Source organism: Streptomyces sp. TRD_SC_5 (genome assembly GCF_056836825.1).
Window position 1 is genome coordinate 2551898 of record NZ_JBWZZS010000001.1, and the last position, 55495, is coordinate 2607392.

General features: G+C 70.7%; 51 protein-coding genes, 4 tRNA genes and 1 pseudogene (2 of these 56 cut by a window edge). 35 read left to right on the forward strand and 21 right to left on the reverse strand.

What is annotated here, in order from left to right:
* Positions 1–1485, forward strand: partial view of a glutamine--fructose-6-phosphate transaminase (isomerizing) gene (glmS, locus tag AC1P0E_RS11675; protein WP_482742110.1) — the 3' portion only. Its footprint begins 333 nt before the window's first position; the window shows 1485 of its 1818 coding nt (coding positions 334–1818); the start codon falls outside the window, past its left edge; its stop codon occupies positions 1483–1485.
* 34 nt (positions 1486–1519) lie between these two features.
* Here glmS and AC1P0E_RS11680 read toward each other — a convergent pair whose 3' ends face one another.
* Positions 1520–2041: a universal stress protein gene (locus AC1P0E_RS11680; RefSeq protein ID WP_482742111.1), complete on the reverse strand. Its 522-nt coding sequence runs from the start codon at positions 2039–2041 to the stop codon at positions 1520–1522.
* Positions 2042–2346: 305 nt separating this feature from the next.
* Between AC1P0E_RS11680 and AC1P0E_RS11685 the strand changes: the two genes are divergently transcribed.
* The 4 genes from AC1P0E_RS11685 (at position 2347) to AC1P0E_RS11700 (ending at position 5150) form a co-directional block, all read left to right on the forward strand.
* Complete coding sequence (locus AC1P0E_RS11685) at positions 2347–2760, forward strand: hypothetical protein (RefSeq protein WP_482742112.1); 414 nt, start codon at positions 2347–2349, stop codon at positions 2758–2760.
* A gap of 368 nt (positions 2761–3128) precedes the next feature.
* Positions 3129–4370: a helix-turn-helix domain-containing protein gene (locus AC1P0E_RS11690; protein ID WP_482742113.1), complete on the forward strand. Its 1242-nt coding sequence runs from the start codon at positions 3129–3131 to the stop codon at positions 4368–4370.
* A 5-nt stretch (positions 4371–4375) separates the two neighbouring features.
* Positions 4376–4984, forward strand: coding sequence for an oligoribonuclease (gene orn / locus AC1P0E_RS11695; RefSeq protein ID WP_482742114.1), 609 nt, complete (start codon positions 4376–4378; stop codon positions 4982–4984).
* 93 nt (positions 4985–5077) lie between these two features.
* Positions 5078–5150 (forward strand) — tRNA-His (locus AC1P0E_RS11700).
* Between the two features lie 49 nt (positions 5151–5199).
* Here the strand turns inward: AC1P0E_RS11700 and AC1P0E_RS11705 are convergent.
* On the reverse strand, positions 5200–6264 hold the full coding sequence (locus tag AC1P0E_RS11705) for a LacI family DNA-binding transcriptional regulator (protein ID WP_482742115.1): 1065 nt from the start codon (positions 6262–6264) through the stop codon (positions 5200–5202).
* Between the two features lie 281 nt (positions 6265–6545).
* On the opposite strand from AC1P0E_RS11705, the gene AC1P0E_RS11710 reads away from it, so the two are divergent.
* The 4 genes from AC1P0E_RS11710 (at position 6546) to AC1P0E_RS11725 (ending at position 11260) form a co-directional block, all read left to right on the forward strand.
* A complete protein-coding gene (locus AC1P0E_RS11710; protein WP_482742116.1) occupies positions 6546–7880 on the forward strand; it encodes an ABC transporter substrate-binding protein in 1335 nt (444 codons plus the stop codon).
* On the forward strand, positions 7880–8911 hold the full coding sequence (locus AC1P0E_RS11715) for a carbohydrate ABC transporter permease (protein WP_482742117.1): 1032 nt from the start codon (positions 7880–7882) through the stop codon (positions 8909–8911). The genes AC1P0E_RS11710 and AC1P0E_RS11715 overlap by 1 nt, the downstream gene beginning before the upstream one ends.
* Positions 8908–9756 (forward strand): carbohydrate ABC transporter permease, encoded by an 849-nt coding sequence (locus tag AC1P0E_RS11720; RefSeq protein ID WP_482742118.1) that lies wholly within the window; start codon positions 8908–8910, stop codon positions 9754–9756. The genes AC1P0E_RS11715 and AC1P0E_RS11720 overlap by 4 nt, the downstream gene beginning before the upstream one ends.
* Before the next feature lie 79 nt (positions 9757–9835).
* The gene (locus AC1P0E_RS11725) at positions 9836–11260 is read left to right on the forward strand and encodes a GH1 family beta-glucosidase (protein ID WP_482742119.1); all 1425 of its coding nucleotides are present in this window, start codon (positions 9836–9838) and stop codon (positions 11258–11260) included.
* Between the two features lie 264 nt (positions 11261–11524).
* Here AC1P0E_RS11725 and AC1P0E_RS11730 read toward each other — a convergent pair whose 3' ends face one another.
* Positions 11525–12406, reverse strand: coding sequence for an SCO4651 family lipoprotein (locus AC1P0E_RS11730; protein WP_482742120.1), 882 nt, complete (start codon positions 12404–12406; stop codon positions 11525–11527).
* 2501 nt (positions 12407–14907) lie between these two features.
* On the opposite strand from AC1P0E_RS11730, the gene AC1P0E_RS11735 reads away from it, so the two are divergent.
* Both AC1P0E_RS11735 and AC1P0E_RS11740 read left to right on the forward strand, forming a co-directional pair.
* Positions 14908–15279: a cupin domain-containing protein gene (locus tag AC1P0E_RS11735; protein WP_482742121.1), complete on the forward strand. Its 372-nt coding sequence runs from the start codon at positions 14908–14910 to the stop codon at positions 15277–15279.
* Between the two features lie 184 nt (positions 15280–15463).
* A complete protein-coding gene (locus AC1P0E_RS11740) occupies positions 15464–15904 on the forward strand; it encodes a CBS domain-containing protein (RefSeq protein ID WP_482745727.1) in 441 nt (146 codons plus the stop codon).
* Positions 15905–16041: 137 nt separating this feature from the next.
* On the opposite strand, the gene AC1P0E_RS11745 is transcribed toward AC1P0E_RS11740, so the two are convergent.
* From AC1P0E_RS11745 to AC1P0E_RS11760, 4 genes are all read right to left on the reverse strand, one after another.
* Positions 16042–16335 carry a hypothetical protein gene (locus tag AC1P0E_RS11745; RefSeq protein ID WP_482742122.1) on the reverse strand — a complete coding sequence of 98 codons (294 nt, stop codon included), beginning with the start codon at positions 16333–16335 and terminating at the stop codon, positions 16042–16044.
* A 164-nt stretch (positions 16336–16499) separates the two neighbouring features.
* Positions 16500–16748: a hypothetical protein gene (locus AC1P0E_RS11750; RefSeq protein ID WP_482745978.1), complete on the reverse strand. Its 249-nt coding sequence runs from the start codon at positions 16746–16748 to the stop codon at positions 16500–16502.
* A 113-nt stretch (positions 16749–16861) separates the two neighbouring features.
* Positions 16862–18310, reverse strand: coding sequence for a sensor histidine kinase (locus tag AC1P0E_RS11755; RefSeq protein ID WP_482742123.1), 1449 nt, complete (start codon positions 18308–18310; stop codon positions 16862–16864).
* Positions 18307–19011 carry a response regulator transcription factor gene (locus AC1P0E_RS11760; RefSeq protein WP_482742124.1) on the reverse strand — a complete coding sequence of 235 codons (705 nt, stop codon included), beginning with the start codon at positions 19009–19011 and terminating at the stop codon, positions 18307–18309. The genes AC1P0E_RS11755 and AC1P0E_RS11760 overlap by 4 nt, the downstream gene beginning before the upstream one ends.
* A 77-nt stretch (positions 19012–19088) precedes the next feature.
* Between AC1P0E_RS11760 and AC1P0E_RS11765 the strand changes: the two genes are divergently transcribed.
* Positions 19089–19685 carry a hypothetical protein gene (locus AC1P0E_RS11765; protein WP_482742125.1) on the forward strand — a complete coding sequence of 199 codons (597 nt, stop codon included), beginning with the start codon at positions 19089–19091 and terminating at the stop codon, positions 19683–19685.
* A gap of 11 nt (positions 19686–19696) precedes the next feature.
* Here the strand turns inward: AC1P0E_RS11765 and AC1P0E_RS11770 are convergent, their stop codons facing one another.
* Together AC1P0E_RS11770 and AC1P0E_RS11775 are read right to left on the reverse strand one after the other, a co-directional pair.
* The gene (locus AC1P0E_RS11770) at positions 19697–20563 is read right to left on the reverse strand and encodes a spermidine synthase (protein WP_482742126.1); all 867 of its coding nucleotides are present in this window, start codon (positions 20561–20563) and stop codon (positions 19697–19699) included.
* Between the two features lie 33 nt (positions 20564–20596).
* A complete protein-coding gene (locus AC1P0E_RS11775; RefSeq protein ID WP_482745728.1) occupies positions 20597–21106 on the reverse strand; it encodes a hypothetical protein in 510 nt (169 codons plus the stop codon).
* A 238-nt stretch (positions 21107–21344) separates the two neighbouring features.
* Between AC1P0E_RS11775 and AC1P0E_RS11780 the strand changes: the two genes are divergently transcribed.
* On the forward strand, positions 21345–22709 hold the full coding sequence (locus tag AC1P0E_RS11780; protein WP_482742127.1) for an NsdA family TPR-like regulatory protein: 1365 nt from the start codon (positions 21345–21347) through the stop codon (positions 22707–22709).
* Between the two features lie 194 nt (positions 22710–22903).
* Positions 22904–23131 (forward strand): annotated as a pseudogene (locus AC1P0E_RS11785) (metallophosphoesterase); the annotation flags it as partial.
* A gap of 84 nt (positions 23132–23215) precedes the next feature.
* On the opposite strand, the gene AC1P0E_RS11790 reads toward AC1P0E_RS11785, so the two are convergent.
* A complete protein-coding gene (locus tag AC1P0E_RS11790) occupies positions 23216–23812 on the reverse strand; it encodes a histidine phosphatase family protein (protein ID WP_482742128.1) in 597 nt (198 codons plus the stop codon).
* A gap of 226 nt (positions 23813–24038) precedes the next feature.
* On the opposite strand from AC1P0E_RS11790, the gene AC1P0E_RS11795 reads away from it, so the two are divergent.
* The 7 genes from AC1P0E_RS11795 to AC1P0E_RS11825 all read left to right on the forward strand — a co-directional run bounded on the left by AC1P0E_RS11795 (position 24039) and on the right by AC1P0E_RS11825 (position 30829).
* The gene (locus tag AC1P0E_RS11795) at positions 24039–25001 is read left to right on the forward strand and encodes a phosphatase PAP2 family protein (protein WP_482742129.1); all 963 of its coding nucleotides are present in this window, start codon (positions 24039–24041) and stop codon (positions 24999–25001) included.
* Entirely contained in the window at positions 24931–26100 is a 1170-nt protein-coding gene (locus AC1P0E_RS11800; RefSeq protein WP_482742130.1) for a hypothetical protein, read from the forward strand. The genes AC1P0E_RS11795 and AC1P0E_RS11800 overlap by 71 nt, the downstream gene beginning before the upstream one ends.
* Before the next feature lie 202 nt (positions 26101–26302).
* Positions 26303–27925, forward strand: coding sequence for a hypothetical protein (locus AC1P0E_RS11805; RefSeq protein WP_482742131.1), 1623 nt, complete (start codon positions 26303–26305; stop codon positions 27923–27925).
* Between the two features lie 163 nt (positions 27926–28088).
* A complete protein-coding gene (locus AC1P0E_RS11810; RefSeq protein ID WP_482742132.1) occupies positions 28089–29444 on the forward strand; it encodes an AAA family ATPase in 1356 nt (451 codons plus the stop codon).
* 151 nt (positions 29445–29595) lie between these two features.
* The gene (locus AC1P0E_RS11815; protein WP_482742133.1) at positions 29596–29937 is read left to right on the forward strand and encodes a hypothetical protein; all 342 of its coding nucleotides are present in this window, start codon (positions 29596–29598) and stop codon (positions 29935–29937) included.
* 174 nt (positions 29938–30111) lie between these two features.
* Positions 30112–30765 carry a hypothetical protein gene (locus AC1P0E_RS11820; protein ID WP_482742134.1) on the forward strand — a complete coding sequence of 218 codons (654 nt, stop codon included), beginning with the start codon at positions 30112–30114 and terminating at the stop codon, positions 30763–30765.
* A tRNA-Lys gene (locus tag AC1P0E_RS11825) sits at positions 30756–30829 on the forward strand. The genes AC1P0E_RS11820 and AC1P0E_RS11825 overlap by 10 nt, the downstream gene beginning before the upstream one ends.
* 61 nt (positions 30830–30890) lie before the next feature.
* On the opposite strand, the gene AC1P0E_RS11830 is transcribed toward AC1P0E_RS11825, so the two are convergent.
* Positions 30891–32153 carry a M6 family metalloprotease domain-containing protein gene (locus AC1P0E_RS11830; RefSeq protein WP_482742135.1) on the reverse strand — a complete coding sequence of 421 codons (1263 nt, stop codon included), beginning with the start codon at positions 32151–32153 and terminating at the stop codon, positions 30891–30893.
* A gap of 369 nt (positions 32154–32522) precedes the next feature.
* On the opposite strand from AC1P0E_RS11830, the gene AC1P0E_RS11835 reads away from it, so the two are divergent.
* On the forward strand, positions 32523–34328 hold the full coding sequence (locus AC1P0E_RS11835) for a putative bifunctional diguanylate cyclase/phosphodiesterase (RefSeq protein ID WP_482742136.1): 1806 nt from the start codon (positions 32523–32525) through the stop codon (positions 34326–34328).
* 26 nt (positions 34329–34354) lie between these two features.
* Here AC1P0E_RS11835 and AC1P0E_RS11840 read toward each other — a convergent pair whose 3' ends face one another.
* The 3 genes from AC1P0E_RS11840 to AC1P0E_RS11850 form a co-directional block, all read right to left on the reverse strand.
* Positions 34355–35416, reverse strand: coding sequence for an LLM class flavin-dependent oxidoreductase (locus AC1P0E_RS11840; RefSeq protein WP_482742137.1), 1062 nt, complete (start codon positions 35414–35416; stop codon positions 34355–34357).
* Between the two features lie 90 nt (positions 35417–35506).
* Positions 35507–36226, reverse strand: a complete 720-nt coding sequence (locus AC1P0E_RS11845) for a maleate cis-trans isomerase family protein (protein WP_482742138.1) — start codon at positions 36224–36226, stop codon at positions 35507–35509.
* A 2-nt stretch (positions 36227–36228) separates the two neighbouring features.
* Entirely contained in the window at positions 36229–37056 is an 828-nt protein-coding gene (locus AC1P0E_RS11850) for a maleate cis-trans isomerase family protein (protein ID WP_482742139.1), read from the reverse strand.
* 106 nt (positions 37057–37162) lie between these two features.
* Between AC1P0E_RS11850 and AC1P0E_RS11855 the strand changes: the two genes are divergently transcribed.
* The gene (locus AC1P0E_RS11855; RefSeq protein ID WP_482742140.1) at positions 37163–38113 is read left to right on the forward strand and encodes a D-2-hydroxyacid dehydrogenase; all 951 of its coding nucleotides are present in this window, start codon (positions 37163–37165) and stop codon (positions 38111–38113) included.
* Positions 38106–39506: an amidase gene (locus tag AC1P0E_RS11860; RefSeq protein WP_482742141.1), complete on the forward strand. Its 1401-nt coding sequence runs from the start codon at positions 38106–38108 to the stop codon at positions 39504–39506. Before AC1P0E_RS11855 ends, AC1P0E_RS11860 begins: the two co-directional genes overlap by 8 nt.
* Here the strand turns inward: AC1P0E_RS11860 and AC1P0E_RS11865 are convergent.
* Positions 39497–39919 carry an ATP-binding protein gene (locus AC1P0E_RS11865; protein ID WP_482742142.1) on the reverse strand — a complete coding sequence of 141 codons (423 nt, stop codon included), beginning with the start codon at positions 39917–39919 and terminating at the stop codon, positions 39497–39499. The genes AC1P0E_RS11860 and AC1P0E_RS11865 overlap by 10 nt on opposite strands.
* 70 nt (positions 39920–39989) lie before the next feature.
* Here AC1P0E_RS11865 and AC1P0E_RS11870 point away from each other — a divergent pair, with 70 nt between their 5' ends.
* Positions 39990–40793: a helix-turn-helix domain-containing protein gene (locus AC1P0E_RS11870; protein WP_482742143.1), complete on the forward strand. Its 804-nt coding sequence runs from the start codon at positions 39990–39992 to the stop codon at positions 40791–40793.
* Positions 40790–41032 carry a DUF397 domain-containing protein gene (locus AC1P0E_RS11875; protein ID WP_482742144.1) on the forward strand — a complete coding sequence of 81 codons (243 nt, stop codon included), beginning with the start codon at positions 40790–40792 and terminating at the stop codon, positions 41030–41032. The genes AC1P0E_RS11870 and AC1P0E_RS11875 overlap by 4 nt, the downstream gene beginning before the upstream one ends.
* 52 nt (positions 41033–41084) lie before the next feature.
* On the opposite strand, the gene AC1P0E_RS11880 is transcribed toward AC1P0E_RS11875, so the two are convergent.
* Together AC1P0E_RS11880 and AC1P0E_RS11885 are read right to left on the reverse strand one after the other, a co-directional pair.
* Positions 41085–41960, reverse strand: coding sequence for a glycosyltransferase family 2 protein (locus tag AC1P0E_RS11880; RefSeq protein WP_482742145.1), 876 nt, complete (start codon positions 41958–41960; stop codon positions 41085–41087).
* Between the two features lie 267 nt (positions 41961–42227).
* Entirely contained in the window at positions 42228–42728 is a 501-nt protein-coding gene (locus AC1P0E_RS11885) for a DUF3830 family protein (RefSeq protein ID WP_482742146.1), read from the reverse strand.
* A 108-nt stretch (positions 42729–42836) separates the two neighbouring features.
* Between AC1P0E_RS11885 and ehuB the strand changes: the two genes are divergently transcribed.
* From ehuB to AC1P0E_RS11915, 6 genes are all read left to right on the forward strand, one after another.
* On the forward strand, positions 42837–43742 hold the full coding sequence (gene ehuB / locus AC1P0E_RS11890; protein ID WP_482742147.1) for an ectoine/hydroxyectoine ABC transporter substrate-binding protein EhuB: 906 nt from the start codon (positions 42837–42839) through the stop codon (positions 43740–43742).
* Complete coding sequence (gene ehuC, locus AC1P0E_RS11895; RefSeq protein ID WP_482742148.1) at positions 43739–44413, forward strand: ectoine/hydroxyectoine ABC transporter permease subunit EhuC; 675 nt, start codon at positions 43739–43741, stop codon at positions 44411–44413. Before ehuB ends, ehuC begins: the two co-directional genes overlap by 4 nt.
* Positions 44410–45060: an ectoine/hydroxyectoine ABC transporter permease subunit EhuD gene (ehuD, locus tag AC1P0E_RS11900; RefSeq protein ID WP_482742149.1), complete on the forward strand. Its 651-nt coding sequence runs from the start codon at positions 44410–44412 to the stop codon at positions 45058–45060. The genes ehuC and ehuD overlap by 4 nt, the downstream gene beginning before the upstream one ends.
* Entirely contained in the window at positions 45050–45814 is a 765-nt protein-coding gene (gene ehuA / locus AC1P0E_RS11905) for an ectoine/hydroxyectoine ABC transporter ATP-binding protein EhuA (protein ID WP_482742150.1), read from the forward strand. Before ehuD ends, ehuA begins: the two co-directional genes overlap by 11 nt.
* Before the next feature lie 165 nt (positions 45815–45979).
* Positions 45980–46738, forward strand: a complete 759-nt coding sequence (locus AC1P0E_RS11910; RefSeq protein WP_482742151.1) for an IclR family transcriptional regulator — start codon at positions 45980–45982, stop codon at positions 46736–46738.
* Positions 46739–46799: 61 nt separating this feature from the next.
* Positions 46800–46873 (forward strand) — tRNA-Lys (locus AC1P0E_RS11915).
* Between the two features lie 49 nt (positions 46874–46922).
* Here the strand turns inward: AC1P0E_RS11915 and AC1P0E_RS11920 are convergent.
* The 4 genes from AC1P0E_RS11920 to AC1P0E_RS11935 all read right to left on the reverse strand — a co-directional run bounded on the left by AC1P0E_RS11920 (position 46923) and on the right by AC1P0E_RS11935 (position 51916).
* Positions 46923–48593 carry an AMP-binding protein gene (locus tag AC1P0E_RS11920; RefSeq protein WP_482742152.1) on the reverse strand — a complete coding sequence of 557 codons (1671 nt, stop codon included), beginning with the start codon at positions 48591–48593 and terminating at the stop codon, positions 46923–46925.
* A gap of 26 nt (positions 48594–48619) precedes the next feature.
* The gene (locus AC1P0E_RS11925) at positions 48620–49210 is read right to left on the reverse strand and encodes a lytic polysaccharide monooxygenase auxiliary activity family 9 protein (RefSeq protein ID WP_482742153.1); all 591 of its coding nucleotides are present in this window, start codon (positions 49208–49210) and stop codon (positions 48620–48622) included.
* A gap of 120 nt (positions 49211–49330) precedes the next feature.
* Positions 49331–50584 carry an SPFH domain-containing protein gene (locus AC1P0E_RS11930; RefSeq protein ID WP_482742154.1) on the reverse strand — a complete coding sequence of 418 codons (1254 nt, stop codon included), beginning with the start codon at positions 50582–50584 and terminating at the stop codon, positions 49331–49333.
* Between the two features lie 18 nt (positions 50585–50602).
* A complete protein-coding gene (locus AC1P0E_RS11935) occupies positions 50603–51916 on the reverse strand; it encodes a peptidoglycan-binding protein (protein WP_482742155.1) in 1314 nt (437 codons plus the stop codon).
* A 171-nt stretch (positions 51917–52087) separates the two neighbouring features.
* Here AC1P0E_RS11935 and AC1P0E_RS11940 point away from each other — a divergent pair.
* The 3 genes from AC1P0E_RS11940 to glxA form a co-directional block, all read left to right on the forward strand.
* Positions 52088–52161: transfer RNA gene (locus tag AC1P0E_RS11940), tRNA-Lys, on the forward strand.
* A 427-nt stretch (positions 52162–52588) separates the two neighbouring features.
* Complete coding sequence (locus tag AC1P0E_RS11945; protein ID WP_482742156.1) at positions 52589–54538, forward strand: glycosyltransferase family 2 protein; 1950 nt, start codon at positions 52589–52591, stop codon at positions 54536–54538.
* Positions 54535–55495 carry the beginning of a radical copper oxidase GlxA gene (glxA, locus tag AC1P0E_RS11950; RefSeq protein ID WP_482742157.1) on the forward strand. 974 nt of this gene lie beyond the right edge of the window, so 961 of the gene's 1935 nt are visible here — the first part of the coding sequence; it begins with the start codon at positions 54535–54537; the stop codon falls past the right edge of the window. Before AC1P0E_RS11945 ends, glxA begins: the two co-directional genes overlap by 4 nt.

The following is a 55495-nucleotide window of genomic DNA, read 5'->3' on the forward strand; positions in this document are numbered from 1 at the left end:
GCCAAGCTCGTCGCCGACGGCGTCGAGTTCCTCTCCGAGACCGACACCGAGGTCCTGGTCCACCTCGTCGCGCGCTCGCAGGCCGTGACGCTGGAGGAGAAGGTCCGCGAGGCGCTGCGCCACGTCGAGGGCACGTACGGCGTCGCCGTCATGCACGCCGACTTCTCCGACCGCATCGTCGTCGCCCGCAACGGCTCGCCGGTCGTCCTCGGCATCGGCGAGAAGGAGATGTTCGTCGCCTCCGACATCGCCGCGCTCGTCTCGCACACCCGCCAGATCGTCACGCTCGAAGACGGCGAGATGGCCACCCTCAAGGCCGACGACTTCCGTACGTACACCACCGAGGGCTCGCGTACGACGGCCACGCCGACCACCGTGGAGTGGGAGGCCGAGTCGTACGACATGGGCGGCCACGACACGTACATGCACAAGGAGATCTCCGAGCAGGCCGACGCCGTGGACCGCGTGCTGCGCGGCCGCATCGACGACCGCTTCTCCACCGTGCACCTGGGCGGCCTGAACCTGGACGCCCGCGAGGCGCGCGGCATCCGCCGCGTCAAGATCCTCGGCTGCGGCACGTCGTACCACGCGGGCATGATCGGCGCGCAGCTGATCGAGGAGCTGGCCCGCATCCCCGCCGACGCCGAGCCCGCGTCGGAGTTCCGCTACCGGAACCCCGTCGTGGACCCCGACACCCTCTACGTCGCGGTCTCCCAGTCCGGTGAGACCTACGACGTGCTGGCGGCCGTGCAGGAGCTGAAGCGCAAGGGCGCCCGCGTCCTCGGCGTGGTCAACGTCGTCGGCTCGGCGATCGCCCGCGAGGCCGACGGCGGCATGTACGTCCACGCCGGCCCCGAGGTCTGCGTCGTCTCCACCAAGTGCTTCACCAACACGGTCGTCGCCTTCGCACTGCTCGCCCTGCACCTGGGCCGCATCCGCGACCTGTCGGTCTCGGACGGCAAGCGGCTGATCGCGGGCCTGCGCAAGCTGCCCGCCCAGATCGCGGAGATCCTGAAGACCGAGGACGACATCAAGAAGATCGCCGAGGAGTACGCGGGCGCCCAGTCGATGATGTTCATCGGGCGGGTCCGCGGCTACCCGGTGGCCCTGGAGGCCTCCCTCAAGCTGAAGGAGATCTCCTACATCCACGCCGAGGCGTACCCGGCCTCCGAGCTCAAGCACGGCCCGCTCGCGCTGATCGAGCCCGCGCTGCCGACGGTCGCGATCGTGCCCGACGACGAGCTGCTGGAGAAGAACCGCGCGGCGCTGGAGGAGATCAAGGCGCGCAGCGGCCGGATCCTGGCGGTCGCGCACCGCGAGCAGGAAAAGGCCGACCACACCATTGTGGTCCCGAAGAACGAGACGGAGCTGGACCCGATCCTCATGGGCATTCCGCTCCAACTGCTCGCATATCACACCGCGTTGGCCATGGGTCGCGACATCGACAAGCCGCGCAACCTCGCCAAGTCCGTGACGGTGGAGTAGCAGCCGACGGGTCTTGTGATCCCGTAACGAACGGTTACGGGATCACGATGACCGGCCGCTGCGCGCGCCGCGCCAGCCGGCCCGCCACCGAGCCGAAGATCCGCCCGACGATGCCGTGCGTCGATCCGACCACGATGGCGTCGGCCGAGTACTCCTGGCCGACCTCCTCCAGCTCGTGGCAGATGTCGCCACCACGCTCGACGAGGATCCACGGCACTTCGGCGAGATAGTCGGCGCAGGCCAGTTCCAGCCCGAGCACCTCGGTGCGGTGGTCCGGTACGTCCACGAAGACCGGGGGCTCGCAGCCCGCCCAGACCGTGGTCGGCAGCCGGTTCGCGACGTGGACGATGATCAGGCCGGAGCCCGACCGCACCGCCATGCCGATGGCATACGAAAGCGCCCGCTCGCTGGACGTGGAGCCGTCGAATCCGACGACGACACCGTGCTGGAAGGCGGGATCGCAGGCGTGGCGCGTTTGTTCCACCGCCCGGAGGTCGTCCAGGGGATGGACGACCTGCTTGCGGTCCGCGGGTTCGGGGATTTCGTGACCGGCCATGGGTGTCTCGGCGAAGAAGTCCTCTTGGGAGGGGTCGCTTTTATTGAGGGAAGAAGCGGCAATTGGTGGTGGAGCTGTGTCCGGGAATCATCTTCCCAAGCCCATACCCCCAAGGGTACGGCGACACTCCTCTCCCTGCCCAGAGCCCGCCGTCCCTCACGCGGCGTCCAAGGGAGCATGCACGAGCCCGGCCCGTAAGGCAATGCCGGTTGCCCCTTACAGGTGTCTCGGCAGGCGGACCGCAGTGACCCCACGGGGCCGCCGTCCGTTAGTCACGCGCCCACCCGTACGTGAGGGAGCCCGCCGTGCCCGGAACCCCGACCACACCCGCCCCGGGCCCGGTCCCCGCCCCGGTCCCCACCGGCCCCACCGCCGCCGTCCCCCCGCCGCGCGGCCGCCGCAGGGCGCCCGAGCCGACGGCCGCGGCACACCGCGGACCGAAGCCTCCTGCCGACCCGGTCGGCGAAGTGGTCCGCTGGGCCGCGTTCAGCTGCGCCCTCGTCCCCGTGGTCCTCGTCATGTACGGCACGTCGTTCGGCGGCGCGGCCGCGGCCGCGCTGGGACTCGCCGTCGTCACCGCCGTCTGCCGGGTACTGCTGCGCCGGTCCGAGCGCGCCGCGGCCGAGGCGGCGGCAGCGGCGCACGGCCGGGTGCGGAAGAGGCCGGCGGGGGCGCACCGGGGCGGGCGTCGTGCCGGGGGAAGCGCACCGGGAGAATGATGGCGTCGCACACGCGAGCCGGTAGCTTTTCAGCCAACTTCTGGCCGCTACCCAACCCTTGGCGCAATGGCCTCCCAACCCCCGTACCACCAGGCATGAAAGGACCGTCTCCGGCCAATGCACCCTACGGGGACGGGCCATGAGCGGGACGCGCACTTCCCTGCGGGGCCCGCGAGTGGAACGCTTCGTGATCGAATGCTTCGCGCCAAGTGGCCTTGTCGACATAGTGCCGAATGCCGAAGTTGTCACGCCGGCACCACCGGACACAGTAGATTCGATCATGGGTATATACGGCGGGGGAATCATGCAGGACCGAGGGGAAACGTGCAGGACCGAGAGGACGCGAACACCAAGGGGGGCTTAGCGTCATGAGCCAGGACTCCACTGCCGTACCGGAGGCCGCACGGAAGCTCTCCGGACGCCGCCGCCGGGAGATCGTCGCAGTACTGCTCTTCAGCGGCGGCCCCATCTTCGAGAGCTCCATCCCGCTCTCTGTGTTCGGCATTGACCGGCAGGACGCAGGAGTGCCCCGCTACCGGCTACTGGTGTGCGCGGGCGAGGACGGCCCGCTGCGCACCACGGGAGGTCTCGAACTGACCGCCCCTTACGGCCTGGACGCGATGAGCCGGGCAGGCACCGTCGTCGTACCGGCGTGGCGGTCCATCACCTCGCCACCACCACCGGAAGCGCTCGACGCCCTGCGCCGCGCCCACGAGGAGGGTGCCCGCATCGTCGGGCTGTGCACCGGCGCCTTCGTGCTGGCGGCAGCCGGGCTGCTCGACGGCCGCCCGGCCACCACGCACTGGATGTACGCGCCGACGCTCGCCAAGCGCTACCCGTCGGTCCACGTCGACCCGCGCGAGCTCTTCGTCGACGACGGCGACGTCCTCACGTCGGCCGGCACGGCGGCCGGAATCGACCTGTGCCTGCACATCGTGCGTACGGACCACGGCACCGAGGCCGCCGGAGCGCTGGCCCGCAGGCTCGTCGTACCGCCGCGCCGCAGCGGCGGGCAGGAGCGCTATCTCGACAGGTCTTTACCTGAGGAGATCGGCGCCGACCCGCTCGCGGAGGTCGTCGCCTGGGCGCTGGAGCATCTCCACGAACAGTTCGACGTGGAGACGCTGGCCGCGCGCGCCTACATGAGCCGTCGCACCTTCGACCGGCGTTTTCGTTCGCTCACCGGGAGCGCTCCCCTGCAGTGGCTGATCACTCAGCGGGTGCTCCAGGCGCAGCGTCTCCTGGAGACGTCCGACTACTCGGTCGACGAGGTCGCGGGCCGCTGCGGCTTCCGCTCGCCGGTCGCGCTGCGCGGACATTTCCGGCGCCAGCTGGGCTCGTCCCCGGCCGCGTACCGGGCCGCCTACCGGGCCCGGCGTCCGCAGAGCGAGATCCACACGGGTCCGTCAGGGCTGTCCGGTGGCGGCCAGATCGCGGAATCGGTGCTGCCGCAGGCCAGGCGCGCGGCGGCGGCGAGTACGTCGACGGGTCCCTCCGCGACCACATCGGCGGCCCCGTCGGCGGCCTCGGAGCAGGGCAAGCCCAGCTCCGATGTGTACACCCCGGGCCGTCCGACGCTGCCCGGCCAGCGGGAACGCCCCGTAGGGTGAGACACATGAACGATCGCATGGTGTGGATCGACTGCGAGATGACCGGGCTCTCGCTGACGGACGACGCACTCATTGAGGTGGCCGCACTGGTCACCGACTCGGAGCTCAACGTGCTCGGCGAAGGGGTGGACATCGTGATCCGCCCGCCGGACGCGGCCCTGGAGACCATGCCCGAGGTGGTGCGGCAGATGCACACCGCCTCGGGCCTGCTCGACGAGCTGGCCGGCGGAACGACGCTGGCCGACGCCGAGGAGCAGGTCCTGGCATACGTACGCACACACGTGAAGGAGCCCGGCAAGGCCCCGCTGTGCGGAAACTCGGTCGGTACCGACCGCGGCTTCCTGCTGCGTGACATGTCGACACTGGAGGCCTACCTCCACTACCGGATCGTGGATGTGTCGTCGGTCAAGGAGCTGGCCCGCCGCTGGTTCCCGCGGGCGTACTTCAACAGCCCGGAGAAGAACGGCAACCACCGGGCGCTCGCCGACATCAAGGACTCCATCGCGGAGCTGCGCTACTACCGGGAGGCGGTCTTCGTGGCGCAGCCCGGCCCGGACTCCGAAACGGCGAAGAAGATCGCCGCGAAGTACGTCCTGCCTGCGGAACACGCGTAACAAGCACCCGGTGAGACCCGGTTAAACCCGGGCGCGAGCACCCTCTGGGACCCTGTACACTTTTTCTCAGCCGGTCGGAAACGACCGGCCACGGTGGGTGTAGCTCAGTTGGTAGAGCACCTGGTTGTGGTCCAGGTGGCCGCGGGTTCAAGTCCCGTCACTCACCCTGAACGATCAAGCCCCGACCTGTGAGAACAGGTCGGGGCTTCTTCGTGTCACGACGAAGCGCGCGTCACCAGCTCCGTCGGGAACACACTCTGGCGTGGGGCGGCCGTGCGTGTGCCCGCCGGGCGGCGGTCGGCGATCTCCTCCAGCAGTACGCGGGTCATCTCGCGGCCCATCTCCTCGATCGGCACCCGGACGCTGGTCAGCGGCGGGTCCATGTGCCGGGCGATGGGCGAGTCGTCGAAGCCGACCAGGGCCACATCGCCGGGGACACTGCGGCCCCGCTCGCGCAGGACCTGGCGGGCGCCCGCCGCCATCACGTCCGAGGCGACGAAGACGGCGTCCAGGCGGGGGTTGCGTTCGAGCAGGTCGGTCATGGCGCGGCGGCCGCCCTCCTCCGTGAAGTCGGCGGGGGCGATCAGCCGCTCGTCGACGCCGAGGCCGGCCGCGGCCAGGGCCTGGCGGTAGCCGTCGAGGCGGCACTGGGCGCCGTACACCTCGAGCCGTCCCGTGATGGTCGCTATCGTGCGGCGACCGCGCGATATGAGGTGGGTCACGGCGCCCCGCGCGCCCGTCACGTTGTCCGCGTCGACGCAGGCGAGCGTCTCGTGCTCGGAGCGGCGCCCGCTGATGACCGTCGGGATGCCGAGCCGGACCAGCAGCTCGGGCAGCGGATCGTCGGCGCGTACGGAGACGAGCAGGACGCCGTCGACGCGGTGGCCGGCGAGGTAATTGGCCAGGCGGCCGCGCTCGCGGTCGTTGCCGACGATGGTGAGCAGCAGCTGCATCTCGGTGCTGTCGAGGGCGGCGCCGACGCCGCGCACGATGTCGGAGAAGTACGGCTCGGCGAAGAAGCGGGACTCGACCTCGGGGACGACGAGCGCGAGGGCGTCGGTGCGGTTGGCGGCGAGGGCGCGGGCCGCGCGGTTCGGTACGTAACCCAGCTCGTCGACGGCGGCCTCCACGGCGGCCCGGGTCTCGTCGCTGACCCGCGGGGAGCCGTTGACCACCCGCGAGACGGTGCCCCGGCCGACACCGGCGCGTGCGGCCACTTCCTCAAGGGTCGGCCGCCCGCCGTTCCGGCCCCCCTGGCCCCGGATTCCCCGAGTCACCATGCCCGACCTCCCCATACTGTGCCCCGTCCGGTCGTCGTCCGGTCGCCGTCCGGTGCTGCGCAATATCTCATAGCGGTCTGGGACAACAAATCCCGCCGTCCGGCGCCTTGACACCCCCGCGAGGAGCCGCGAACCTTCAACACATCACACATGGGAGCGCTCCCACGGTACCTGACTCATACACAACCCGCACGTTCCCCACCCGGGCCGCAGCCGCAACTCAGAGGCGTACCAACACAGTTGGCCGGGGGGTCGGCACGTCAGGGCACAAGGAGGACGCAATGCGCACCAGCACCCGAACGCGCCGCAAGGCGGTGGTCGTCGCCGCCGTGGTCTCACTCGGCGCGGGCCTGCTCGGCGGCTGCGCCGAGGACGGCGACGAGGGAACCGGCGGCTCCGGCGGCAGCAAGAAGGACACCAGGGGCAAGACCACGATCGAGATCGGCACCTTCGGCGTCTTCGGCTACAAGCAGGCCGGGCTGTACGACGAGTACATGAAGCTGAACCCGGAGATCGTCATCAAGGAGGACGTGACCGAGCGCGTCGACACGTACTACCCGGAACTGCTGACGCACCTCGCGGCCAACAGCGGCCTGCAGGACATCCAGGCCATAGAGGTCGGGAACATCAACGAGATCGCCACCACGCAGGCCGACAAGTTCGAGGACCTGTCGAAGGCACCCGGCGTCGACAAGTCGAACTGGCTGGACTGGAAGTGGGCGCAGGGTACCACCAAGGACGGGCAGACCGTCGCGCTCGGCACGGACATCGGGCCGATGGGCATGTGTTACCGCAAGGACCTGTTCAAGAAGGCCGGGCTGCCGACCGACCGCGAGGCGGTGGGCAAGATGTGGGCGGGCGACTGGAAGAAGTACGTCGACGCGGGCGAGGACTACAAGGCGAAGGGCCCCAAGGGCACCACCTTCACCGACTCGGCGGCCGGTCTCTTCGCCGCCGTCAACAACGGCTACGCGGAGCGCTTCTACAACGCCGAGGGCAAGCTGATCTACAAGGACAGCCCGGCGGTCAAGACGGCCTGGGACCTGGCGATGCAGGCTGCCGAGGGCGGGCTGACCGGCAAGCTCAAGCAGTTCGACAAGGCCTGGGACCAGGCGTACGCCAACGGGACCTTCGCCACCGTCTCCTGCCCGCCGTGGATGCTCGGCTACATCAAGGAGAAGGCGGGCAAGGCGGGCGAGGACCAGTGGGACGTCGCTGCGGCCCCTAAGCCCGCCAACTGGGGCGGCTCGTTCATCGGCGTACCGAAGGCCGGGAAGAACAAGGCGGAGGCGATCAAGCTCGCGGCCTGGCTGACCGCGCCCGAACAGCAGGCGAAGCTCTTCGACAAGCAGGCGAGCTTCCCGTCCACCCCGCCGGCGTACGAGATGGACGTGGTCTCCGGCACCAAGAACCCGTACTTCGGCGACGCCCCGACCGGGCAGCTCTTCGCCGAGGCGGCCAAGGGCATCCCGACGCTGGTGCTCGGCCCGAAGGACCAGCAGATCGGTACCGCTTTCGGTGACGTCGGCATCCTCCAGGTGGAGCAGCAGGGCAAGAGCCCGGAGGAGGGCTGGAAGGCGGCCCTGAAGGAGATCGACAACGCGGTGGACGGCTGATGCGTCCGTACACCGACCAGTCCGGCCCGGCTGCGTCCCCCTCCTCGGGGGACGCGGTCCCGGACCGCAAGCAGGCGGAGACGGTGGCGGCCGAGCGGCCGCAGGGCACCGACCGCCGCCGGGTGTGGCGCAGCAGGCGCTACCGCTGGGACACGAAGTACAGCCCGTACGCCTTCGTGGCGCCCTTCTTCGTCTTCTTCGCGGCCTTCGGGGTCTTCCCTCTCCTCTATACGGGCTGGTCGTCGCTGCACCGCGTGTCGCTGTCGGCGCCGAACGACATGGAGTGGGTGGGCCTGCACAACTACACCCGCCTCCTGGAGGACGAGTTCTTCTGGAACGCGCTGCGCAACACCTTCACCATCGGGGTCATCTCGACGGTCCCGCAGCTGCTGATCGCGCTGGGCATCGCGCATCTGCTCAACTACCGGCTGCGCGCCTCGGGCTTCTTCCGGGTCGCGATCCTCACGCCGTACGCCACTTCGGTGGCGGCCGCGACGCTCGTCTTCGTACTCCTCTTCGGACGCGACTACGGGATGATCAACTGGGCGCTGGACGCGGTGGGGCTCGGGAAGGTCGACTGGCAGAGCGGGACGCTGTCGTCGCAGATCGCGGTGTCGACGATCGTCATCTGGCGGTGGACGGGCTACAACGCGCTGATCTATCTGGCGGCGATGCAGGCCGTGCCGAACGACCTGTACGAGTCGGCGGCGCTGGACGGGGCGACCAGGTGGCAGCAGTTCCTCCACGTCACCATCCCCTCCCTGCGGCCGACGATCCTCTTCACGGTCGTGGTCTCGACGATCGGCGCGACCCAGCTGTTCGGTGAGCCGCTGCTGTTCGGCGGGGCGGGCGGGCAGAAGGGCGGGGCGTCGCACCAGTTCCAGACGCTGGGCCTTTACCTCTACGAGCAGGGCTGGTTCAACTTCCACCTCGGCCGGGCCTCCGCGATCGCCTGGGCGATGTTCCTGATTCTGCTGATCGTCGCGGGTGTGCACCTGCTGATCACCCGCCGACTGAGGAAGAGCCAATGAGGACGACATTGCGTGCTCGCGCGGGGCGCCATCTGCACGGCGGCCCCCTCACCTACGCCGTGCTGATCGTCTTCACGGTCGGCTCGCTGTTCCCGCTGGTCTGGACGGCGATCGCGGCGTCCCGCAACAACACCCGGCTGTCCCAGACGCCGCCACCGTTCTGGTTCGGCGGGAACCTCTTCAAGAACCTCCAGACGGCCTGGACCGACGCCAACATGGGGCTGGCCCTGCTCAACACGGCGATCGTGGCGGGCACCATCGCACTCGGCACGGTCCTCTTCTCGACCCTCGCCGGCTTCGCCTTCGCCAAGCTGCGCTTCCGCTTCAAGAACCTGCTGATGCTGCTGGTCGTGGCCACGATGATGGTGCCGCCGCAGCTCAGCGTCGTACCCCTGTTCATGACGATCGCCGAGCTGGAGTGGACCGACCAGCTCCAGGCCGTCATCCTGCCGACTCTCGTCAGCGCCTTCGGGGTCTTCTTCATGCGCCAGTACTTGCTGCAGGCGCTGCCCAGCGAACTGGTCGAGGCGGCAAGGGTGGACGGCGCGAGCAGTCTTCGCATCATCTGGCACATCGTCTTCCCGGCGGCGAGGCCGGCGATGGCGGTGCTGGGCATGCTCACCTTCGTGGCCGCGTGGAACGACTTCTTCTGGCCGATCATCGCGCTGACCCAGGACAACCCGACCGTGCAGGTGGCGCTCGCCAACCTCGGCCAGGGCTTCGTACCCGACCAGTCGGTGATCATGGCCGGCGCCCTGCTCGGCACGCTGCCGCTGCTGCTGGCCTTCGTGCTCTTCGGACGGCAGATCGTGGGCGGGATCATGCAGGGCGCGGTAAAGGGCTGACTTCCAGTTCGTCTCCCCCCTTTCATCTCTCTCCTTTCGTCTCTCTCCCCATTCGTCTCTCTCCTACCAGGAGCGCTACATGACTGAGATCACCGAGAGCTTTCCGCCCGGATTCCTGTGGGGCTCCGCGACCGCCGCCTACCAAATCGAGGGCGCGGTACGGGAGGACGGCCGCACCCCGTCGATCTGGGACACCTTCAGCCGTACGCCGGGGAAGGTGCTGGGCGGCGACACGGGCGACGTGGCCGTCGACCACTACCACCGGATGCGGGACGACGTACGGATGATGGCGGACCTGGGGCTGGGCGCGTACCGCTTCTCGGTGTCCTGGCCGCGCGTGCAGCCGACCGGCCGGGGCCCGGCCGTCGAGCGGGGCCTGGACTTCTACCGGGCGCTGACGGACGAGCTGCTGACGGCCGGGATCACGCCCAGCCTGACCCTGTACCACTGGGACCTGCCGCAGGAGCTGGAGGAGGCGGGCGGCGGCTGGCCGGCGCGCGATACGGCGTACCGCTTCGCGGAGTACGCGGGGATCGTGGCCGAGGCGCTGGGCGACCGCGTAGAGCTGTGGACCACGCTCAACGAGCCCTGGTGCAGCGCGTTCCTGGGGTACGGGTCCGGGGTGCACGCGCCCGGCCGTACCGACCCGGTGGCCGCCTTGCGCGCCGCCCACCACCTGAACCTGGCCCACGGCCTGGCCGTACAGGCGCTGCGCGCCGCGCTTCCGGCCCGGGCGCGGATCGGCGTAAGCCTCAACCCGAGCGCGGTCAGGCCGTTGACGCGGTCGGAGGGCGACCTGGACGCGCAGCGCCGTATCGACGCCCTGGCGAACCGGATCTTCACGGGCCCGATGCTGACGGGCGCGTACCCGCCCGACCTGCTGGCCGACACCGCGCACCTGACGGACTGGTCGTTCGTACAGGAGGGGGATGCGACAACGGCGGGCCGGCCGCTCGACTTCCTGGGCATCAACTACTACGCGCCGACGGTGGTTTCGGCGGCGACCGACGGCCCGGCTGCCCGCCACGACGGCCACGGCGCCAGCGACCACTCGCCGTGGCCCGGCTCGGAGTCCGTCGCCTTCCACCAGCCGCCGGGCGAACTGACGGCGATGGACTGGTCCGTGGACCCGACCGGCCTGTACGACCTGCTGATGCGATACGCCCGTGAGGCGCCCGGGCTCGCGCTGATGATCACCGAGAACGGAGCGGCGTACGACGACAAGCCCGGCACCGACGGCACGGTCGACGACCCGGACCGCATCCGCTACCTGCACGGCCACTTGGCGGCCGTGCGTCGGGCGATGACGGACGGCGCGGATGTGCGGGGCTACTTCCTCTGGTCCCTGATGGACAACTTCGAGTGGGCGTACGGCTACAGCAAGCGGTTCGGTGCGGTGTACGTGAACTACGAGACGCAGGAGCGGACGCCGAAATCGAGCGCGGAGTGGTACGGGCGGGTGGCGAAGACGGGGGTGCTGCCGTATCCCATGCTGGGTGGTTGATTGCGGTGACGGGTGTGCGGGCGGCTTGACGACTGGTGTTGGCGGCCGGCCGACGTCTCACCGCTGCCGAGGATCTGCCCGGGGGCGCGGGCGGACCCTCGGCGGGGGTGGATGAGGGCGGGCGCGGGCGGGCGGGGGCCGGCTGGCCCCTGTCGCTCGGAGGCCACGCGAAGCGCAGTTGCCACTTCACGGCTAGTGCGAGTGCCAGTGCTGATACCAGCACGAAGATGTACTGCGAGTACTGCGAGTACGCGACTGGTACTGCTACTGCTGCTTCGCCTTGCCGGTCATGTCGGCGGTCTGGGCGGCTGCCGGGGGCTCGACGTCCAGCTCGGTGCCGAAGTCGCTGTATTCGATGACGGTCCGGACGTCGACCTTTTGCGGGCCGTCGGCCGCCGCACCGTCGGCCGCCTTCACCTGCATGTCCATCTGCTGACGGCGAATACGCCCGTCGTCGTCCAGCCAGACGTCCATCGGCAGGGTTGGGCCGAGCTGCTTCTTCAGCTGGTCGACCTTGGCACGGTCGCCCGTAGCGGCGAGCTTGTCGACATCGATGGTGACGCGGTAGTGGGTCGTGTTCGTGCCGCCGACCTGCTCCGTGCCGATCTTCTTGACGTCCTTGTCGGTGACGCCCTTGGCGAAGCCGGCGGACTCGGCAGGGTTGTTCACCTGGGAGGAGCCGCCGCCGCTCTGCTGGGCGGCTTCCTTGAGGTCGATCTTGATCCAGGGCTTGTTGCCGGGAACGTTCGTCTGCTGCGCCTTGGGGATCTTCTGGTAGACCACGTTGTCGACCACGCGCTGCTCGATCTTCTGGCCCTCGGCGGAGAGGGTCATTTCGCTGTCGCCTTCGGCGAGGTCGATGACGCCTTGGCCATTGGCGGAAACGGTCTTGCCCTGCGCGGATGTCCGCGTGGTCAGCGTCATGCGCGCGGTTTCCGCCTCGGCGGTCTTGTCGTAGGCGGTGCGTACGGCAGCGGTGCCCTTTTCCTGGGCGCCGGGACTCTTCTTCTCGGCCTTGTTGTTGTCGGCCGCCTTGTTGCCCGAGTCCGTACTGTCGCTTCCACACGCCACCAACGCGGTACACGCGACGACGGCTCCTGCCACGCCGATGGCTCCGGTCTTCAGGCCTTTACGTAACCCGAACATGCAACCCCACTTTCCGTGACGGTCGTTCAGTTCAACGCTCGACCTGGCATCGAGTGCCCGCGGCCGACCCGATTACGCAGTAATTATGCGGAGCCAAGCGCTCCGCGGGGGCGCTCGGGCGGGGCTTCGGCGGGCCCGTGGCGTTGGTTGCGTCTGCTGTGGGGGCCGCCTTTGGTGAGGGTGGCGTCGGAGGCCCGGCGGTAAAGGGCGCTCCTGCGTCGCGTCGCCTGCGGCGATTGCGCTGCGCTTCACCCTTGACCGCCGAACCTCCGCCGCAATGCTTAAGGGGGGCGGCCCCCGGGGGGAGCCCACGGGGAAACTCCGGCAAGTGGTCACTCACCGCTGCCGGGCGACGGGTGTGTGGGTGGGGCGCACGAGCTCTAGGGGGCGGCTCGGCCCCAGGCTAAGCGGGTGCGGGAACGGCCGCTGGTGCACCATCCGCATTCCGGACGCACACGGTCACCCAGGCCGGTGGGCGGCTGGCCGTCTGAGCCGACCTGCGGACTCATGTCTATGCAGGTGGGGCGCGACAGTTGAATGGGGCGACTCGGGCCGGCTCGGCGTCCACCCCCACCGGTGGTCGGCCGGGCCACAAGCACGTTGCTGGGCTTGGTGGGTGGAGGGGCGTCCAGGAGTGTGGTTCTGCCGATGGCTGCGGCGCGCCTGCGACCAGCAGGCCGCGCCGTGGCCGGGAACAAAGCCCGGCGCGCCTGGGGACCTTCAGGCCCGCCATCCCACCCACGCCAGCCACACCACTCACACCAGCCGCACCGTTGGATCGGTTCGCCCGGTCCTTGGGGCCGTTGTGGGTCGAAACGCTCCCATGACGACCCGAAGCGATACGGGAGGGACCGGTGTGATCCGAGGGGCGTTGCGACTCGTCAACTGTCGAGTTCGGTGCAGTTGCCCCTGGGAGGGGGCGGTTGGAGCGAATGAATCCCACTGAAGGTGGGCTGTTGCTGGCGCCATGGCGGGCACGCGAGTAACGCGGCCAACACCAGCCCACCGAAACACAGCAGGCTCACCAGTCACACCAGCGCGACCGGACGTCCCCACGGCCACTGCGCTCGGCCTCGCCGGACGCCCCTGCACGTGGGCCGAAACACTCCCACGACGGCCGGTTCGCTGCACCCGACTCACCGAGGCAGTGGGTGAGGCGACCGACTCGTGCAGAAAGCGAAAGCCGGCCAACTGCCTCGGCCGTGACGGGTGGAAAGAGCGCTCCGGCCTGGCCCAAGCCCGCAAAGCACCCCCACCCCTGCAAGCCACCGAACCGACAGCCGACAAGCCGCCACACCAAACGCAGCAATCACACCAACCGAACCGACCGCCCCCGGCGCGTGGGTCGAAACGCTCCCGCGATGACCGGAAGCGCAAGGACTGTGACGAGTGAGGCGTGAGGGGCGTTGTGCCTCGTCACGTGTCAAGTTCGTTGCATTCGACGCCCGACCGGTGGCGGGCCCTCAAGTCGCCTCGCTTGTGTCGACGACGCCGACATCACCCCTACGGCACTGCCCGCAGCCGTGTAGATAAACCCCCAGTGCGTGAGCGCCCACCTGTGATCGTCAAGACCACCAGCCAAGCAGAGCCCGCGCGACGTGAAGGCAGCAACTAGCCACCCGCGCCCATGACCCATCGGACGAATCGCCTTTCGGTGGAACCTGAGCAACCGGACGCCTGTGCCGGGCCGTTGGCATGCAACAAACCCCGCACATGACGCCTCTTCCGCCCATCACAAGCAACCAGAACTCGGGCATAACGGGCGACTGTTCTCGTCTTCTGTCGGTTTCGGCCCATCCCGCCCGCCCCGTCGAGGACCTCGAACCGCCCCCCAACCGGGCCGTCCGGTCCGATCACCGGCCCCAGCCACGGCAGGACTACTCGCTCCTGGGTGCCCTTCCACCCACCAAGCACGACCACGTGCTTGTCGCTCGACCGACCACCGGCCGGGGTGGACGCCGAACCCGCCCGAGTCGCCCCATTCAACTGTCGCGTCCCACCCGCAGACGGGACGGCCCGCAGGTCGGCCCGGATGATCGGCCGTCCACCGGCGTGGGTGCCCGTGTGCGTCCGGAATGGGGATGGTGCACCAACAGCCGTCGCCGCACCCGCCGAGACTGGGGCCGCACCACCCCATAGACCGACCGCGCCCCACCCACACACCCGCAAGCCACCAAGCCCACCCGCGCCCGTATCCCAGTTGTCGTGCAGGGCGTTTTTTCTTGGGCCGTCCCCTGTTGAGCGTTAGCGGTGGGACGGGGCGGCGGGTCAAGGGTGGGCCGCAGGCCCATCGCGCAGCGACGCGACCGCAGGGAGCGCCCTTGACGCGCCGCCCCGGCCCACCGACACTCGAGCGCTCGGGACGGCCCGAAACCCCCAGACGCAACCAGTGGTCAGCCACCCCCGGCCGGAGCAAGCCGCCCAGAAGCAACCGCAGCCCGCAGCGAGTAGCCTTGAAGTGGACTCGGGGATCGCTCTCGCCCGCCGGGAGGCGCATGGTCATGGCCGTGCTCGTGTGCAAGAACTTCGACTCCGCAGATGAGACCCGTCCGTTCGAGGACGGCAAGGGCAGGCTTGATCTGCTCACCACCGAGCGAGGCCCGGTCGGCCGCGCGGTCTTCGAACCTGGCTGGCAGTGGTCGAAGCACGTCAAGCCCATCGCCGGAACCGACAGCTGCCAGGCCTCCCACGTCGGATACGTCGTGAGCGGTCGAATGAAGATCGTCATGGACGACGGCGAGAGCGGGGAAGCCGGCCCCGGGGACTTCATCTCCGTCGCGCCCGGCCATGACGCCTGGGTGCTGGGCGACGAACCCTGCGTAACTCTCGACTGGGTCGGCTTTGGGGACTACGCCACACCCGCCGGCTCCTGATAGCAGGCCCCGGTTCCACCGCCCAGCCCCCTCGCCCCGCCCGCCCCGTCCCCGCCCCGTCCCTCCGGCCGGGCGGCGGCCCGCACCTCGTCGCGGCCCGAGGGGCGGCGATAAGCCATCCGTGTTGTCATCGATGGAGGAGAGAACAACGTCCCGAACGCGGGAGGACCCAGGAATCATGGCTATGAACAAGCAGCTCAAGGCCCGCGACATCATGACCAGCGGTGTTCAGTGCATCGGTGCGCACCAGTCGCTGTACGACGCCGCACAGATGATGCGTGACCTGAACGTCGGTTGTCTGCCCATCTGCGGCGACGACAACAGGCTCACCGGCCTGATCACCGACCGCGACATCGTCGTGCAGTGTTGCGCCGAAGGCGTCGACCCGGCGACGGTTCAGGCTGGCACGCTCGGTGGACACGTGCACTGGATCGACGCCGACGCGGACGCCAACGAGGCTCTGGAGAGCATGGAGACGCACCAGATCAAGCGCCTCCCGGTCATCGACGTCGCGGGAGGCCACCAGCTGGTCGGAATGATCACGGAGGCCAACCTCGCCAAGAACCTCAGCGACGAACAGATCGCGGAGTTCGCGACGCGCGTGTACGCCGCGACCGCCGGCTGAAACAACCAGCACCCTGACCACCCCGCCCCGCGCGTCCGGTCCAAACCAGTTCAACCAGGCCAGACCAGACCAGTCCAGTCCAGACCAGCGCAGTTCAGACCAGCGCCGTCCAGCGCCGGCAGCGCCTGAAAAAGGTCTTAGCCCCGAAGGGCTGACAGGCCCTTCCGGAGGTCGTCGGCGTTCATCACCGGATGGATCTCGATCCTGGCGCCCAGCCTGTCGAAGAGCGGCTCCGCGATGCTCGGCATCTCGGAGCTGTCCTTCATGTCGAACACGAACACACAGGACCGCGCACCCTCACCCGGACCGAAGTACGCCGCCTCGGGCTTGAGCCGTTCGATCATCGACTCCATCAACTGCGGCAGTGAGCCGTCCTTGATCGCCTCGTTCGACAGCTGGGTGTCCATTACGGCTCGCAGCATGACCCTCATCGCGCCCGCTCCTTCGGCTCGGCACACCGCGACCGGCGCGGCCCAGGCCGCGCACACTGAAGCCCGGTGGCGTCGTCCCGCTCAGCCTCGCCGCGTACGACCACACCGGCAACATCTCGTCCACCGTCCGAGCACGCACCGCCCCCCCCAGCACGCACCCCTGATTACTTCTCGTACGCCGCCGCGAACGCTTTCGTGAACGCCAGCGGCTCCTGCACGATCGAACTGCACGTCGCGTCGGCCGCCCCCTGCGCCCCGCCCGGGCACTCCGTCTTCCACGCCGTCGCGTCCGACAGGCCGAGCACGCCCTTCAGCTCTTGGTCCTGCCGCTCGCCGTGCGCCGGTGCGTCGTTCTGCTCATCGCGTGCCTGCCTCTGCGTTTCGGGACTCCCGAGGAGAGGGGGACGACCCAAAGTGGGGGTACGGCTCGTGCGGCAGCACGCTAGCGAGCCCGAAACGGACAAGTGACCGGTTTCGCGTGGGACTTGAAAACCTTAGGGCGCAGTTAAGGCAGCCATGAGAGCCGCTAAAGCTGCACGCCCCTGGACCCCTTCCCCGCCCCCTTCGCCGCACCAGGCGCCCCCCGCTTGCGCCGCCCCAGCCGGTGGCCGTTCTGGTCACCCGCCGTACGTCGCCCGTCGAGTCCGAGCCCGATCCAGATGCGGACCTCCGTACCGCCGAGCACCGAGTGCCCGATCCGTACGTCGCCGCCTGTCGACTCCGCGACCCGTCGCACGATGTCCAGGCCGAGCCCCGTCGAGCCGTCCTTCCCGCTGCTGTTGCCGCGCACCAGCGCCGCCTTCGGGTCGGAGATGCCGGGCCCCGCGTCCGAGACGAGGACGATCACGGCGTCGTCGCCGTTGTGCACGTCCACCGAGAAGGCCGTGCCCACGGGGGTGTGCCGGAAGACGTTCCCCAGCAACGCGTCGAGCGCGGCCGCCAGTTCCGGCCGGGCGACCGGGATACGTACCGGACGCTCGACGCCCGCCAGCCGCACCTTCCTGTCCTCGTCCTCCGCCAGCGCCGACCAGAAGTCCATGCGCTCGCGCACGACCTCGGAAACGTCGCACCCCGCACCGGCGCCGGGACCGGCAGCAGCCGCCCCCTGCGCCTGCGCCCGCTGCTCGCGGGCCGTTCGGATGATCGTGTCGACCTCGCGCTCCAGCTGCTCGACCGCCGCCCTGGTCTGCTCGGCTGCCGGCCCCTCGCCCAGCGAGGCGGCGTTCAGGCGCAGCACGGTCAGCGGCGTCCGCAGCCGGTGCGACAGGTCGGCCGCCAGCTCCCGCTCGTTCGCCAGCAGCTGCACCACCTGATCGGCCATCGAGTTGAACGCCACGGCGGCGGACCGCAGCTCGGTCGGCCCCTCCTCGGGGACGCGTACGCCGAGACGTCCCTCCCCCAGGTCGTGCGCGGCGCCCGCGAGCCGCTGGGCGGGCTGGACCATCCGTACGCCCAGCCGGTCCGCGACCGCCACCGAGCCCACGATCAGGGCGGTTCCCACGCCCGCCAGCACGAGCCACGCCGTCGCCACACCATTGCTGACGTCGTCCTCCGGCACGAAGACCTCCACCACAGCGATCTGTCCGCTCCCGATCGCGGTCGGCTGGAGCAGCGCGAAGCCCCCCGTCACGTCCGAGATCGAAGCGCGGCCGATCCGCCGCGTGGTCTCCAGGTCCTGCTGCGCCGCCCGGCGCCGCCCGATCTCCAGCGGCAGGCTGCCCGGTTCGCCGGAGGCCGGCACGTGCACGGCCATGCGCCCCTCGATGCCGACCTCCGTCGTCTGGACGGCCCGGTTCAGCGAGTCGCGGTCGGTGGTGATGGACAGGGTGGGGCCGATGGTGGCGGCCCAGCGTTCGGCGTTGGAGAAGGCCCGGTCCCTGGCCATCTCCTTGATGACCAGTCCGAGCGGTACGGCGAAGGCCAGCACGACCATCACCGTCACCGCCAGGCTCACCTTGACCAGTGCCCACCTCATCGCGGCGGCTCCAGTCGCGGCGGCTCCAGCTTCACTCCGACCCCGCGCAGGGTGTGCAGATAGCGCGGGTTCGCCGCCGTCTCGCCGAGCTTGCGCCGCAGCCAGGACAGGTGGACGTCGATGGTCTGGTCGTCGCCGTAACTCTGCTGCCACACCTCGGCGAGCAGTTCCTTGCGCGGTACGACGACTCCGGGCCGCCCCGCGAGAAAGGCCAGCAGGTCGAACTCGCGGCGGGTCAGGTCCAGCCGCCCGCCGTCCAGCTCCGCCTGCCTCCTCAGCGGATCGATGGAGAGCCCGCCGACCTGGATGGCCCCGGACGGGCGCTCGGCGCCCGCGACGGCGCGGGAGCGGCGCAGTACGGCGGCCATGCGGGCGGACAGGTGCTCGACCGAGAAGGGCTTGACGAGGTAGTCGTCGGCGCCGTCGTTGAGCAGCCGTACGATCTCCGCCTCGTCGTCGCGCGCTGTGGCGATGATCACGGGTACGTCGGTGATTCCGCGCAGCATCTTCAGCGCCTCCGACCCGTCGAGATCGGGCAGACCGAGGTCGAGAATGACAACGTCGAAGCTGAAATGGGCGACCTCGCGCAGCGCCTCGAGTGCCGTACCGACGCTGCGCACCGTGTGGGTGGCTTCGGTCAGGTGCCGGATGAGGGCGGAACGTACGAACTGGTCGTCCTCGACCACGAGCACACTTGCCATGGGCGGCACCGTACGCCATGTGGGGTATGCGGGTCCCCCTGGGACGCGGGTCTGCCGGGTGGTGCAGTATGGCCCCGATGCAACGAGGATTCGTACACGCCGTCGCGTGGTCGCTCGCCACGGGCGCAGCGGTCACGCTGTCGTGGTGGGGCGTGCACACGGTGATGTCGGGGACGGCGTACGACCCTCCGCAGGCACTCCCGATCCCCACCGACGTGCCGCAGCGGAGCGGCACCGCGCAGGGCGCGAAGCCGCAGTCGTCGTCGACGCGGCGGCCCGGGGACGGCGACACGGACAAGACGCCGTCCACGTCGCCGGAGCACGGCAAGTCTCCGTCGGACAGCCCGGCCGGCCAAGACCGGAACACCCCTCCCCCGAGCCGTACGCCGGACGGTCCCGGCGGCCCGTCGTCGGGCTCCCGGTCGCCGTCGAGTCCGCCGGCGACCGCGAACGGCCAGGTCAAGAGCTACAACACCACCGGCGGCCGGGTCACCTTCGACCTGGGGAAGACCTCCGCCACACTGGTCTCGGCGACGCCCGCGACCGGCTGGTCGATGCAGGTCTGGAAGGACCCGAAGTGGATTCGGGTGGAGTTCACGGGGGGCGCCGCGAAAGTCTCGGTCTTCTGCACCTGGCACGACACCGCGCCGAGGGTCGAGATCGTGAAGTCCTGACCCGCGTGAGGTCACTTGAAAGCGCCCGGCGGCGGTTGCGGTGACGGCCGCGCGCTCGCGTCGGTGACGACGGCCGCGCCGCCCGTGAAGTCCGCCAGTTCCCGGCCGTGCTCCACCCGCCCCGGGTGCGGGTCGGTCGCGATGCGCCGGGTCCATTCGGCGATGGGCAGCGTACGGTCCGACGCCAGCAGCACCGCGTTGCCGAAGCGGCGGCCGCGCAGCACGGCCGGGTCGGCGGCCAGGGCCAGCTCGGGCCAGACGGCGGCGGCGGTGGCGATCTGACCGCGCACGTACGCGAGGGGCGGGCCGTCGGCGAGGTTGGCGGCGTAGAAGCCCCCGGGCTTGAGCACTCTGCGTACGTCGGCGAGGAACTCGGTGCTGGTGAGGTGCCCGGGCGTACGGGCGCCGCTGAACACGTCCGCGACGACCAGATCCGCCCAGCCGTCGGCGACCTTGCCGAGGCCGGCGCGGGCGTCGAGGGAGCGGACGCGGATACGGGCCTGGGCGTCCAGCGGAAGTTCCCTGCGCACCAGCTGGACGAGCGCCGCGTCCACCTCCACGACCTGCTGGGTGGACCGGGGGCGGGTGGCGGCGACGTAACGGGCCATGGTGAAGGCGCCGCCGCCGAGATGCAGGACGTGGACGGGCTGCCCCTGCGGGGCGGTGAGGTCGATGATGTGGCCGAGCCTGCGCTGGTAGGCGAAGTCGAGGTAGGACGGGTCGTCGAGGTCCACATGGGACTGCGGGGCGCCGTCGATCAGCAGGGTCCAGCCGCGCGGGCGGTCCCGGTCGGGTATCAGCTCGGCGAGTCCGCCGTCGACGTGCGCGACGACAGGCTCGGGGGCGGCGCGCTCGCGCCGCTTGTTGTTCTTTGCCACGCAGCCAGTATCGACTGCCCCGGCCGGATCGGTTCAGCGCACGCGGTCGGCCGCTTCGATCAGCCGGGCCGCCTCGCCGAGAGCGGCCCTGAGCACGGCCGGGTCGGTGACCGGGCCCGTGTCGGTGGGCGGCAGCAGCCAGCCGGTCCCGGTGATGGGCGGCTCCGGCACCAGGGGCGGGGCGTCCACCCCGATGTCGCCGGTCAGCGCCACCGGGATGCGCAGGCCGCGCCCCGAGGTCTGCGTACAGGCGCTGCCCGGCATGTCCCAGCCGTCCGCGGTGCCCGGGGGCACGAGGAAGCCGAGGGTGGCGCAGGAGCCGTCGTGCAGGACGGGGCCGACGGCGGGGGCCGAGGTCGCGGCCCGGCGGATGATGTCCACCGCTTCGAGGCCCTGACGCACCGGGACCGTCACCAGGTCGCACGGCTCTGCGCCGGGACTTCCCGCGGGAGGTGGAACGGTGCTGAAGTCCTGGCTGGGTCTGTGCTGAGCCGTCGACCGTGAGCCCGGCCGTGGGCCCGGCCGTGAGCCGCTGATCTCCATGTCGGCCTCCAACAAGGGAACCCCTCCTCGCTCGAGCGGGAGCCGCGCTCCCTCTCCTCATGGTTCAACGCGCGGCGCTGTCAACGGCTACGGTGCCGCGCCGCCGCAAAGGATGGCAGTTCATGGCAAATCTTGGGTGAGATATCCGGTTTGTAGCGAAACACCGCGTGTTCGAGCCGTCACAGCCGGTACGTTTTTGCTCCGCCGAAGCACGCGAACCTTGCGGGAGGTCTTGGCCATGCCGAACAACGACTTCCGCCGACTGCGAGGGTCCCGTTCGCCGGCCGAATTCGCCGCCTCGGTCCGCAGGGCGGCGCGTGAGATCGGTGAACAGGTCGCATGCGACGCCCGCTACATCGGCCGCGTCGAGGCCGGCCAGATCCGCTGTCCCAACTACGCGTACGAGCGCGTCTTCCTGTACATGTTCCCCGGCCTGACGCTGGCGGACCTGGGCTTCTGGGCCCGCGAAACGGTACGTGGCAGGGGGGCGCGCACCACCACGACCCCTAGCCACAGCGACGAGGAGAGCGACGTGCTGCGTCGCGCGTTCATGACGAGCGGCACCGCCACCATGGCCGCCGCATCCCTGGGACTCGGCACCGCGCCGGGTGCCTCTGCCTCTGCCCCCGCCCACCCCTCTGCCGCCGCGCCCTTCCCGGATGCCTGCGGCATGCCGGCCGCTCACCGCCGGGTCGGGGAGGCCGAGGTGAGCGCCGTGGAGGACGCGGTGCGGCAGATCCGGCTGCTCGACGACCGGCACGGCGCCGACGGCCTCTACAAGCGGGCCGCACAACCGCTGCGTACCGCCTACGCCCTGCTCGACGCGAGTACGACGTCCCGCAGATCCATGGCGGACCGGTTGCACACCGGCGCCGGTGAACTCGCCCTCTCGGTGGGCTGGCTGGCGCACGACTCGGGCCGCTTCGACGACGCCCGCTCGCACTACGCGGAGGCACTGGCGACGGCCCGGGTGGCCGGTGACCCGGCGCTGGAGGCCCACGCGTTCAGCAACTCCGCGTTCCTCGCGCGCGACACCGGGCGGCCGCGCGAGGCGGTACGGGCGGCCCAGGCGGGGCAGCGTGCCGCGCAGCACGTGGCTTCGCCGCGGCTGCTCTCGCTGCTCACCCTGCGCGAGGCCGGCGGCTGGGCGGGGCTCGGTGACCGTACGGGCTGCGAACAGGCGCTCTCCCGCGCCAAGTTCCTCTTCGAGCGCGGCACGGCGGACGCCGACCCCGAGTGGATGAGCTTCTTCGGGGAGGCGGAGCTGGAGGGGCTCGAGGCGCAGTGCTGGTCGGCGCTCGGCGACTGGGCGCGCGCGGCCCGGCACGCCCGGCGGGCGGCGGCCCTCCAGGACCCCCACTTCACCCGGAACCTGGCCCTCTACAGCGCGGAGCTCGCGGATGACCTGGTCCGCGCCGGGGCGCCGGACGAGGCCGCGGCGGTGGGAGAGGGCGTGCTGGACCTGCTGGAGGACGTCCAGTCGTCCCGCGTACGGACGATGCTGTCCGAGACGACCCGCGTCCTGCTGCCGCACCGCCGCTCGCCGTCGGTGGCCCCCTTCCTCGCCCGCCACGCGACGGTCGAGCCCGGGGCCCGAGGCTGAGCGCCGGCAGTAAGCACCGAGGCCGTACGTAAGCACCGGGGCCGGGCCCGGCGCCGTACGTAAGCACCGGGGCCGGGCCCGGCGGCAGCGCTCGCTCTATCGCAGCGGGCTCTGGCGGGCGAGCGGCGGCTCCGGGAAGGGCGTCCCCGGGCCGCCCGCCGCCCCGCTGTCCTGCCTCAGCGTGAGGCCTCCTCGGGGTGGACCTCCAGGTTTCCGGACACACTCACGGCGGGCAGATGTTCCCGCTCACCGCGGTCACAGCGCTGTCCAACCCGGTCAGCGCCGGGCTCGGCAGGGTCGACGACACGGCCCTGTATGTGACCAGCGGGGCGGGCTTCTTCGGCCCGCCGGTCCGGGTCGGCGTCCCGGCGGACATCGCCCTGCTCGAACTCCGCGGCCCCCGGATCCGGCCGGGCCGCTGAACCAGCAGTACGCAGCCGGCTCCCGAAGCGATGCTTCGGGAGCCGGCTGCGTCGTTACGGCGGTCAGGCCATGAGCGCGTCCGGTCAGCCGCCCAGATGCCCGACGTCGTTCCAGCGCTCGATCGCCGGGTCGCCGTACGCCCAGCCGAGGACCGACAGGGACGTCGGGTCCAGCCGGATGCGGGCGGCGAACGACACGTCCAAGCCGAGCCAGCGGGCTCCCAGCGCGCGCAGGATGTGGCCGTGCGCGAAGATCAGCGCGTCCCGGTCGGCCGAGTGCGCCCAGGCGATGACCTCGTCCGCGCGGTCCGAGAGCTGCTGGAGCGTCTCGCCGCCCGGCACCCCGTCGCGCCAGATGAACCAGTCGGGCCGCTGCGCCTTGATCTCGGTCGGCGCCATGCCTTCGTACGCCCCGTAGTCCCACTCCATCAGCGCGTCCCACTCCTGCGCGCGGTCGCCGAACCCGGCGATCGCGCAGGTCTCGCTCGCCCTCCGGAGCGGGCTCGTGCGCACCTCGGCGTCCGGGAGTCCGTCCAGCGGCGCCCGGTGCAGGCGCTCGCCGAGCAGCTTCGCGCCGCGCCGGCCTTCGTCGAGCAGGGGGATGTCGGTCCTGCCGGTGTGCTTCCCGGACAGGGACCATTCCGTCTGTCCGTGCCGGGCCAGCAGGATGCGCGGTGCCATGACGATGTCTCCCTGGACGGTGCGAAGGGGGCGTACTACGAGCTCGTGCGGGTCGCTTCACGGGCGGAACGGGCCGCCCGCACCATCATCGCGCACGCGGCCCAGGGGCAACCTCCGGGGCGTTTTCCACGTCCCCCTTCTCGCGCACCCGGTGTGCGCACATGTTCTCGTACGCCGTACGGTTGAAAGGGTGGCCAGTCAGCCCGTAGGCCGCACATGCAGACAAATGGAGAGCGTCCGGATGCAGGACACCGCGCCCCGCAAAAGACCCCGCTGGTGGACCGAGCTGCTGCTCATCGTGGTCGTATACGCCGCGTACACCGGCGGGCGGCTGTTCGTACGCGGCGGCGAGGCGAAGGCCGTCGAGCACGGTCTGGCGATACTGCGCGCCGAGAAGCTCCTGCGTCTGAACGCCGAACACCCCCTCAACCGGCTGTTCACCGAGCACGCCTGGCTCGGGATACCCGCCGACTTCGCGTACGCGACGCTGCACTACCTCGTCACCCCCGCGATCCTCGTCTGGCTCTTCAGACGGCGCACCGCCGGCTACCGGGCCGCGCGCACCTGGCTGATGCTTTCGACCCTCCTCGGTCTGGTCGGCTTCACGCTCCTGCCGACCTGCCCGCCGCGCCTCCTCGACGCCGGACACGGCTTCGTCGACACGATGGCGCAGTACAGCATGTACGGCTGGTGGGGCGGCGAGGCGAGTGCGCCGCGCGGACTGGGCGGGATGACCAACCAGTACGCGGCGATGCCGAGCCTGCATGTGGGGTGGGCGCTGTGGTGCGGGGTGATGCTGTGGAAGCACGGGCGTACGCCGCTGATGAAGTCGCTCGGTGTCGCGTACCCGCTGCTGACCACTTTCGTGGTGATGGGAACGGCCAACCACTACTTCCTCGACGCGGTCGCGGGCGCCGCCGTGATGGGCGTCGGACTGGCTCTGACCAGGCCGTTCATGCGGCTGGCCGACCGGGTGCGGGAGCGGTTCACGCCGGTGCGGGGCGGCGCGGAGTACACGGTTGCCGACGGCGTTGTCAGTGCCGGATGCGAGACTTCCGAGGGTGAACGAATCCCTGGGCAGCGGACCCGAACCCACACCTCCGCGAGTGCCTCCGCAGGTGCCTCCCCAGGGGGCGGCACCGACGCGGACGCAGGCGCCGGCGACGGCGCTCCGGCAGCGGCTCGCTGAGCTGCGCGGCCCGTCCGTCCCGCCGCTGCCCCTGGACGCCCGCGCGCTGGCGGCGCTCGCCGCCAACCCGGGCTGCAAGCGCCGTGCGCTGCTCGACGGCGCGGGGGTGGACAAGGCGGCGCTGGCGACGGCGCTCGGGTCCCCTTCCGCGTTCGGCCAGTCGCAGTTCGCCTTCATGCGGGGCAATGCCTTCGAGGCCCGGGTCAAGGCCGACGGCGGCACGGAGCTGATGCGGCTGCTGTACGAACGCATCGGCGCCGGCGCCGGGTGCGAGCCGCCGGTCCCCGGCGAGACGCACGTACCGGATCTGGCGGCGGCGGGACCGGAGGGCCGGGCGGCCCGTACGGCGCTGGCGCTTCGCGAGGCCACGGCGGCCGGGATCTGGACGCTGCTCGACCACCCGATGCTGGCCCTGGAGGTGGCGGGCTCGCCCGCGTACCTGGAGCCGGACGCGGTGGTGGTGCACCCGGACGGGCACTGGACCGTGGTCGAGATCAAGTCCTTCCCGATGATCGACGACTCGGCGGACGCGGCGAAGGTCGGCGCGGCGGCCCGCCAGGCCGCGGTGTACGTGCTGGCGCTGGAGCGGGTCGCGGCCAAGGTGACGGGCGCACAGGTGCGGCATTCGGTGCTGCTGGTCTGCCCCAAGGACTTCTCGAACCTGCCGACGGCGTCGGTCGTCGACGTACGCAAGCAGCGGTCGGTGACCCGGCGCCAGCTGGAGCGCCTGACGCGCATCGAAGACCTCGCCGCCGCGCTCCCCGAGGGCACGACGTTCGACGTGGACCGCCCCGCGAAGGAGCTGGCGGTGGCGGTCGAGTCGGTCGACGCGGCGTACGCCCCCGAATGCCTGGCCGCGTGCGAGCTGGCCTTCCACTGCCGGGAGAAGGCGCGGGCGGCGGGCGCGGTGGAGGCGCTGGGCCGCGGTGTGCGCGGCGAGCTCGGCGGTCTGACGACGATCGGCGAGGTCCTGGCGGCGGCGGAAGGCACGGCCGGCGACCCGGCCGACCCGACGGTGGCCGCGTTGCGCCGGGCGGCGGCGCTGCGGTCGGAGGCGCTGCGGGCGGCGGCCCCGGCGGGGGCGGGGACCCCGTGCTGACGCCGCCCCCGGCCCGGCTCGGGCCCCCGGAACGCCCTCCGGGCGTGTCCTCGGCCAAGTCAGTTGCTCCCGGGCAACTTCCAGCCCGTCCGGCGTTTGCGCGGGGTCTGGGGCGGAGCCCCTCACGCGGCGGAGCCGCAAGATGTCACAGCGGGAAGGGGCGGGTAGGGGAACGTGCCCACCGCCCACAGAAAGGCGCCACATGTCGCTGATCAGCACGCTCGCGCGACTCGACGCCGTGCGCACCGGACGCGCACAGCCACTGGCCACCGTCCGGCACCGGCACCTGTCCGAGCGGCCGATGGTGTTCGTACCGCTGACCACCGCGGGCGAGGCCGGGGCTCCGCTCGGGGCGCTCGTCGGCACCGACCGGGACGCGCCCCGGCTGCTCGCCGTGACGCAGCCGCGCGACCGCGACCTGCGGTTCGCGTTCCTCGCGGAGCTGGCCGAGTCCGTCCTGCCGTACCTCGACGGGTACGCCGACGACGTCGAGGCGGCCGAGCGCAACGAGACCGATCCCGAGACCGGGAAGCGGGTCAAGGTCGAGGTCGAACTCTGCGCGGACGCACCACAGTTGATCGTCCCGAGCCGAGCGGGCATCGCGTACGTACGACTCCTCGGCCGGTCGATGCGCTTCCGGCGTACGGCCGAGCAGGATCCGGACACGCCCTACCCCGCGCCGCCGCACATCCCGCTGCTCGGCCGCTGGCTGACGCACTACGGCGAGCGCGCCCGGGTGCCCGGGTCCTCCCTCCTCCTGGCGGCGACCGATCTGCTGGGCCGCCACTGGGCGACCGGGCAGTCCGATCTGGAGGACCAGCACCTGGGCGCGCTGCTCGCCTGGATCGACCCGACGAGCCCGGCGGGCGGCTCGGACGGGTCGGGCGGCTCGGACGGCTCGGGGGCCGAGGCCGCGCTGCGGGCGGAGCTGGGGAGGGACAGGGACGGGCAGTTGGTGTGCCCGCCGGCCGGCCCCGCGACCGACCCGGCGTTCGACAACAAGCTGCTGGCCCCCGCCATCGACCGCTACGACCGGACCCGCAAGGCACTCGCCGCCGCCGAGGACGGCCTGGCGGCCGACGCGCACCTGGGCGAACTGGCCGCCGCCGAGCGGCACATCCGCGATCTGCTCGCCGCCCAGATGCGGCCCACCTGGAACGCGGTGTGGCGCGGGCTCGACCTGCTGCGGGAGCTGCCGGAAGGGACGCGCGCCACGGACCGCTGGACACGCGACCGCTGGTCGTACACCGGCCACCGCGACCGCGTCCGGGCCGGGGAGCCGCCGCAGCCCCGGCGCGACGACGCGGTGAGCGCCGCGCAGAAGCTCGCCTCCCGCGAGACCGCGCAGGCGCAGCTGGAGGCGCAGGAGGCACTCGACGATCCGCTGGTGATGGCCGGGCGCCGGCTCGCGGGCGAGGCGTTCACCAGCGAAGTACTGGACGTGGTGATGACCATGAGCGAGGGCAAGCGGCCGAGCCCCCGCCCTCTGCTCACCGTCCGCACGGACGACGCCCCGCACCTGGGCGAGCGTACGAAGGTCTACCGCTCGCTGGACGGCAGGCCGCAGACGGCGGAGTTCGTACGGTACGAGGACGAGCCCGGGGTCCTGGTGCTGCGGGTGACCGACAAGATGGGGCGCGGCAAGGAGCCGGCGCCGGGGTCCGTGCCGGAGAAGGGCGAGCGCATCTGCTGGACGCTCTTCGAACACGACCAGCGCGGCGGCCCCCAGTTGCCCGACCCGGAGGCGACCCCATGGACCCACGGCGGCCCTCCGGGCACCGACGCGGAACGCCCCGATCCGGTGACGCCGGAGGACACTCTGTGACCCGCCCCGCCCGTGCCACCACCGCGCCGGCGCCCGCCGGCCGGGCCCCCGGCGACGCGGCCACCCGCCCGGGCCCGCCACCGCTCGGGTCTCCCGAGCCCCACCCCTCCGCACGCCGCCCTGCGGCGGCATCCGCCACCACGATGTCCTCGGAGGATCTCCTGTGAACCATCCCCTCTCCGCCGGGGCGCCGCGCTTCGACCCCGGCGCCGAGGCCGGCCGTGCGACCGCGTCGATCCTTCACGACACGCTGCACGGCGCCCACCGCGGCGTCGTCGTGGACTCGCCGCCCGGTGCGGGCAAGTCGACGCTCGTGGTGCGGGCCGCGCTCGAACTGGCCGCTGCCGGTCGCCCGTTGATGGTGATCGCGCAGACCAATGCCCAGGTCGACGACCTGGTCCTGCGGCTCGCGGAGAAGGAACCGGACCTTCCGGTCGGCCGCCTCCACAGCAACGACACCGACCCGTACGACAAGGCCCTCGACGACCTGGGGCACGTACGCAAGTCCGCGAAGGCCGCCGACCTGGCGGGTCTGGACATCGTCATCTCCACGGCCGCGAAATGGGCGCACGTGAAGACCACGGACCCGTGGACGCACGCGATCGTCGACGAGGCCTACCAGATGCGTTCGGACGCGCTGCTCGCCGTGGCCGGGCTCTTCGAGCGGGCGCTGTTCGTCGGCGATCCGGGCCAGCTGGACCCGTTCTCCATCGTCGGCGCCGATCAGTGGGCGGGACTGTCGTACGACCCGTCGGCCAGCGCGGTGTCGACGCTTCTGGCCCACAACCCCGAACTCCCGCAGCACCGCCTCCCCGTCTCCTGGCGGCTCCCGGCCTCGGCGGCGCCGCTCGTCTCCGACGCGTTCTACCCGTACACGCCCTTCCGCAGCGGTACGGACCACGGCGACCGGCGCCTCACTTTCGGCGTCCCGTCCGACGGCTCGGGACCCGACCGGGTCCTGGACGAGGCGGCGGCTTCGGGATGGGGCCTGCTGGAACTCCCGGCCCGGCACACCCCGCGCACGGACCCGGAGGCGGTGGGTGCGGTGGCACACGTCGTACGCCGCCTCCTGGACCGCGGCGGTGCGGCGGTCAGCGAGCGTTCCCCCGATCCGGTCCCGCTGACGGCCGACCGCGTCGCGGTCGGCACGGCCCACCGCGACCAGGCGGCGGCGGTCCGGGCGGCGCTGGCCGACCTCGGTGTCGTGGGTGTCGCGGTCGATACGGCGAACCGTCTCCAGGGCCGCGAGTTCGACGTAACGGTGGTGCTGCACCCGCTGTCGGGCCGGCCCGACGCGACGGCGTTCCACCTGGAGACGGGCCGGCTGTGCGTGCTGGCGTCGCGGCACCGGCACGCGTGCGTCGTGGTGTGCCGGGAGGGGGTGGCGGATCTGCTGGACGAGCACCCTTCGACGGAGCCGGTGCAGCTGGGCGTCACGGTCAAGTTCCCGGACGGCTGGGAGGCGAACCACGCGGTTCTGGCGCACTTGGCGGAACACCGGGTGCCGTACCGGGGGTGAGGGGCTGGACAGTGCCCAGGGGCCGGCTTTGTGGCCCCGGCAGCGGAACAGGGCCGCACACCCGTACGCGCACCTGAGGCGTACTTGCACGGTCCGGGACAATGGACGGTGGCCATCGAGCACCCATGGCCGCGAGAGGGAAGGAAAACTCATGGCGGAACCCGAGCGCGCCGAGCGGCGGCTGCGCCCCGCGCCGCTGCTCTTCGAGCCTTCGGAGGCAGCCGCCGATCCCGAGCACTTCTTCGACCTGGAGTCGATGGAAGACCCCGGTCAGCTGCTGGAGCGTGCCACGGAGCTGACGCTCGCGTTCCGGACCGCGACCGACCGGGCCACCGAGTTCCAGGCCATCGCGGCCGCCCAGCTCGCCGACCCCAAGCGCTTCGACCGGCTGTCGGCGGCGGACATCGCGCAGCGCGCGGACTGGACCGAGGACTACGCCAAGAAGATGGTCGAGTTCGGCCGCGACCTGCTCCGCGGCCCGAAGCACCCCTAGCAGTCGCACAGCCGCAGCAGCCGCAGCCGAATGAGACTCCGGAGCCCGTGATCCACACCGGTCACGGGCTCATGGCATATGCCCGCGCGCAAGATACCCCCTACCGCCCCGCCGTGTCCCGCTTTCTGGAAACACACCGAAACGGAACGGCTACTGCCGGTAGATGTAGACGTCATGACCGCCTGCAAGCAACACGACGTCCCCGCGTACCCGCACTCCAACACCCCCGCCCAGGTCACCGCCGCCGGCGCCGCCTGGCTCGCCTCCGCCGCCGCGTACCCGCGCAGCACTCTCTCGCTCTGGGAGGCGCGGCCCACCGATTCCGGCGTCCTGCCCTGCGGCTCCGCGTTCGACGTCGTGAGCGCCCCGGCGATCTTCGGCCGCCGGATGCTGGACCGGTTATGGGCGGACGGGCCCGGCTCCGGCCCGGTCGCCACCCACCGGGGCCGCATGCTGCTCTTCACCTGCCCCGGCACCGCCCAGCGCCTCCCCTCGCTGCTCGCCTGGGAGGAGTGGGGTCGTGCGGGACGTACTGCCGAAGGTGGCGTCGGCGGCGACGGGAAAGCCACCGTGCCGCCGGTCCTGTGCCATGGGACGGGCGACGCCGTGACCGTCCCGCCGCTCAGCGCCCCGGTCGCCCCCGCCGGCGCCGGACCGCGCTGGCTGGTCGCCCCCGACGTGCGCCATCCGTGGCTGCCGGGCGCCGAGGCGATGCTCTGGGCGTGTGTACGGGCGGCCCGCCCGGGACCGGGCGCCGAGGCCCGGATATCGATTTTTCCTCCCGCCGATCCGGGTGCTAATGTCTACGACGTCAGCAGGCGCCGCTAGCTCAGTTGGTTAGAGCAGCTGACTCTTAATCAGCGGGTCCGGGGTTCGAGTCCCTGGCGGCGCACAGACGGGAAAAGCCCCTCGCGAGAGCGAGGGGCTTTTTCGTCGCCCGGGCCGGGGCGGGGTCAGACGCCCGGCGTGATCTGCACCGTCCACGCCCCCGAGCGCGTACGGTCCGCCACCTCCACCCGGGTCCCCTCCCCCGGCACCGTGAACGTCTCCCCTTCCCGCACGGGCGCGTCCGCCAGCGGCGGATACACCGACCGGTCCCAGCACGCGTCGCTCCGCGGGTGGGCGTCCACGACCTCGATCGGCCCGCCGCCCGAGGCCGCCCCGTTGCGCACCCGGTAGATCAGTACGCCCTCCGTGCACAGCGACTCGTCGTTGCCGGCCCCGCTCCGCACCTCGATGGCGAGCACGCTGCCCTTGCCCGTCCGTACGACCGCGAGCCGCGTACCGCCCGTCGCGCCATGGGGCCGCTCGGCGCCCAGCGGTTGCAGCGTGAGCCGGGTCGCGCCGGTGCCCGTCACGCAGGCCACCTGCCCGCGGTCCAGCCAGCCGAGCTTCCACTTGTGCCAGCCGAAGAGTTCCGGGGCGAGCCCGAACTGGCTGCCCATGACGTCCCAGTCCCCGACGTACGTGTCCCAGTCGCCCTTGCCGTCCACCGGCCGGTGGTAGAGATCGGGCAGGTCGAAGACGTGGCCGGTCTCGTGGGCCAGCACGTTGCGGTCCGGCGGGTGCTGCTCGAAGACGGTGACGATGCGCTTGATGTCCCGGCCGTCCGCGTGCAGCGGCTTGTCGAAGTTGACGACCTTCGTCGCGTCGGAGTCGACGCCGGGCGCGTCCGGGTCGGCAACGAGATAGACGATGTCGTACTGCGTGAAATCGACCCGCTCGTCCGCCGCCGCCACCGCGTCGCGCAGGTACGCCGTGCGCTGCCCGGCGTCCCAGTCGCGCTCTATGCCGTACGCCGTGGAGTCCTGCGGCATCTCGACCCACTCGCGCTGCGGATGCGCCCGCAGGTCGAACTTGCCGTACGAGGCCCGCCGGAAGAAGTCGCTGGTGGACGGGAAGTAGTCGGTCACGAGTTCGTCCGGGGTGGTCGTGGGCGCCGAGTCGGGGAAGGCCAGGAAGATCATGACCGCGTTGAGGGTGTTCACGGGGCGCGGGTAGGCGCGGTTCCAGGTGTCGAGGCCCAGCGAGTGGTGCGCCGCGGTGCGCGTCAGCACGCACGGCCCGTCGTTCTGCGCCGCCACGGCGGGGCCCGCCACGAGCGAGGTGGCGGCGAGCGCGGTGAGGGAGGTGAACACGGCGGCCGTACTGCGCAGGCGCTCGCGCCGGCATCGGCGGGACGGGTCGGCTCCCCCGGGTGTCTGCTGGCGGACCACGTCGACCTCCGGGTGCGGAAATACGGGGCACGCCACCCACATTGTTGCGTTTTCATGACGTATGCCCTGTTCCACTGCCCCACACGGGTGACCGGGGCCTCCAGCGGCCGCCAACGGCCCGACACCCCGACGGGCTCACGGAAAGTCACAATCGATCACGTAGGAACACCACAAGGCACACCTGTGCAGAAACGATCGTCCGCGGGCGCCAGGTGCTCCGCGTCACGGTGGTGCAGCTGGATCGGCCCTCCCGGCAGCCTCTATGATCGGCACACTTTCCCGCGTGGAATCCGCCCCTGGCGGGGCTCTTCACCCCGCCGACGACCCCGACGACATCTGTACGCGATCAATGCCCTGCGGGAGCGAGCGGTGAGCGGAACCTCCGAAGGACCCGGTTCAGCCCCCGACACCACCATCCGACCGCCCGTCACACAGAGTCATGCGGTCGGCCGCACCGCGTCCGAGCTGCGCGACTACCGGGCGGCCTTTCACGCCGCGCACCTCGCCATGGCCGTCGTGGACCGCCAGGGACTCGTCGTCACCGCCAACCCCTCCCTCGCCGCGCTCCTCGGCACGGACGCCGTCCAGCTGCGCGAACAGTGCGCCGCGGACCTCCTCGATCTGGCGTCCGACGCCCGCAGCTTCCACGCCTACCTCGAGGTTCTCGCCGGCCGACGCGCCCGATTCCGCTGCACGCGCAGGGTCAAACACCCGGACGGCCGCTCGCTGTGGGTGGAGGTCGCCATCACACCCGTACCGGACAACGGAACGGTCCTGCTGTCGGTCACGGACACCAGCGACCGTCGGGAGCTCCAGGCCAGGCTGCGCCATCTCCAGATGCACGACCCGGTGACGCGGCTCCCGAACCGCACGCTCTTCTTCGAGCGGCTCACCTCCGCGCTGGAGAATTCGGCGTACGACGACGGGGGGACCGGCCGGATCGGCGTCTGCTATCTCGACCTCGACGGGTTCAAGGCCGTCAACGACACCCTCGGCCACCGCGTCGGCGACCGGCTGCTGACCGCCGTGGCGTCGCGGCTGGCCCGGTGCGCCGACCAGTACGGCTACGCGCGCGCCGGCAGCCATCTGGTCGCGCGGCTCGGCGGCGACGAGTTCGCGCTGCTCGTCGAGGACTCCACCGGTACGGAACAGCTCGCGGACCTCGCCCAGGCCGTACTGACCGCCCTTCAGCAGCCGTTCGACCTGGCCGGGCAGCGGCTGGCGGTGTCCGCGTCGATCGGGGTCGTGGAGCGGGTCGCGGCCGGGACGACGGCGACCGGTCTGATGCAGGCGGCGGACACGACGCTGTACTGGGCGAAGGCGGACGGCAAGGCGCGCTGGACCCTGTTCGACCCCGAGCGCAACGCCCACCGGATGACCCGTCAGGCGCTGTCGAGCACCCTGCGGCCCGCCGTGGAGCGCGGTGAGTTCACGCTGGAGTACCAGCCGCTGGTGGACCTGGAGGGCGGGGGCGTGCGGGGCGTGGAGGCGCTCGTCCGCTGGGAACATCCGCAGTTCGGGACGCTGGCGCCGAATCGGTTCATCTCCATCGCGGAGGAGGACGGCTCGATCGTCCAGCTCGGCCGCTGGGTGCTGCGGACCGCGTGCCGGCAGGCGAGGCAGTGGCAGATCGAGCACCCGGGCAACCCGCCGATCTTCGTCAGCGTCAATGTCGCCGTACGCCAGGTCTGGGACTCCGACCTGGTGGCGGATGTCGCCGGCATCCTGGCAGAGACGGGCCTCGCGCCGAACCTGCTGCAACTGGAACTGACGGAATCGGCGGTGATGGGGTCGGCGGGGCGGCCGCTGCAGGCCTTGCAGGCGCTGAGCGACATGGGCGTACACATCGCCATCGACGACTTCGGAACGGGCTACTCGAACCTTGCCTACCTGAGCCGGCTGCCGGTCTCGGTGCTGAAGCTGGACGGGTCCTTCGTCCGCGGTTTCCAGGACGAGGCGCACGCCAACCCGGCCGACGAAACGATTGTCGAGGCGCTGGTGCAGCTCGCGCACCGGCTGGGGCTGACCGTGACGGCCGAGTGCGTGGAGACGTCGGGGCAGGCGGCGCGGCTGCGCCGGATCGGGTGCGACACGGGGCAGGGGTGGCTGTACTCGCGGGCGGTGACGCCGGAGCGGATCGCCGCGATGATCGCCGTCAGCCCGCAGCGGGTCTGACGGCGACCGTCGCGACGTTCTCGACGTCAGGCCCTCGGCAGGCCGTACGCGTCCGCGATGAGTTCGTACGAGCGCAGGCGGGCGTCGCCGCCGTGGGCGTTGGCGGTGATCATCAGCTCGTCGGCGCCGGTGCGCTTGGCCAGGTCGTCGAGGCCGGTGCGGACGGCGTCCGGGGTGCCGTGGACGACGTTGCCGAGCCAGCTGTCGACGAACTCCCGCTCCATGGAGCTGAAGTCGTACGCCGCGGCCTCTTCGGGTGTCGGGATCAGACCGGGACGGCCCATCCGCAGCCGGACCATCGACAGAGCGCCGGTGAGGACCTGGCGGCGGGCCTCCTTCTCGTCGTCCGAGGCGAGGGCGGATACGCCGATGAGGGCGTACGGGGCGTCGAGGACGGCCGAGGGGCGGAACGACTCGCGGTAGAGGTCGAGCGCCGGAATGGTGTTCTGCGCGGAGAAGTGGTGGGCGAAGGCGAACGGCAGACCGAGGGTGGCGGCGAGGCGGGCGCTGAAGCCGGAGGAGCCGAGCAGCCAGATGGGCGGGCGGGCGGCGGGGCCCTGGACCGGGCCGGGGACGGCGTGAATGCGGGCGTACGGATGGCCGTCCGGGAAGTCGTCGTCGAGGAACCGGGTCAGCTCGGCGAGCTGCTGCGGGAAGTCGTCGGCGCCTTCGCGGAGCCGCTCTGTGCGGCGGAGGGCGGCGGCCGTGGCCCCGTCCGTGCCGGGGGCGCGTCCGAGGCCGAGGTCGACACGGCCGGGGGCGAAGGCTTCGAGCGTGCCGAACTGTTCGGCTATGACCAGCGGTGCGTGATTGGGCAGCATGACGCCGCCGGAGCCGAGGCGGATGCGGTCGGTGTGGGCGGCGATGTGGGCGAGGATCACGGCCGGGGAGGAGCTGGCGACGCCGGGCATGGAGTGGTGCTCGGCGACCCAGTACCGGTGGAAGCCACGGGCCTCGGCCTGCCGGGCGATGGCGACGCTGGTACGCAGGGCGGTGGTGGCGGTGGTCCCGCTGCCTACCGTTGCCAGGTCGAGTACGGAAAGGGGTACTGGCGCGCTTCCGCTCGCCGTGCCTCGGATCGCGTCCACCGGTTTGTCCTCCTGCGTTGTTGTGAGGTGCGGGGTACGTGCAACGAATGCGGCAACGGGAGGGGGGCTCCGGTTATTCCCCGCAGGCGCTTAGGTTCGGCCGGCGAACAGCTCGCCCAGTCGCTTCGCACGCACCCGGCGCCCCGCCAGCCGCAAGCCCTCCCACACCGTGACCTGGTTCGCCGTGAGGACCGGCTTGCCCAGCGCCTCCTCCAGCTCCGGGACGTACGCCGCCGTATGCAGCGCCGTATCCGGCAGCAGTACCGCCTCCGCGTCCGGATGGTCGCCCGCGCGGGCCAGCGCCAGGACCTCCTCCCGGCCCCATGTGCCCACCTCCGCGGCGGTGATGATGCCGCTGCCGCGCGCCGCGACCACCTTGATGTCCGCCGCCTTCAGGAAGTCGGCGAAGTACGCCGTCACGTCCTCGGGGTACGTCGCCGCCACCGCGACCCGCGCCGCGCCCACGTCCCGTACCGCGTGGGCGAAGGCGAACGACGTGCTGGACGCGGGCAGGCCGGCCGCCTGCGCCAGCAGGCTGACCTGGTCCTGCGCGCCGTCCCAGCCGTGCACGAAGCTCCCGCTCGTGCAGGCCCAGACCACCGCCTCCGCGCCCGCGAGCCGCAGCTCCTCCACCCCGGCCGCGAGGCGCGCGGGCGAACCCATCTCCAGGAGGGCGTCGACGCGGTGCGCGTCCTCGCCGATGTCGGTGTGCACGACGGACAGCCGCACATCGCTGTCGAGCAGCATTTCGATCCGCGGATAGTCGTCCTCCGCGGAGTGACCCGGGTAGAGAAACCCGACCGCTGTCATGATCACCCTTCTTGTTGCTGTTGCTGTTGCTGTTGTGGCTGCGGCTGTGGCTGTGACTCTTCCGGTGCCCGAGTCCGCGTCCGCGCCACCCGCGCCGCCTCGTCGATCAGCAGCCGCTGGTACGGGCCGACCGCGCACGCCCCCACCCGCCGCAGCGCGCACCACATCGTGACCTGGTTCGCGGACAGCACCGGCATCCGCAACTCGGCCTCCAGCTGCGGGATCACGTCGTACGTCGGCAGATTCGTGCAGCTGATGAAGAGGCAGTCCGCCGCCCCCACCACCGCCTGCCTCGCCATGTCGACCACATCCCGGTAGGGGACCTTCCAGATGTGCCGGGTCAGTCCGAGAAAAGCGCGTCCCGTGACCGCTATCCCGGCTTCCGCGAGATATTCCTCCAGGGAGCTGGTCACGGATTCGGTGTACGGGGTGACCAGGGCGATCCGCCGCGCGCCCAGCACGGCGAGGGCGTCGAGCAGCGCGCCCGACGTGGTGACCGCCGGCAGCTCCCCGGCCTGCGTCATCGCCGCGCACATCTCACGCTCGCCGCGCACTCCGCCGACGAAGCTCCCCGACGTACAGGCGTACGCGACGACTTCCGGCGCCACCGCGCACAGCGCCCGCACCGCCTCCCGCAGCGTCTCGTGCTCGCTGACCAGCCGGGCCAGGTCCAGGCTGACCTCGACGGGAACGAAGGGCGTGCGGGTGAGGTGCAGCGAGATCTCGTCCGGGACCCAGCGCCACAGTTCCCGGTCCAGCGCGAAGTCGAAGGGGGCCACGACGCCTACACCGCGCTGTGGCCTTGGTCCGCCGAGGAAGGAGATGTCCAATGCGGCCCCCAGGTGCGTGTGTTGACGACCGTAGATTCGGGTGCGAGCGTGGTCAATCCATACATCAATCCGCACATCTCAGACGTGTCGAAGGGGTTTCGCCCTCATGTCCCAAGAGACCCTTCTGGTCCTCGACGCCGACCCTCCGCCCCGCCTGGGCCGGCTGGCCGGACGTGCCCGCATCCTGCACGGTGACGAGTCCACGCTCGCCCGTCAACTACCGCTCGCCGACGTGCTTCTGGTCTGGGACTTCACCTCCGACGCGGTACGCCGCGCCTGGCCGGGCGACGGCCCACGGCCGCGCTGGGTGCACACCGCGAGCGCCGGCGTCGACCACCTCATGTGCCCCGAGCTGGTCGCATCGGACACGGTGGTGACCAACGCCCGCGGGATCTTCGATCTGCCGATCGCCGAGTACGTCTCGGGCCTGGTCATCGCCATGGCGAAGGACCTGCCCGGCACCCTGGAGCTCCAGCGGCAGCGGCGCTGGCGCCACCGCGAGACCCTGCGGGTGGCGGGCAGCAGGGCGGTGATCGTGGGTTCCGGGCCGATCGGCCGGGAGATCGCCCGCCTTCTCCAGGCCCTCGGGGTCGTCACGGCCCTCGTCGGCCGCACCGCGCGCCCCGGCGTGCACGGCGCGCGGGAGCTGACTCCGCTGCTCTCACGCGCCGACTGGGTGGTGTGCGCGGCGCCGCTGACCAACGCGACACGCGGGATGTTCGACGCGGCGGCCTTCAACGCCATGCCGCCGTCGGCCCGCTTCATCAACGTGGGGCGCGGTCCGCTCGTCGTCGAGGACGATCTCGTCGCGGCCCTCCAGAAGCGGTGGATCGCGGGGGCGGCGCTCGACGTGTTCGGCGAGGAGCCGCTGCCGCCCGAGAGTCCGCTGTGGGACGTTCCGGGCCTGGTCGTGTCCCCGCACATGAGCGGCGACACGGTCGGCTGGCGCGACGAGCTGGGCGCGCAATTCGTCGAGTTGTACGAACTGTGGGCGTCCGGAAGCCCCCTGCCGAACGTGGTGGACAAGAAACGTGGGTACGTCCCCATGCATGACTGACCTGAACGCACTGACCGCCCGGCAACTTCTGGCCGGGTACGAGAAGCGTGAGTTCTCCCCCGTCGACGCGACCCGGGCCGCCCTGGCCCGGATCGAAGCCGTACAGCCGCTCGTCAATGCCTTCGTCCGGGTCGACGCGCGAGAGGCCCTCGCGCAGGCGGAGGCGTCCGCCGCCCGGTGGCGCGCGAAGGAACCACTGGGCCTGGCCGACGGGGTGCCGGTGTCGGTGAAGGACCTGCTGCTGATGCGCGGCGGGCCGACGCTGCGGGGCTCCAAGGCCGTACGGCCGGACGGGAACTGGGACGAGGACGCGCCGTCGGTCGCGCGGCTGCGCGAGCACGGCGCGGTGTTCCTCGGCAAGACGACCACTCCGGAGTTCGGATGGAAGGGCGTCACCGACTCGCCCCTCTCCGGCGCGACCGGCAATCCGTACGATCCCTCGCGCACGTCGGGCGGCTCCAGCGGCGGCAGCGCGGCGGCCGTGGCGCTCGGGGCGGGCCCCCTGTCGCTCGGCACGGACGGTGGGGGTTCGGTCCGCATCCCGGCGTCCTTCTGCGGGATCTTCGGCCTGAAGCCGACGTACGGCCGCGTCCCCCTCTACCCTTCCAGCCCCTTCGGGACGCTCGCGCACGTGGGCCCGATGACGCGGGACGCGGCGGACGCGGCGCTGCTGATGGACGTCATCAGCGGCCCCGACTGGCGCGACTGGTCGCAGCTGGCGCCGGGCGGGAGCATGACGGCGGCCCTGGACGAGGGGGTGAAGGGCCTGCGGGTGGCGTACTCGGCGTCCCTCGGCGGGCAGGTGGCGGTACGCCCCGACGTGGCGGAGGCGGTACGCGCGGCGGCGGAGAAACTGGCCGAGCTCGGGGCGTACGTCGAGGAGGCGGACCCAAACTTCGCGGACCCGGTGGAAGCCTTCCACACCCTGTGGTTCAGCGGGGCCGCTCGCGTGGTGCAACACTTCGGCACCGAGCAGGGGGAACTGCTGGACCCGGGCCTGCGCGAGATCTCGACGCGGGGCGCCCGCTACAGCGCGCTGGACTACCTGGCGGCGGTCGATGCCCGCATGGAGCTGGGCCGCCGCATGGGCCGCCTCCACTCGACGTACGACCTGCTGCTCACGCCGACACTGCCGATCACCGCCTTCGAGGCCGGCGCGGAGGTGCCGAAGGGGTCGGGGCATCACCGCTGGACGGGGTGGACCCCGTTCACGTACCCCTTCAACCTCACCCAGCAGCCGGCGGCCACAATGCCCTGCGGCCTGGACGCCGACGGCCTCCCGATCGGCGTCCAACTGGTCGCGGCACGCCACCGCGACGACCTGGTGCTGCGCACGGCGCACGCGCTGTACGGGGCGGGGGTGGCGGGGGTGGTGCCCCCGCCTCAGCTGTAGCCCGGCCGCGCTGCCGTACGCTCCGTCGCGACCTCGAACCACACGGTCTTGCCGATCCCGCACGGTCGCGGCTCCGCACCCCACCGCTCGGAGAGCGCGTCGACCAGAGCGAGCCCGCGCCCCGTCTCGTCGTCCGGCGACGCGTGGCGCGAATGCGGGAGCACGGCGCAGGCATCCGACACCTCGATGCGCAGGAGGTCATCGCGTACGGCGAACCGCGCCGAGATCTCACGCCCGGGCGCACATCCCGCGTGCCGCAGGGCATTCGTCACGAGCTCGCTGAGCAGCAGGACACCGGTCTCGGCGGCGGCGTCGGGGACCTTCCACTCCCGCGCCTGCTCGGCGAGGAGCGTACGGGCGCGGCCGACGCTGCGGGGGTGGCGGGGGAAGCGCCACTCGATGTGGTCGTTCATGACTCATACCGTCCCGGAATGGGCATAGCCTGGCGGAGTAACGGCTCGCGTACAGAGGGCGGTTGTACCCATGGCAAACCTCGAACCACCCATGGCCTGGCGATACTGCGGCGACCAGATCAAACGGTGGCGCGAGCAGTCGGGCGTCACCCGCGAGGCACTGGCCAAGGAGGCCAGTTGCAGCTACGAGTACGTCAAGTCGATGGAGGCGGGGCGGCGCAAGCCGACCTCGCACCTGCTTCAGGTGGCGGATTCGCTGTGCGGGGCGGGTGGGTTGCTGGTCGGGGCGCGGGAGTTCCTGGTACCGGACAAGTTCCCTTCGTTCTCACAGGACTTCATCCGCTACGAGGCAGAAGCCATCGTTCTCAGCTGGTACGAACCGCAGCTCATCCCGGGTCTGCTTCAGACCGAAGAAACGGCCCGAGCGCTGCTCAATGCCCACTGGCCGCCGCTGGACGACGAGACGATCGACATCCGCGTAGCTGCCCGGCTGGACCGACAGCGCGTGCTGGAGAGGCGCACCAGGTTCTTCAGCTTCGTCATCGCGGAGACAGCCTTGAGGCACCCCATCGACAGTGCGGCATCGCATCGCCGGCAATTGCAGCGCCTCCTGGACGTCGGCGAGCAGCGAAACCTGAGCATTCAGGTGCTGCCGACCGGAGGCGCACATCCGGGACTCAACGGTCCCATCGTCCTACTGGAGACCGCCGACCATGAGCACCTCGCATATGAGGAGGGCCAGGCGACGGGGGTGTTGTACTCCGACCCGGAGAAAGTGGGCGTCATGACGCAGCGGCATGCCATGATCCTTCGGATGGCCCTCAGCCCCGAGGAGTCTGCACGCTTCATTGCCAAGTTGGCGGAGGAACTGTGAGCACCGAGCTGGCATGGTTCAAGTCGAGTTACAACGGCACCGAGGGCGGCAACTGCGTCGAAGTCGCCCTCGCCTGGCGCAAGTCGACGTACAGCGGCACCGAGGGTGGGGCCTGCGTGGAGGTGGCCACCTGTCCCCACACCGTCCACGTCCGCGACTCGAAGCTCACCGACGGCCCGCAGCTCGCCCTCCCCGCCGCCTCCTGGGCGGCGTTCCTCACGTACACGACGCACAGCTGAGGAACAGGCAACCCAATGACGCTGCCAGCCACACGTGACGGTGCCGGGCAGGTCAGATCACCGGCGGCCTGCCCAAGCGGCCCATGTGCCATACAGTGCGCCAGCGCATGGGACGCCGCTCGCCGCACGGCGTACGTACGCCCTCGACGAATCCGCCGAACCATGCCCGGAGGCCCGCCGCGGATCGCGTGCGGGACAGCGTGAGGACGATCCACGTCCCGAGGTAAACCGGCACCAGAACGGCGGGCAGGTGGCGGCGCGCCATCCAGACCCGGTTTCGGGCTGTCATTCGGTAGTACACCGCATGCCGGGCCGGTGACGTAGGCGGGTGCTGGAGGACGAGTTCCGGCTCGTAGAGGATCTTCCAGCCGGCGTCCAGGGCGCGCCAGGCGAGATCGGTCTCCTCGTGGCCGAAGAAGAAGGCGTCCGGCCACCCGCCGATCCGGTCCAGCATCGGCATGGACAACGCGTGTCCGCCACCGAGGAAGGTCGTCACCAAGCCCCGGCGCATCGGGTCACCGGCCCGCAACCTGGGCACATGCCGTCGCTGCGTCAGTCCGGTCTCGTCCGCGATCCGAAAGCTGACGATGCCCAGGTTCAGGTCGGAGGCATAAAGATCCGCGACGCGGCGAACCACGTCGGCCGCGATCAAGAGTCCGTCGTCGTCCAGGTCAACCAGAACGTCGACGTCTCCGAATTCCTGCAGTCGCTCCATCGCCACGTTGCGGCCGCCGGACACCCCGAGGTTTTCGTCCACCTCAACGCCGATCACCCATTCGGGCAGCTCAGGCAGGGGTGCCCCATTGCCAACCACCACCACGTAGGCGGCGGGCTCGTCCTGTTTGGCCACCGAGTCGAGCAGAGCCCGCAGCTCCGCCGGCCGATTGCCCATGGTCAGCACGGCCACACCCACACGCGGTCGGGACACGTCCGGATCTCCAGATCTCGGTGACGGCGATAAGCGGCGAGCTTAGCGGCCCCCGTCATCTGCCAGACATTCGGAAGGAACCCCAGCCATGCCGTCCATTCACCTTGCCGGCTACGTCCGCGGCGCCACCCTGGGCCCGACCAGCACCACTGCCTATGGGCACTTGAAGCGGTACGAGCCCCACCCAGCGGCCACGCGAATGGTCGCCACCGCACAACTGTGTTCACCATCGCGACCTCGAACCTCAACGAACCAGGCGCGAGCTGGTCACGCCCGGCGGAAGCTCAGCGTCTCCCCCGCCGCGCCCGCGCGCCACAGGTCCTGGCAGGCCTCCGCCATGCGGTCCAGGCCTTCCACCACCGTGCCCCAGACGATGCCGGGGACCCAGCCCGTATCGCCGTTGAGCAGCAGGTTGTTGCGTTCGTAGAAGAGGGCCAGGTCGACTACTCCGTGGCCGGGGCGGAGCGTGGGCTGGGGGCCGTAGCCGTGGGACGACGTGCCCAGCTGGGTGTCGGAGAAGGCGAAGTAGCAGAGGTCGCCGGGGATGGGGGTGACAGTGGGGTTCTCCAGCGGCGGCTCCTGCTCGGCGAAGGGAGATACCAGGGCGTAGATCTCATTGCGGGCGTACTTCGCGTGATAGACATCCCCGCCAAGAGGAAGCGCCTGCCACACCGCCTCGCACGTGACCGGCGCCCGGTCGTCCAGGAGTTTCGCGGTGCAGCGCACACCGCGCTTGTCGAGCGATACGTCCACGAATCGGTCGGTCATGTCCCCATGGTCCCCAGCGGGTCAAGAGCGCACGCGCCGCCGCACCCGCCGCGACATGGGCCGGAATTGATCGGCATACCTTGCGTGGAGTCGGGTAGCCGCGCGCCCATGGCTCCACCACCAGGGAACGACTCAGACAGCGCAACAAGACACTCCTCGATACGCCGGCGCTCGCTTCTGCTCGGCACGGCCGCGCTGGGCGCCGCGGGGGCACTCGGCGCGGCCGGCTGCAGCAAGGTGCCGTCCGGCGACACGCTCGCCCGGCTGAAGTCCCAGGGCACGGTCAGGCTGGGGATCGCCGGCGAGGCGCCGTACGGATACATCGACGAGCAGGGCGAATTCACCGGCGAGGCGGTGGAGCTGGCGAAGGTGATCTTCAAGCGGCTCGGCGTGCCCAGCGTCCAGCCCTCCCCCACCGACTTCTCCTCTCTCATACCGGGCCTTCAGTCGCAGCAGTTCGACGTGGTCTCCGCCGGGATGTACATCAACAAGGAGCGCTGCGCCCAGGTCCTCTTCGCCGATCCCGAGTACCAGATGCTCGACGCGTTCATCGTGCGCAAGGGCAACCCGAAGAAGCTTCATTCGTACCAGGACGTCGTCGAGGCCAAGGCGAAGTTCTCCACCGGCTCCGGGTACGCGCAGATCGACTACGCGGTCGGCGCCGGAGTCCCGCGCAAGGAAATAGCCATCTACCAGGACCCCGTGGCGGGCCTGAACGCCGTGGAGTCCGGCCGGGTCGACGTCTTCGCGGGTACGGCGCTGACCGGCCGCGGCGTCGTGAAGAAGAGCACCAAGGCCGAGACCACCAAGCCCTTCGCGCCGCTCGTCGACGGCGAGAAGAAGGTGGACGGCGGCGGCTTCGCCTTCCGGCTCGGTGACGCCGAGCTGCGCGACGCCTTCAACGTGGAGATCCACAAGATGAAGAAGAGCGGCGAACTCTTCCGGATCCTCCAGCCGTTCGGCTTCACCAAGGCGGAGATGACCACGATGACCGCAGAGGAGCTGTGCAAATGACAGCCGGACTGTGGACTCAGTGGATACTCCCCGGCATCTGGATCACCATCCAGCTCACCGTGTACAGCGCCGTCCTGGCCACGGTCGTGGCCTTCGGCATCGGCATCGCCCGCACCCACCACTCCCGTGTCGTCCGTTTCCTCGCGGGCTTCTACACCGAGATCTTCCGCGGCACGTCCGCGCTGGTGCTGATGTTCTGGCTGTTCTTCGTGATGCCGGGACTCTTCGGCTGGGCGCTCGTCCCGATGTGGGCGGCCGTCCTGGCGCTGGGACTCTCGTACGGGGCGTACGGCGCCGAGGTCGTGCGCGGCGCGCTGAACTCGGTGACCGCGGCGCAGCGCGAGGCGGGCGTCGCGCTCAGCTTCACCCCCTGGCAGCGGATGCGGCTGATCATGCTGCCGCAGGCGGTACCCGAGATGATCCCGCCCTTCAACAACCTGCTGATCGAGCTGCTCAAGGGCACGGCGCTGGTGTCGCTGCTCGGTGTGGCCGACACGTCCTTCTCCGCCTATCTGGTACGCCTGGCGACTCAGGAAAGCGTCGAGATCTATTCGGTGACCCTGGTGATCTACTTCGTGATCGCCTTCGTCCTCACCCGCGGCATGCGGGTGCTTGAGCGCAAGACCAAGGCCGGTATCGGGATCACCGCCGCAGCCGGAGGGACGCGATGAACAACTGGGACTGGTCCGCGGTTTCGGACTTCATGCCGGCGTTCTGGGACGGGCTGCTCGTCACCCTCCAGGTGCTGGTGCTCGGCTCGCTGCTCTCGTTCACGCTCGGCCTGGTCTGGGCGATCGGATACCGGGGGCCGCGCTGGGTGCGCTGGCCGGTGAACATCGTCACCGAGTTCATCCGCAACACTCCGCTGCTGGTGCAGCTGTTCTTCTTCTTCTTCGTACTGCCGGAGTCGGGCGTCCAGTTCTCGGCGCTGACCACCGGCACGCTCGCGATCGGGCTGCACTACTCGACGTACACCGCGCAGGTCTACCGCGCCGGCATCGACGCCGTTCCGGTCGGCCAGTGGGAGGCGGCCACGGCGCTCAGCCTGCCGGTCTCCCGCACCTGGTTCGCGGTGATCCTGCCGCAGGCGATCCGCCGGATCGTGCCCGCGCTGGGCAACTACGTGATCTCGATGCTGAAGGACACTCCGCTGCTCATGGCCATCGGCGTACTGGAGATGCTCCAGCAGGCCAGGCTGGCGAGCGCGGAGACCTTCCAGTACGCCGAGCCGCTGACCGTCGTCGGCGTCGCCTTCATCCTCATCGCCTACCCGGCTTCTCTTCTCATGCGAGCCCTGGAGCGTCGTCTTGTCCGCTGACTCGACCCCCAACGACCCCAACGAACTGATCCGTTTCGACAACGTCACCAAGCGGTTCGGCGACAACACCGTCCTGGACAATCTGTGCTTCTCCGTTCAGAGCGGAAAGCACGTGACCCTGATCGGGCCGTCCGGATCGGGCAAGACGACCATCCTGAGGCTGCTCATGACACTGGTGAAGCCCGACGAGGGCGTGATCAGAGTGAACGGCGGCCAGCTCTTCCCCGCGGGCGAGAAGGAAGTCCGCGAAGTACGCAAGAACATCGGCATGGTGTTCCAGCAGTTCAACCTCTTCCCCAACATGAACGTCCTGCGCAATGTCACCGAGGCGCCGGTGCGGGTCCTGGGCATGTCGAAGGACGAGGCCGCCGAGCGCGCGAAGGGGCTGCTGGATCTGGTCGGGCTCGCCGACAAGCAGGACGCGAAGCCCACCCAGCTCTCCGGCGGACAGCAGCAGCGGGTCGCCATCGCGCGGGCGCTGGCGATGCGTCCGCAGGTGCTGCTCCTGGACGAGGTGACGTCGGCGCTGGACCCGGAGCTGGTGGCGGGCGTTCTCGACGTACTGCGTGACATCGCCCGTACGACGGACATCACCATGCTCTGCGTCACGCACGAGATGAACTTCGCGCGGGACATCTCGGACGACGTGTTGATGTTCGACGCGGGGCGGGTCATCGAGTCCGGGTCCCCGGAGAAGATCTTCAGCGATCCGGAGCACGAACGCACTCGCGAGTTCCTCGGCGCGGTGCTCTGACCTCCGGTTCAGCGCGAAATCCTGCCTCTGGCACATGCCAGAGCGGCGCGCCCCGGCCGACGCGGCGGGGGCGCGCCACATTGTCGTCAACACCAGCCCCGCAAAGGGTTCTTGGCGGCTATCGTGGAACAGATGCAAACGGTCACAACCTGGTAGGGGGAAACCGTGGCGCTGAAGCCGGAGCCGACCGTGCCGTTCCACTCGGTGCAGTACGCCCTGCGTGTGCTGGAGACGGTCTCCAGGCACGGCAGCGGTGTGACCGACGTACAGATCGCCCGCGACACCGGACTCCCGACCGCGCACCTGACCTCCCTGCTGCTGATGCTGCGCCGCGAGGGGTACGTCGAGCAGGTGACGGACGGCGCGTACGTCGTCGGTGACTCGCTCGTCCTGCTCGGGTCGGGTTCCACCCGCCGCGAGGCGCTCCAGGCCAAGCTGCAGCAGACCCTGGACCAGCTGCGTGACACGGTGGGCGCGGCGATCTATATCAGCCGTTACATCGACGGCGAGATCAAGGTCACGCAGATCGCCGAGGGGCCCGGTACGCCCAAGGTCAACGAGTGGGTGGACTTCAGGTCGGCGGCCCACGCGAGCGCGATCGGCAAGTGCCTGCTGACCCAGCTCGACCAGAACGGGCGCCGCGACCACCTCTCCCGCCACAAGACCGCCCGGCTCACGTCGAAGACGATCACCAACGAGCGGGTCCTCTTCTCGACGCTGGACAGCCAGCCGCCCACGGTGCCGGTCCTCGACCTCCAGGAGTACGCGGTGGGCACGGTCTGCGCGGCCGTCCCGCTCACGGCCGGCTCCTCGGTGGGCTGCCTCGCGCTGTCCCTGCCGCTGGAGCACGCGCACCGCCTGCGCTCGGCGGCGGACACGCTGAACCGGCGGGCGGCGCCGGTGGTGCTGTCGCTGGCACTGTGACGGCGGCCACCCGGCCGCGGTCCGGGGCACCCTTGCGGACCAGGTACTATTTACGAGTCAAGCGCCGCTAGCTCAGTTGGTTAGAGCAGCTGACTCTTAATCAGCGGGTCCGGGGTTCGAGTCCCTGGCGGCGCACAGACGAAAGACCCTCGCAGAAGCGGGGGTCTTTTTCGTGCCGTCCCGGTCAGCCCAGCAGTGCGTCCCGGCCGTGCCGCGCGTACTCGGCGATCAGCACCGCCGTGTCCGCGCCCGTCAGCCGGCGGTACGGACCGGGGCCGGCCGGCGGTGACCACCACACCGGGTCCCCGCAGCAAAAGCCCTCGCGGCGCAGCGCCACCCGGTGCACCTTGTTCGTCGCCGTCGTCGGCATCCTCGGGACCACCCGGACGAACCGCGGTGCCATCTTCGTGCCCAGGTCCGGCTGCGCCGACAGGAAGTGATCGAAGGCGGACGGGGAGAAGGCCGCCCCCTCGCGCAGTGCCACCGCCGCCATCACCTGGTCGCCCGCCACCGGATCCGGTACCGCGTACACCGCCACGGCTGCCGCGTCCGCCCATCGGGCCAGGATGTTCTCGATCATCGCGGCGGCCAGGTTCTCGCTGTCGACCCGCAGCCGGTCGTCCGTGCGGCCCGCGAAGTGCAGGAAGCCGTCCGTGTCGCGGAAGAAGAGATCGCCGGTCCAGTACCAGCCGCCCCGCCGGCGCTCCGACTCGGCCGCCTCGTTTCGCCAGTAGCCCTCGAAGGGGTTCGGACCGCGGTTCACCAGCTCGCCTATCGCCTCCGAACCGTTCAGGAGGCGGCCCGCCGCGTCCAGCACGCCGGGCGGGCGCTCCTCCCCCGTCGCCGGGTCGACCACCGCCAGGTCGTCCCCCGGCGCCGCCCGGCCGATCGCGCCGGGCGGGGTGTCCGGGGTCCGCTGGATCGCGGCGCCGCCCTCCGAGGAGCCGTAGCCCTCCACCAGCCGCACCCCGAACCGCGCCTCGAAGCGGGCCGCGTCGACCGCGCCCGCCTCCGTGCCGAAGCCGAGCCGCAGTCCGTGGTCGCGGTCGTCGGGGCGCTCGGGAGTGGCCAGGAGGTACTGGACCGCCCGGCCCACATAGGTGAAGTACGTCGCGCCGTACGCCCGTATGTCGTCCAGGAACCGGGACGCCGAGAAGCGCCGCCGCAGCGCGATGCCCGCCCCGCCCGTGAGAGCCGGCGCCCAGTTGGCGATCACGGCGTTGCCGTGGAACAGCGGCATGCAGATGTAGTGGACGTCGGCGGGGCGGACGGCGAAGTGCGTGGCGAGGGACGCGCCCGCCGCCGCGAGGCGTCCCTGGGTGCAGATCGCCGCCTTGGGCGCGCCGGTCGAGCCGGATGTGAAGTAGAGGAGAAGGCGGGTGTCCGGGCCGACGCCACGGCCGGGGACGGTCGCAGCTCCGGGCTTCTCGCCGGCGTACCCGCGCAGGCGTTGCCCGTACGCGTCGGTGTCGGTCACCAGGATCCGTACGCCCGGCAGGTCCAGCCCGTCGAGCAGCGGCAGGTGCGCCCGCTCGGTGACCAGGACGCGGCAGTCGGTGTGCAGGATGTCGCGGGCCAGCTCGGCGCCGCGCCGGGTCGGGTTGATGCCCGCGACGGCGGCCCCCGCGAGGGCCGCCGCGCTGAGCCACAGCGGGAATTCCGGCGAGTTGTCGAGCAGCACGGCGATGTGCGGCTCGGCTCCCCGTGGCAGCAGGTCCACGAGGAGCGCGGCCCGCGCGGCGGCGCCCGCGGCGACCTGGTGATGGCTGAGGGTGAGGTCCTCGGATCTCAGTCCCGGCCGGTGGTCGCCCCATTGGCGTTGTACGAGCTCCGCGACGGTGCCTGCGCTCCCCATGGCGCCGGAGGTTAGCTGACTTGGCGTCAGAACTGAACGTCGGAACAGGCGTAGAAGGCGTTCGTCGTGTCCGCGACGTTCCAGACCGCCAGGATGATGTGCCGCCCGTTCTTCTGGGTCGGGACCGTGCCCTGGTGGGTCAGGGTGGACGGCGGCTGCTTACCGCCGTACGGGACCGTCATGAACGGCTGCGATTCCAGGGCCGCGCGGGTGAGCGGCCTGCTGGAGTCCCAGCCGTTCTTGGTGATGTAGTACCTGTAGTCGCTGGTCGCGTGCCGGGCGGTGAACTGCCAGCGGAAGCCGTAGCCCTGACCGGCGGTGAGCCTGGTGGCGGGCCAGGCACCTCCGCGGGGGTCGTCGAGCTGGGCGAACTGGCCGTTGCCGCCGGAGCAGATCTTGCCGTCGGCCGGACCGGAGGTGGGGAATCCCTTCGGCCCTTCGACGCTCTGCGGTTCCCATTGGATGTTGCCGCAGCCGGTCACCGTGCCGTTGGCACAGAGCTTCTGACGGCTGATCGGGGCGTCGGTGTAGCCGTGACTGCTCGCGCTGCCGGTGGCGAGGAACGACACACCGGCTATCGCGAGGCCGACCACGGCCGCACCTGTCTTTATTCGCATGCTGGCTCCTGGAACGTGGGGGAAGTTCTGTGAGCTGTGCCGCGCGCGTGTTGTGCGGTCTAGACCAAGTCCCAATGTATTAACGGTAAATGAACATGTCCAGACCAATCGCGCGCGCGTTCACGAACCCTCCCCACGCCCCGTGTAGAACGCCACCGTCAGGTCCTTCACGAGCGCCTTGCGCTCGTAGTCGTCCAGCTCGACGAGCCCGCGCGAGGTCAGCCGCGTCACCGTGTCGTCCACCGCGTCGACCACCGACGTCAGCACGCTGTCCCGGTGCTGCGCGTCGAGCGCCGCCACCCGCCTGCGCCGCATCGCCGCCGCGACCTCGGGGGCGTACTCGATCCGCGTCGGCTGCGCCGAGAAGACGTCGATGCCCACCGGCGCCGTCTCCGCCGCCAGCATCCGGGTCAGCGCCCCGCCGACCGCCTCCGCGTCGCGAAGCGTCGGCGCGGTGTCGTGGAAGGCGTCGGCCGGCAGCTGCGACAGCACTCGCGCCATCGCCGCCTCCACCTGTTCGCGCAGGTACTGAACGTGGTCCTCGACGGCGAGCACCGCCCGCGCCGTGTCCCTGATCCGCCACACCACGAGCACCACGACCCGCAGCGCGACCCCGTGCGCGTCCACGGCCTCCATCGGCTCGCTGCGCCAGTGCCGCAGCCGTACGTCGACCCGGCGGCGCAGCAGCAGCGGGCTCACCCACACCAGGCCTCTGCGCCGCACGGTCCCCCGGTAGTCGCCGAAGAGCGAGAGGACCCACGCGTATCCGACCCGCCCCCGGGCCAGACCGCCGAAGGCGAACAGGACGAGCGTCACCAGCACGGCCAGCACCGCCCACGTCCCGAGCGCGATGCCGTCGTACGGACGAAGGGGCAGCCCGAGGAGTACGGCGGCGGGCGGGGGCACCGCCCCGGTCCACCACACCAGCGCCGCGCCCACCGCGAGCGCCCCCACCCCCACTGCCACCCCGCACCAGCCGGGCAGCGCGGGGCCGGGCCGCTCCGCGAGCCCCGGGTCGGCGGGCGCGGCGGGCCGGACGACGGTCCGCACCCGCGCGGGCGCCGGTCCGGACGCTGTCGGGGACGGCCGCGGGGCCGCGCCACGGCCGTCGACGCGCGGCTGCTCGCCGGTGCCCTTTCTGCGGCTGATCACCGAGGCGCCCGGCGGCAGCGTCAGCGCGGCCGGTCCGGCGCCGTCGCGGCCGGCATCGTGGCGGCCGGCGTCGTCGCGGAAGAGGAGATGCACCGGAATCTCGACGGTGGACTCGTTCCTGATGACCGGGGCCCTCGGCGCGGCCTCGGCGCCCGGCCGCCCGGAAGCGGCCGGTGCGGCGGAGCCTTCCGGCTCCGAGGTCTCTGAAGTCGTGGTGCTCATCGTTCCTCCGTCATGCCGTCATGCGAAGAGCCGCCGCCAGGTCTGCGGCCCGGGGTAGCCGTCGGCCTCCTTGCCGCGCCAGCCCTGCGCGCGCTGGAACGCCTCGACGTTGCGCCGGTCCGCCTCGGTCCAGCGCGGTCCCGGCCCGGACGTGTAGTGCTTGCCGTAACCCTTCTTCACCAGTTGTCTGCCGAGCTTGTCCACGTACTTGTTCGACTGGCCGGGCCGGAAGTACTGCCGGCCGGGGAACGCCGCGTCGCCGGCCGTGGCGCCCGTACCGCTGCCGCTGCCCTCGGCCGGGATGTCGTTGCCCTTGTTGTGGATCAGCAGCCGCCAGGTGTGCGGCCCCGGCAGCCCGTCGGCCTCCGCGTCGCGCCAGCCCTGGGCCCGCTGGAACGCCTCGGTGGCGCGCCGGTCGGCCTCGCCCCAGCCCGGCCCGGGGCCCTGGCTGTAGAACCGCTTGCCGCCTCGGGCGACGAGCAGCTTGCCGAGCTGGGTGACGTACCTGTTGTTCGCGCCCGGCCCGAAGAACTTCGCGCCGGGATAGGCCGTTGTGGTGGCACCGCCGCCGCCGGTGCCGCCGCTGATCCCGTTGTAGCGGTACCCGACATAGCGCGAGGAGTTGTTCCAGTAGGCGTACGGGGTGGCCAGCTTGCGGGTGTGCGGACGGGTCTGCTCGTACGCGATGTAGTGGGTGAGCGTGGAGTCGGTCCAGCCGCCGAAGATCGTGACGTGCGAGCCCTTGTTCGGGTCGGCCGGATTGTGGAAGAGGAGGATGTCGCCGGGCTCCAGCTGCTCCTTGGCCGTGGGCGTGGCGTACTGGGCGAGGCTCCCCGTCCACTCGTTCCCGTCGAGGTTCCAGGCCATCGAGACGTAGCCCGAGCAGTCCTGCCGGTACCCGTCGCTCCAGTACTTCTCCATGCTGTACGGGACCTTGGCATCCACCCAGCGCTTGGCGCGGTTGATGATCTCGGCCCTGGTGGTGATCCGCAGGGCGGGGCGGGTGGCCGTCGGGGTCGCCTGCGCGGTCTGCCCCGGCCGGATGCCGTACAACGGGGTGGGCCGGCCCTGCGGGGTGTCCGGGTCGTGGTCGGCTCCCGGCCGCGCGGGCGCGTGCTCGGGGGCGACGGCGCTCGCCGCGGCGCCCGCGCCGCAGCCGAGGACCACGCCCGCGGCGGTGGCGAGCACCAGCGCGCGGCGGGCTCCGTGGGCGGCCGGGTGGCCGCCGGCGGCGACCGTCAGGCCGAGGGCGGCGGCCCGGCGTTGCTGGGCGCAGCCGGGGCAGCCGCAGTCGGCCGCGGGCTCGTACTCGTCGAAAACCGGCATCGTCATGCGGTTCCCCTCCCGTGGGTCTTTTTCTGGCGCATCTGCACGGGTGACAGTGTTTCAACTGTCTGGACATAACGCATGTTGACGGTCCAAATGATAACCAAACGGACAGCGCGCGGCGTGGCCGGTCCGGAGCACCCGCGAGGGTCGGGTAAAGTTCTCGGAGTCAGACAGGCGCCGCTAGCTCAGTTGGTTAGAGCAGCTGACTCTTAATCAGCGGGTCCGGGGTTCGAGTCCCTGGCGGCGCACACGACGTCGAAGCCCCCTCACCCAGCGTGAGGGGGCTTCGGTGATTTCCGGACACCTCACGCATGCCGAATCCGTGTCGCAGGCGGCCCCCAAAGCCCGCGTATGACCGGTAAACACCTTGTTTCACCCTTGCGATCAAGACGGGGGTCGTAGACCCTATCCTGGAGCCAGTGGCTCCAATGGGGCGGGCGGTTCCGGCAAGTTGGGGGCGAGGCCGGCGGCCCGGGGGCTGACGGCGCACAGGGGGCGGGGGCCCCGTTCGTGAACAAATCCCGGGGCGGGCATCATGCAACCGGAAGGTTGTCGTCCCATGTCTGAAGGGATGACAGCAGGCCACTTGTGCGCCCGGGATGGTCGAGGGGGACCGGCTCCGGGCGAAGAGACCGACGAACACACGCAGCCAGCATGCGTGCGGGGGGATGACCAATGACGTCGACGCCGACCGGCGCCCGGCACAACAACGACCCTTCCCGGACGGCGCAGCTCCGGGTACCCCCGCAGCTGCGGACCGGTGGGTCGCGCATACGGGCGAAGAAGCCGCTGCCGAGATACGACTACGAGCACTACAGCCGGCTCGCCGGGCCGCTGACCCAGCCCGACCCGGCCAAGCCGTACACCGTGCAGTACCGCTCGCTGCTCTCGCAGGAGCCGCACCGTATCCGCGCCGCCCTGCTGCTGTGCGCCGCGCCACTGCTTTCGCTCGGCCTGTTCGTCTGGCTGATGCAGCCCGCGCACTGGACCGAGCGCGACCCGAACCTCAAGAACGACACGCTGCTGATCCTCGACATCGTCATGCTGGTCTCGATCGGACTGATCGAGCTCTTCCGCACGATGAACGTCCTGTCGAACGCGCACGCGACCCTGGTCGCCCGCGACCCCGTACCCGTCGTGCCCGAGACCGGCACCAAGGTCGCCTTCCTCACCTCCTTCGTGCCCGGCAAGGAGCCGCTGGAGATGGTGACGAAGACGCTGGAGGCCGCGGTCAAGATCCGCCACCGCGGGCTGATGCACGTATGGCTGCTCGACGAGGGCAACGACCCGGCGGTCAGGGAGGTCTGCGAGCGCCTCGGCGTGCACCACTTCTCCCGCAAGGGTGTCGCCAAGTGGAACCAGGCCAAGGGCCCGCACCGCGCCAAGACCAAGCACGGCAACTACAACGCCTGGCTCGACGCGCACGGCGACGACTACGACATCTTCGCCTCCGTCGACACCGACCACGTGCCGCTGCCCAACTACCTGGAGCGGATGCTCGGCTACTTCCGCGACCCGAACATCGGCTTCGTCATCGGGCCGCAGGTCTACGGCAACTACGACACCTTCGTCACCAAGGCCGCCGAGTCGCAGCAGTTCCTGTTCCACGCCCTGATCCAGCGCGCGGGCAACCGCTACGGGGCGCCGATGTTCGTCGGCACGTCCAACGCCGTACGCATCAGCGCGCTCAAGCAGATCGGCGGCCTGTACGACTCGATCACCGAGGACATGGCGACGGGCTTCGAGATCCACCGCGCCACGAACCCGGCCACCGGCAAGAAGTGGCGGTCCGTATACACCCCGGACGTGCTGGCCGTCGGCGAGGGCCCGACCGCCTGGACCGACTTCTTCACGCAGCAGCTGCGCTGGTCACGCGGTACGTACGAGACGATCCTCAAGCAGTACTGGAGGGGCTACGGCTCGCTGCCCGCGGGCAAGCTCTTCAACTACACGATGATGATCATCTTCTACCCGATGTCCGCCATGAACTGGATACTCGCGGCCCTCAGCTGCGCCCTGTTCCTTGGCATGGGCGCCTCGGGTGTGCAGATCGACCCGGCGATCTGGATGATGCTGTACGGCAACGCCTCCGCGCTCCAGATCGGCCTCTACATCTGGAACCGCCGCCACAACGTCTCACCGCACGAGCCCGAGGGCTCCGGCGGCCTGGCCGGCATGGTGATGTCGGCGCTCTCGGCGCCGATCTACGCGCGCTCGCTGATGGACGCCGTACTGCGCCGCAAGTCCAGCTTCGTGGTGACGCCCAAGGGCGACTCCTCCAGCCCCGACACGCTCTTCGGCACCTTCCGTATCCACCTGTTCTTCGTCCTCGTCTTCGGTGGGTCCCTCGGCTCCTCCTTCTTCTTCGGCCACAACCACCCCGCGATGATCACCTGGGCCACGCTGGCCCTGCTGATCACAGCGGCGCCGATCTTCGCCTGGCGCTGGTCCATGCGCGAGGAGAAGAAGAAAAAGAAGGCGCGGGGCAGGCACGGGGCGCCGCCGCCGGGCCGGCCCGAGCCGCCGGCCGGTCCCCCGCCGGAGGCCCACGCACCACAGCCGAAGCCCACCTGGGCCGCCAACGACCAGACCATGCAGATCGCCCTTGGGGGACGTAAGAAATGAACTACCGTCCGAGCCGCCGCACCCGCCGCCTGGCGATAACGGGTGTGGTGGTGCTCGCTCTGGCGGGGATGAACGGGCCCGCGCTCTACCGCTTCGGCTCGGAGCAGTACCACGACTACAAGATCAACCGGCCCGAGTACAAGGCGGAGAACGGCCACTGGGACTTCCTGGACGTCCCCTCCGAGTTCCGGATCAACACGATCCACGCCGCGCTGCTGCACACCGGCAAGGTGCTGCTCATCGCGGGCTCGGGCAACAACCAGAAGAACTTCGACGCCAAGAAGTTCGAGTCGGTGCTGTGGGACCCGAAGACGAACAAGTACAAGATGATCCCGACGCCCAAGGACATGTTCTGCGCCGGGCACACCCAGCTGCCCGACGGGAAGCTGCTGGTGGCGGGCGGCACCAAGCGGTACGAGAAGCTCGAGGGTGACGTCACCAAGGCCGGCGGCCTGATGATCGTCCACAACGAGGACCCGGACGCCCCCAAGACGCTGCCGGCGGGCACGATCTTCACCGGCAAGAAGAACGGCAAGACGTACGTCTCCAAGGACCCGGTCCTGGTGGAGAAGGCGAAGAAGATCTTCGACAAGCAGACCGGCCGCTTCCTGCGCACCGAGGCGGGGCTCGGCCGGATCTACGTCGAGGCCAGGGCGTCCGGCAAGAAGTACGAGTCCGGCACCGAGGACAACTACCGGGTCCACGGCCTCACCGGCACCGACGCCAAGAACGTGTACGGCATCGCGCAGAAGCTCGCCCTGGACAAGAAGGACTTCCAGGGCATCAAGGAGGCCTACGAGTTCGATCCGGTGGCGGAGAAGTACATCACCGTCGACCCGATGAACGAGGCCCGCTGGTACCCGACGCTCACCACGCTGGGGGACGGCAAGGTCCTGTCGCTGTCCGGCCTGGACGAGATCGGCCAGATCGTCCCCGGCAAGGACGAGATCTACGACC

What these genes read in the sequence shown, in the direction of transcription:
- AC1P0E_RS11680 (WP_482742111.1), bottom strand. Translation starts at nt 2,041, where the DNA reads ATGGCCGGTCACGAAATCCCCGAACCCGCGGACCGCAAGCAGGTCGTC.
- AC1P0E_RS11690 (WP_482742113.1), top strand. Translation starts at nt 3,129, where the DNA reads ATGAGCCAGGACTCCACTGCCGTACCGGAGGCCGCACGGAAGCTCTCC.
- orn (WP_482742114.1), top strand. Translation starts at nt 4,376, where the DNA reads ATGAACGATCGCATGGTGTGGATCGACTGCGAGATGACCGGGCTCTCG.
- AC1P0E_RS11705 (WP_482742115.1), bottom strand. Translation starts at nt 6,264, where the DNA reads ATGGTGACTCGGGGAATCCGGGGCCAGGGGGGCCGGAACGGCGGGCGG.
- AC1P0E_RS11710 (WP_482742116.1), top strand. Translation starts at nt 6,546, where the DNA reads ATGCGCACCAGCACCCGAACGCGCCGCAAGGCGGTGGTCGTCGCCGCC.
- AC1P0E_RS11715 (WP_482742117.1), top strand. Translation starts at nt 7,880, where the DNA reads ATGCGTCCGTACACCGACCAGTCCGGCCCGGCTGCGTCCCCCTCCTCG.
- AC1P0E_RS11720 (WP_482742118.1), top strand. Translation starts at nt 8,908, where the DNA reads ATGAGGACGACATTGCGTGCTCGCGCGGGGCGCCATCTGCACGGCGGC.
- AC1P0E_RS11725 (WP_482742119.1), top strand. Translation starts at nt 9,836, where the DNA reads ATGACTGAGATCACCGAGAGCTTTCCGCCCGGATTCCTGTGGGGCTCC.
- AC1P0E_RS11730 (WP_482742120.1), bottom strand. Translation starts at nt 12,406, where the DNA reads ATGTTCGGGTTACGTAAAGGCCTGAAGACCGGAGCCATCGGCGTGGCA.
- AC1P0E_RS11735 (WP_482742121.1), top strand. Translation starts at nt 14,908, where the DNA reads ATGGCCGTGCTCGTGTGCAAGAACTTCGACTCCGCAGATGAGACCCGT.
- AC1P0E_RS11740 (WP_482745727.1), top strand. Translation starts at nt 15,464, where the DNA reads ATGAACAAGCAGCTCAAGGCCCGCGACATCATGACCAGCGGTGTTCAG.
- AC1P0E_RS11745 (WP_482742122.1), bottom strand. Translation starts at nt 16,335, where the DNA reads ATGAGGGTCATGCTGCGAGCCGTAATGGACACCCAGCTGTCGAACGAG.
- AC1P0E_RS11755 (WP_482742123.1), bottom strand. Translation starts at nt 18,310, where the DNA reads ATGAGGTGGGCACTGGTCAAGGTGAGCCTGGCGGTGACGGTGATGGTC.
- AC1P0E_RS11760 (WP_482742124.1), bottom strand. Translation starts at nt 19,011, where the DNA reads ATGGCAAGTGTGCTCGTGGTCGAGGACGACCAGTTCGTACGTTCCGCC.
- AC1P0E_RS11765 (WP_482742125.1), top strand. Translation starts at nt 19,089, where the DNA reads ATGCAACGAGGATTCGTACACGCCGTCGCGTGGTCGCTCGCCACGGGC.
- AC1P0E_RS11775 (WP_482745728.1), bottom strand. Translation starts at nt 21,106, where the DNA reads ATGGAGATCAGCGGCTCACGGCCGGGCCCACGGCCGGGCTCACGGTCG.
- AC1P0E_RS11780 (WP_482742127.1), top strand. Translation starts at nt 21,345, where the DNA reads ATGCCGAACAACGACTTCCGCCGACTGCGAGGGTCCCGTTCGCCGGCC.
- AC1P0E_RS11790 (WP_482742128.1), bottom strand. Translation starts at nt 23,812, where the DNA reads ATGGCACCGCGCATCCTGCTGGCCCGGCACGGACAGACGGAATGGTCC.
- AC1P0E_RS11795 (WP_482742129.1), top strand. Translation starts at nt 24,039, where the DNA reads ATGGAGAGCGTCCGGATGCAGGACACCGCGCCCCGCAAAAGACCCCGC.
- AC1P0E_RS11805 (WP_482742131.1), top strand. Translation starts at nt 26,303, where the DNA reads ATGTCGCTGATCAGCACGCTCGCGCGACTCGACGCCGTGCGCACCGGA.
- AC1P0E_RS11815 (WP_482742133.1), top strand. Translation starts at nt 29,596, where the DNA reads ATGGCGGAACCCGAGCGCGCCGAGCGGCGGCTGCGCCCCGCGCCGCTG.
- AC1P0E_RS11820 (WP_482742134.1), top strand. Translation starts at nt 30,112, where the DNA reads ATGACCGCCTGCAAGCAACACGACGTCCCCGCGTACCCGCACTCCAAC.
- AC1P0E_RS11845 (WP_482742138.1), bottom strand. Translation starts at nt 36,226, where the DNA reads ATGACAGCGGTCGGGTTTCTCTACCCGGGTCACTCCGCGGAGGACGAC.
- AC1P0E_RS11855 (WP_482742140.1), top strand. Translation starts at nt 37,163, where the DNA reads ATGTCCCAAGAGACCCTTCTGGTCCTCGACGCCGACCCTCCGCCCCGC.
- AC1P0E_RS11860 (WP_482742141.1), top strand. Translation starts at nt 38,106, where the DNA reads ATGACTGACCTGAACGCACTGACCGCCCGGCAACTTCTGGCCGGGTAC.
- AC1P0E_RS11865 (WP_482742142.1), bottom strand. Translation starts at nt 39,919, where the DNA reads ATGAACGACCACATCGAGTGGCGCTTCCCCCGCCACCCCCGCAGCGTC.
- AC1P0E_RS11870 (WP_482742143.1), top strand. Translation starts at nt 39,990, where the DNA reads ATGGCAAACCTCGAACCACCCATGGCCTGGCGATACTGCGGCGACCAG.
- AC1P0E_RS11885 (WP_482742146.1), bottom strand. Translation starts at nt 42,728, where the DNA reads ATGACCGACCGATTCGTGGACGTATCGCTCGACAAGCGCGGTGTGCGC.
- ehuB (WP_482742147.1), top strand. Translation starts at nt 42,837, where the DNA reads ATGGCTCCACCACCAGGGAACGACTCAGACAGCGCAACAAGACACTCC.
- ehuC (WP_482742148.1), top strand. Translation starts at nt 43,739, where the DNA reads ATGACAGCCGGACTGTGGACTCAGTGGATACTCCCCGGCATCTGGATC.
- ehuD (WP_482742149.1), top strand. Translation starts at nt 44,410, where the DNA reads ATGAACAACTGGGACTGGTCCGCGGTTTCGGACTTCATGCCGGCGTTC.
- AC1P0E_RS11920 (WP_482742152.1), bottom strand. Translation starts at nt 48,593, where the DNA reads ATGGGGAGCGCAGGCACCGTCGCGGAGCTCGTACAACGCCAATGGGGC.
- AC1P0E_RS11925 (WP_482742153.1), bottom strand. Translation starts at nt 49,210, where the DNA reads ATGCGAATAAAGACAGGTGCGGCCGTGGTCGGCCTCGCGATAGCCGGT.
- AC1P0E_RS11930 (WP_482742154.1), bottom strand. Translation starts at nt 50,584, where the DNA reads ATGAGCACCACGACTTCAGAGACCTCGGAGCCGGAAGGCTCCGCCGCA.
- AC1P0E_RS11935 (WP_482742155.1), bottom strand. Translation starts at nt 51,916, where the DNA reads ATGACGATGCCGGTTTTCGACGAGTACGAGCCCGCGGCCGACTGCGGC.
- AC1P0E_RS11945 (WP_482742156.1), top strand. Translation starts at nt 52,589, where the DNA reads ATGACGTCGACGCCGACCGGCGCCCGGCACAACAACGACCCTTCCCGG.